Origin of the sequence: Amycolatopsis melonis (assembly GCF_040064235.1) — a bacterium.
GTDB lineage: Bacteria > Actinomycetota > Actinomycetes > Mycobacteriales > Pseudonocardiaceae > Amycolatopsis > Amycolatopsis melonis.
The window spans coordinates 110,890-164,554 of record NZ_JBDZYD010000017.1 but is presented as its reverse complement, the minus strand read 5'-3'; the positions used below and the strand labels follow the sequence as shown (position 1 = coordinate 164,554).

62 protein-coding genes (2 of these 62 running past the window's edge) are annotated in these 53,665 nt (G+C 70.6%); 25 read left to right on the top strand and 37 right to left on the bottom strand.

The genetic code is table 11. The features are described from left to right. Positions 1-62, bottom strand: the start of a protein-coding gene (locus ABJI51_RS38370) for a glycoside hydrolase family 6 protein (protein WP_348956064.1). Its footprint begins 895 nt before the window's first position; only the first 62 of its 957 coding nucleotides appear in the window; its start codon is at positions 60-62; the stop codon falls past the left edge of the window. 300 nt (positions 63-362) lie between these two features. Between ABJI51_RS38370 and ABJI51_RS38365 the strand changes: the two genes are divergently transcribed. Then, positions 363-761: a hypothetical protein gene (locus ABJI51_RS38365; RefSeq protein ID WP_348956063.1), complete on the top strand. Its 399-nt coding sequence runs from the start codon at positions 363-365 to the stop codon at positions 759-761. A 100-nt stretch (positions 762-861) separates the two neighbouring features. Here the strand turns inward: ABJI51_RS38365 and ABJI51_RS38360 are convergent, their stop codons facing one another. The 3 genes from ABJI51_RS38360 to ABJI51_RS38350 are packed head-to-tail and all read right to left on the bottom strand — an operon-like array spanning position 862 to position 3,957. Further along, positions 862-1,842, bottom strand: coding sequence for a TolB family protein (locus tag ABJI51_RS38360; RefSeq protein ID WP_348956062.1), 981 nt, complete (start codon positions 1,840-1,842; stop codon positions 862-864). Beyond that, positions 1,839-3,080 carry an MFS transporter gene (locus ABJI51_RS38355; RefSeq protein WP_348956061.1) on the bottom strand — a complete coding sequence of 414 codons (1,242 nt, stop codon included), beginning with the start codon at positions 3,078-3,080 and terminating at the stop codon, positions 1,839-1,841. Before ABJI51_RS38355 ends, ABJI51_RS38360 begins: the two co-directional genes overlap by 4 nt. Positions 3,081-3,084: 4 nt before the next feature. Continuing rightward, positions 3,085-3,957 (bottom strand): alkaline phosphatase family protein, encoded by an 873-nt coding sequence (locus tag ABJI51_RS38350; protein ID WP_348956060.1) that lies wholly within the window; start codon positions 3,955-3,957, stop codon positions 3,085-3,087. 225 nt (positions 3,958-4,182) lie between these two features. Between ABJI51_RS38350 and ABJI51_RS38345 the strand changes: the two genes are divergently transcribed. Next, positions 4,183-4,698 carry a hypothetical protein gene (locus ABJI51_RS38345; RefSeq protein ID WP_348956059.1) on the top strand — a complete coding sequence of 172 codons (516 nt, stop codon included), beginning with the start codon at positions 4,183-4,185 and terminating at the stop codon, positions 4,696-4,698. Between the two features lie 43 nt (positions 4,699-4,741). Then, positions 4,742-5,497, top strand: a complete 756-nt coding sequence (locus tag ABJI51_RS38340; protein ID WP_348956058.1) for an SIR2 family NAD-dependent protein deacylase — start codon at positions 4,742-4,744, stop codon at positions 5,495-5,497. 6 nt (positions 5,498-5,503) lie between these two features. Here the strand turns inward: ABJI51_RS38340 and ABJI51_RS38335 are convergent, their stop codons facing one another. Next, on the bottom strand, positions 5,504-6,319 hold the full coding sequence (locus tag ABJI51_RS38335; protein ID WP_348956057.1) for a LysR family transcriptional regulator: 816 nt from the start codon (positions 6,317-6,319) through the stop codon (positions 5,504-5,506). A 108-nt stretch (positions 6,320-6,427) separates the two neighbouring features. On the opposite strand from ABJI51_RS38335, the gene ABJI51_RS38330 reads away from it, so the two are divergent. After that, on the top strand, positions 6,428-6,886 hold the full coding sequence (locus ABJI51_RS38330) for a nuclear transport factor 2 family protein (RefSeq protein WP_348956056.1): 459 nt from the start codon (positions 6,428-6,430) through the stop codon (positions 6,884-6,886). A gap of 80 nt (positions 6,887-6,966) precedes the next feature. On the opposite strand, the gene ABJI51_RS38325 is transcribed toward ABJI51_RS38330, so the two are convergent. Both ABJI51_RS38325 and ABJI51_RS38320 read right to left on the bottom strand, forming a co-directional pair. After that, entirely contained in the window at positions 6,967-8,598 is a 1,632-nt protein-coding gene (locus ABJI51_RS38325) for a serine/threonine-protein kinase (protein ID WP_348956055.1), read from the bottom strand. 31 nt (positions 8,599-8,629) lie between these two features. Continuing rightward, positions 8,630-9,601 carry an SDR family NAD(P)-dependent oxidoreductase gene (locus tag ABJI51_RS38320; RefSeq protein ID WP_348956054.1) on the bottom strand — a complete coding sequence of 324 codons (972 nt, stop codon included), beginning with the start codon at positions 9,599-9,601 and terminating at the stop codon, positions 8,630-8,632. A 103-nt stretch (positions 9,602-9,704) separates the two neighbouring features. Between ABJI51_RS38320 and ABJI51_RS38315 the strand changes: the two genes are divergently transcribed. Both ABJI51_RS38315 and ABJI51_RS38310 read left to right on the top strand, forming a co-directional pair. Then, complete coding sequence (locus ABJI51_RS38315; RefSeq protein ID WP_348956053.1) at positions 9,705-10,250, top strand: DUF6069 family protein; 546 nt, start codon at positions 9,705-9,707, stop codon at positions 10,248-10,250. Further along, positions 10,247-10,669 carry a nitroreductase/quinone reductase family protein gene (locus tag ABJI51_RS38310; RefSeq protein WP_348956052.1) on the top strand — a complete coding sequence of 141 codons (423 nt, stop codon included), beginning with the start codon at positions 10,247-10,249 and terminating at the stop codon, positions 10,667-10,669. Before ABJI51_RS38315 ends, ABJI51_RS38310 begins: the two co-directional genes overlap by 4 nt. 7 nt (positions 10,670-10,676) lie before the next feature. Here the strand turns inward: ABJI51_RS38310 and ABJI51_RS38305 are convergent, their stop codons facing one another. Continuing rightward, positions 10,677-11,231 carry a dihydrofolate reductase family protein gene (locus tag ABJI51_RS38305; protein WP_348956051.1) on the bottom strand — a complete coding sequence of 185 codons (555 nt, stop codon included), beginning with the start codon at positions 11,229-11,231 and terminating at the stop codon, positions 10,677-10,679. Between the two features lie 90 nt (positions 11,232-11,321). On the opposite strand from ABJI51_RS38305, the gene ABJI51_RS38300 reads away from it, so the two are divergent. Continuing rightward, positions 11,322-12,263: a sigma-70 family RNA polymerase sigma factor gene (locus tag ABJI51_RS38300; protein WP_348956050.1), complete on the top strand. Its 942-nt coding sequence runs from the start codon at positions 11,322-11,324 to the stop codon at positions 12,261-12,263. 64 nt (positions 12,264-12,327) lie between these two features. Here the strand turns inward: ABJI51_RS38300 and ABJI51_RS38295 are convergent, their stop codons facing one another. Together ABJI51_RS38295 and msrA are read right to left on the bottom strand one after the other, a co-directional pair. Next, positions 12,328-14,604 carry a M4 family metallopeptidase gene (locus tag ABJI51_RS38295; protein ID WP_348956049.1) on the bottom strand — a complete coding sequence of 759 codons (2,277 nt, stop codon included), beginning with the start codon at positions 14,602-14,604 and terminating at the stop codon, positions 12,328-12,330. Positions 14,605-14,911: 307 nt separating this feature from the next. Then, positions 14,912-15,427 (bottom strand): peptide-methionine (S)-S-oxide reductase MsrA, encoded by a 516-nt coding sequence (msrA, locus tag ABJI51_RS38290; protein WP_348956048.1) that lies wholly within the window; start codon positions 15,425-15,427, stop codon positions 14,912-14,914. Positions 15,428-15,587: 160 nt separating this feature from the next. Here msrA and ABJI51_RS38285 point away from each other — a divergent pair, with 160 nt between their 5' ends. Then, on the top strand, positions 15,588-15,968 hold the full coding sequence (locus tag ABJI51_RS38285) for an STAS domain-containing protein (protein ID WP_348956047.1): 381 nt from the start codon (positions 15,588-15,590) through the stop codon (positions 15,966-15,968). Positions 15,969-15,972: 4 nt separating this feature from the next. On the opposite strand, the gene ABJI51_RS38280 is transcribed toward ABJI51_RS38285, so the two are convergent. Beyond that, entirely contained in the window at positions 15,973-16,278 is a 306-nt protein-coding gene (locus ABJI51_RS38280) for a hypothetical protein (RefSeq protein ID WP_348956046.1), read from the bottom strand. 62 nt (positions 16,279-16,340) lie between these two features. Between ABJI51_RS38280 and ABJI51_RS38275 the strand changes: the two genes are divergently transcribed. The 3 genes from ABJI51_RS38275 (at position 16,341) to ABJI51_RS38265 (ending at position 18,169) form a co-directional block, all read left to right on the top strand. Next, positions 16,341-16,697: a cell division protein CrgA gene (locus tag ABJI51_RS38275; RefSeq protein WP_348956045.1), complete on the top strand. Its 357-nt coding sequence runs from the start codon at positions 16,341-16,343 to the stop codon at positions 16,695-16,697. Between the two features lie 71 nt (positions 16,698-16,768). After that, positions 16,769-17,662, top strand: a complete 894-nt coding sequence (locus ABJI51_RS38270) for a hypothetical protein (RefSeq protein WP_348956044.1) — start codon at positions 16,769-16,771, stop codon at positions 17,660-17,662. A gap of 81 nt (positions 17,663-17,743) precedes the next feature. Beyond that, positions 17,744-18,169, top strand: coding sequence for a L,D-transpeptidase (locus tag ABJI51_RS38265; protein ID WP_431605703.1), 426 nt, complete (start codon positions 17,744-17,746; stop codon positions 18,167-18,169). Here the strand turns inward: ABJI51_RS38265 and ABJI51_RS38260 are convergent. Further along, positions 18,124-18,510, bottom strand: coding sequence for a hypothetical protein (locus tag ABJI51_RS38260; RefSeq protein WP_348956042.1), 387 nt, complete (start codon positions 18,508-18,510; stop codon positions 18,124-18,126). The genes ABJI51_RS38265 and ABJI51_RS38260 overlap by 46 nt on opposite strands. A gap of 56 nt (positions 18,511-18,566) precedes the next feature. Continuing rightward, positions 18,567-19,007 carry a hypothetical protein gene (locus ABJI51_RS38255; protein ID WP_348956041.1) on the bottom strand — a complete coding sequence of 147 codons (441 nt, stop codon included), beginning with the start codon at positions 19,005-19,007 and terminating at the stop codon, positions 18,567-18,569. A gap of 101 nt (positions 19,008-19,108) precedes the next feature. Here ABJI51_RS38255 and ABJI51_RS38250 point away from each other — a divergent pair, with 101 nt between their 5' ends. Then, a complete protein-coding gene (locus ABJI51_RS38250) occupies positions 19,109-20,470 on the top strand; it encodes an NAD-dependent succinate-semialdehyde dehydrogenase (protein WP_348956040.1) in 1,362 nt (453 codons plus the stop codon). A gap of 347 nt (positions 20,471-20,817) precedes the next feature. On the opposite strand, the gene ABJI51_RS38245 is transcribed toward ABJI51_RS38250, so the two are convergent. From ABJI51_RS38245 to ABJI51_RS38210, 8 genes are all read right to left on the bottom strand, one after another. Continuing rightward, the gene (locus ABJI51_RS38245; RefSeq protein WP_348956039.1) at positions 20,818-21,069 is read right to left on the bottom strand and encodes an AMED_5909 family protein; all 252 of its coding nucleotides are present in this window, start codon (positions 21,067-21,069) and stop codon (positions 20,818-20,820) included. Next, on the bottom strand, positions 21,050-21,316 hold the full coding sequence (locus tag ABJI51_RS38240) for a hypothetical protein (RefSeq protein ID WP_348956038.1): 267 nt from the start codon (positions 21,314-21,316) through the stop codon (positions 21,050-21,052). The genes ABJI51_RS38245 and ABJI51_RS38240 overlap by 20 nt, the downstream gene beginning before the upstream one ends. Positions 21,317-21,562: 246 nt before the next feature. Beyond that, complete coding sequence (locus ABJI51_RS38235; protein WP_348956037.1) at positions 21,563-22,009, bottom strand: hypothetical protein; 447 nt, start codon at positions 22,007-22,009, stop codon at positions 21,563-21,565. Positions 22,010-22,045: 36 nt separating this feature from the next. After that, on the bottom strand, positions 22,046-22,318 hold the full coding sequence (locus ABJI51_RS38230; protein ID WP_348956036.1) for a hypothetical protein: 273 nt from the start codon (positions 22,316-22,318) through the stop codon (positions 22,046-22,048). 103 nt (positions 22,319-22,421) lie between these two features. Next, positions 22,422-22,979, bottom strand: coding sequence for a flavoprotein (locus ABJI51_RS38225; protein ID WP_348956035.1), 558 nt, complete (start codon positions 22,977-22,979; stop codon positions 22,422-22,424). Between the two features lie 4 nt (positions 22,980-22,983). Beyond that, positions 22,984-24,219, bottom strand: coding sequence for a helix-turn-helix domain-containing protein (locus tag ABJI51_RS38220; RefSeq protein ID WP_348956034.1), 1,236 nt, complete (start codon positions 24,217-24,219; stop codon positions 22,984-22,986). 75 nt (positions 24,220-24,294) lie between these two features. Beyond that, entirely contained in the window at positions 24,295-25,239 is a 945-nt protein-coding gene (locus tag ABJI51_RS38215; protein WP_348956033.1) for a hypothetical protein, read from the bottom strand. Beyond that, positions 25,236-26,312, bottom strand: coding sequence for a GmrSD restriction endonuclease domain-containing protein (locus tag ABJI51_RS38210; RefSeq protein ID WP_348956032.1), 1,077 nt, complete (start codon positions 26,310-26,312; stop codon positions 25,236-25,238). Before ABJI51_RS38210 ends, ABJI51_RS38215 begins: the two co-directional genes overlap by 4 nt. A gap of 749 nt (positions 26,313-27,061) precedes the next feature. Here ABJI51_RS38210 and ABJI51_RS38205 point away from each other — a divergent pair. The 3 genes from ABJI51_RS38205 (at position 27,062) to ABJI51_RS38195 (ending at position 28,921) form a co-directional block, all read left to right on the top strand. Further along, positions 27,062-27,511 (top strand): hypothetical protein, encoded by a 450-nt coding sequence (locus tag ABJI51_RS38205; protein WP_348956031.1) that lies wholly within the window; start codon positions 27,062-27,064, stop codon positions 27,509-27,511. A 165-nt stretch (positions 27,512-27,676) separates the two neighbouring features. After that, positions 27,677-28,048, top strand: coding sequence for a DUF742 domain-containing protein (locus ABJI51_RS38200; protein WP_348956030.1), 372 nt, complete (start codon positions 27,677-27,679; stop codon positions 28,046-28,048). A gap of 3 nt (positions 28,049-28,051) precedes the next feature. Beyond that, the gene (locus ABJI51_RS38195) at positions 28,052-28,921 is read left to right on the top strand and encodes an SDR family NAD(P)-dependent oxidoreductase (protein WP_348956029.1); all 870 of its coding nucleotides are present in this window, start codon (positions 28,052-28,054) and stop codon (positions 28,919-28,921) included. 19 nt (positions 28,922-28,940) lie between these two features. Here ABJI51_RS38195 and ABJI51_RS38190 read toward each other — a convergent pair whose 3' ends face one another. Further along, positions 28,941-29,510 (bottom strand): DinB family protein, encoded by a 570-nt coding sequence (locus ABJI51_RS38190; RefSeq protein ID WP_348956028.1) that lies wholly within the window; start codon positions 29,508-29,510, stop codon positions 28,941-28,943. An 18-nt stretch (positions 29,511-29,528) separates the two neighbouring features. Further along, positions 29,529-32,789, bottom strand: a complete 3,261-nt coding sequence (locus ABJI51_RS38185; RefSeq protein WP_348956027.1) for a glucodextranase DOMON-like domain-containing protein — start codon at positions 32,787-32,789, stop codon at positions 29,529-29,531. Between the two features lie 112 nt (positions 32,790-32,901). Here ABJI51_RS38185 and ABJI51_RS38180 point away from each other — a divergent pair, with 112 nt between their 5' ends. Next, positions 32,902-33,312: an ATP-binding protein gene (locus ABJI51_RS38180; protein WP_348956026.1), complete on the top strand. Its 411-nt coding sequence runs from the start codon at positions 32,902-32,904 to the stop codon at positions 33,310-33,312. A 72-nt stretch (positions 33,313-33,384) separates the two neighbouring features. Here the strand turns inward: ABJI51_RS38180 and ABJI51_RS38175 are convergent, their stop codons facing one another. The 4 genes from ABJI51_RS38175 to ABJI51_RS38160 form a co-directional block, all read right to left on the bottom strand. Next, positions 33,385-34,107, bottom strand: coding sequence for a GAF and ANTAR domain-containing protein (locus ABJI51_RS38175; protein WP_348956025.1), 723 nt, complete (start codon positions 34,105-34,107; stop codon positions 33,385-33,387). Positions 34,108-34,355: 248 nt separating this feature from the next. Further along, positions 34,356-34,778 carry an ATP-binding protein gene (locus ABJI51_RS38170; RefSeq protein WP_348956024.1) on the bottom strand — a complete coding sequence of 141 codons (423 nt, stop codon included), beginning with the start codon at positions 34,776-34,778 and terminating at the stop codon, positions 34,356-34,358. Then, the gene (locus ABJI51_RS38165) at positions 34,775-36,340 is read right to left on the bottom strand and encodes a PP2C family protein-serine/threonine phosphatase (protein ID WP_348956023.1); all 1,566 of its coding nucleotides are present in this window, start codon (positions 36,338-36,340) and stop codon (positions 34,775-34,777) included. Before ABJI51_RS38165 ends, ABJI51_RS38170 begins: the two co-directional genes overlap by 4 nt. Continuing rightward, a complete protein-coding gene (locus ABJI51_RS38160) occupies positions 36,337-36,711 on the bottom strand; it encodes an STAS domain-containing protein (protein ID WP_348956022.1) in 375 nt (124 codons plus the stop codon). The genes ABJI51_RS38165 and ABJI51_RS38160 overlap by 4 nt, the downstream gene beginning before the upstream one ends. 168 nt (positions 36,712-36,879) lie before the next feature. Between ABJI51_RS38160 and ABJI51_RS38155 the strand changes: the two genes are divergently transcribed. Continuing rightward, positions 36,880-37,263, top strand: coding sequence for an STAS domain-containing protein (locus ABJI51_RS38155; protein ID WP_348956021.1), 384 nt, complete (start codon positions 36,880-36,882; stop codon positions 37,261-37,263). A 21-nt stretch (positions 37,264-37,284) separates the two neighbouring features. On the opposite strand, the gene ABJI51_RS38150 is transcribed toward ABJI51_RS38155, so the two are convergent. Continuing rightward, on the bottom strand, positions 37,285-38,508 hold the full coding sequence (locus ABJI51_RS38150; RefSeq protein ID WP_348956020.1) for a PP2C family protein-serine/threonine phosphatase: 1,224 nt from the start codon (positions 38,506-38,508) through the stop codon (positions 37,285-37,287). An 82-nt stretch (positions 38,509-38,590) separates the two neighbouring features. Between ABJI51_RS38150 and ABJI51_RS38145 the strand changes: the two genes are divergently transcribed. Next, positions 38,591-39,310, top strand: coding sequence for a histidine phosphatase family protein (locus tag ABJI51_RS38145; protein WP_348956019.1), 720 nt, complete (start codon positions 38,591-38,593; stop codon positions 39,308-39,310). After that, entirely contained in the window at positions 39,288-40,157 is an 870-nt protein-coding gene (locus ABJI51_RS38140; RefSeq protein WP_348956018.1) for an NAD(P)H-hydrate dehydratase, read from the top strand. Before ABJI51_RS38145 ends, ABJI51_RS38140 begins: the two co-directional genes overlap by 23 nt. 143 nt (positions 40,158-40,300) lie before the next feature. On the opposite strand, the gene ABJI51_RS38135 is transcribed toward ABJI51_RS38140, so the two are convergent. From ABJI51_RS38135 to ABJI51_RS38125, 3 genes are read right to left on the bottom strand one after another with little or no spacing between them, the layout of a single operon-like run. Then, positions 40,301-41,020 carry an SDR family oxidoreductase gene (locus tag ABJI51_RS38135; protein ID WP_348956017.1) on the bottom strand — a complete coding sequence of 240 codons (720 nt, stop codon included), beginning with the start codon at positions 41,018-41,020 and terminating at the stop codon, positions 40,301-40,303. Further along, positions 41,017-41,865: an oxidoreductase gene (locus ABJI51_RS38130; RefSeq protein WP_348956016.1), complete on the bottom strand. Its 849-nt coding sequence runs from the start codon at positions 41,863-41,865 to the stop codon at positions 41,017-41,019. Before ABJI51_RS38130 ends, ABJI51_RS38135 begins: the two co-directional genes overlap by 4 nt. A gap of 43 nt (positions 41,866-41,908) precedes the next feature. Then, positions 41,909-42,715, bottom strand: coding sequence for a helix-turn-helix transcriptional regulator (locus tag ABJI51_RS38125; protein WP_348956135.1), 807 nt, complete (start codon positions 42,713-42,715; stop codon positions 41,909-41,911). A gap of 224 nt (positions 42,716-42,939) precedes the next feature. Between ABJI51_RS38125 and ABJI51_RS38120 the strand changes: the two genes are divergently transcribed. After that, complete coding sequence (locus ABJI51_RS38120) at positions 42,940-45,147, top strand: extracellular catalytic domain type 1 short-chain-length polyhydroxyalkanoate depolymerase (RefSeq protein WP_348956015.1); 2,208 nt, start codon at positions 42,940-42,942, stop codon at positions 45,145-45,147. A 3-nt stretch (positions 45,148-45,150) separates the two neighbouring features. On the opposite strand, the gene ABJI51_RS38115 is transcribed toward ABJI51_RS38120, so the two are convergent. Further along, positions 45,151-45,645, bottom strand: coding sequence for a methylated-DNA--[protein]-cysteine S-methyltransferase (locus ABJI51_RS38115; RefSeq protein WP_348956014.1), 495 nt, complete (start codon positions 45,643-45,645; stop codon positions 45,151-45,153). Between the two features lie 97 nt (positions 45,646-45,742). On the opposite strand from ABJI51_RS38115, the gene ABJI51_RS38110 reads away from it, so the two are divergent. Further along, on the top strand, positions 45,743-45,955 hold the full coding sequence (locus ABJI51_RS38110; protein WP_348956013.1) for a hypothetical protein: 213 nt from the start codon (positions 45,743-45,745) through the stop codon (positions 45,953-45,955). Between the two features lie 339 nt (positions 45,956-46,294). Here the strand turns inward: ABJI51_RS38110 and ABJI51_RS38105 are convergent, their stop codons facing one another. After that, entirely contained in the window at positions 46,295-46,816 is a 522-nt protein-coding gene (locus ABJI51_RS38105) for an ATP-binding protein (protein WP_348956012.1), read from the bottom strand. A gap of 241 nt (positions 46,817-47,057) precedes the next feature. Here ABJI51_RS38105 and rho point away from each other — a divergent pair, with 241 nt between their 5' ends. Further along, a complete protein-coding gene (rho, locus tag ABJI51_RS38100; RefSeq protein WP_348956011.1) occupies positions 47,058-48,119 on the top strand; it encodes a transcription termination factor Rho in 1,062 nt (353 codons plus the stop codon). A gap of 1 nt (position 48,120) precedes the next feature. Here the strand turns inward: rho and ABJI51_RS38095 are convergent, their stop codons facing one another. Continuing rightward, positions 48,121-48,399, bottom strand: a complete 279-nt coding sequence (locus tag ABJI51_RS38095; RefSeq protein ID WP_348956010.1) for a hypothetical protein — start codon at positions 48,397-48,399, stop codon at positions 48,121-48,123. A 311-nt stretch (positions 48,400-48,710) separates the two neighbouring features. Here ABJI51_RS38095 and ABJI51_RS38090 point away from each other — a divergent pair, with 311 nt between their 5' ends. Then, positions 48,711-49,652 carry a PrsW family intramembrane metalloprotease gene (locus tag ABJI51_RS38090; RefSeq protein ID WP_348956009.1) on the top strand — a complete coding sequence of 314 codons (942 nt, stop codon included), beginning with the start codon at positions 48,711-48,713 and terminating at the stop codon, positions 49,650-49,652. Positions 49,653-49,976: 324 nt separating this feature from the next. Here the strand turns inward: ABJI51_RS38090 and ABJI51_RS38085 are convergent, their stop codons facing one another. The 3 genes from ABJI51_RS38085 to ABJI51_RS38075 all read right to left on the bottom strand — a co-directional run bounded on the left by ABJI51_RS38085 (position 49,977) and on the right by ABJI51_RS38075 (position 51,782). Continuing rightward, positions 49,977-50,177: a DUF3072 domain-containing protein gene (locus ABJI51_RS38085; RefSeq protein WP_348956008.1), complete on the bottom strand. Its 201-nt coding sequence runs from the start codon at positions 50,175-50,177 to the stop codon at positions 49,977-49,979. 66 nt (positions 50,178-50,243) lie between these two features. Further along, positions 50,244-50,666, bottom strand: a complete 423-nt coding sequence (locus ABJI51_RS38080; RefSeq protein ID WP_348956007.1) for a hypothetical protein — start codon at positions 50,664-50,666, stop codon at positions 50,244-50,246. Positions 50,667-50,729: 63 nt separating this feature from the next. Further along, positions 50,730-51,782, bottom strand: coding sequence for a C40 family peptidase (locus ABJI51_RS38075; RefSeq protein ID WP_348956006.1), 1,053 nt, complete (start codon positions 51,780-51,782; stop codon positions 50,730-50,732). 409 nt (positions 51,783-52,191) lie between these two features. Between ABJI51_RS38075 and ABJI51_RS38070 the strand changes: the two genes are divergently transcribed. Both ABJI51_RS38070 and ABJI51_RS38065 read left to right on the top strand, forming a co-directional pair. Further along, the gene (locus ABJI51_RS38070; RefSeq protein ID WP_348956005.1) at positions 52,192-53,031 is read left to right on the top strand and encodes a peptidoglycan-binding domain-containing protein; all 840 of its coding nucleotides are present in this window, start codon (positions 52,192-52,194) and stop codon (positions 53,029-53,031) included. Positions 53,032-53,112: 81 nt separating this feature from the next. Next, positions 53,113-53,665, top strand: the 5' portion of a protein-coding gene (locus ABJI51_RS38065) for an LLM class flavin-dependent oxidoreductase (RefSeq protein WP_348956004.1). Its footprint extends 266 nt past the window's final position; the window shows 553 of its 819 coding nt (coding positions 1-553); the start codon lies at positions 53,113-53,115; its stop codon lies off the right edge, out of view.

The window sequence follows — 53,665 nt, the reverse complement described above, 5'->3', positions numbered from 1 at the left end:
GACGCGGGGGCGAGGCCGGTGACCGCCAGCGCGACGGCGACGAGCCAGGTCGAAATACGCATTCGGCGAGGGTGCCGCACCGGTGTACACGAATCGTACAAAAATGCGGTGAACCGCGGCGAACCGGCAGCCGTATTACGGGGTGAAGGCCGCGGTCTACCCCGCCGCGAAACCCCCTTCGACGTGCTGTTTCGGTGTCCGGATGGGCGACCCCGTTCGGCCGCTTGCGGGAGTGTTGCCGGTCCCGCATGATGGGCTTCGGGGTCCGCGAAAACGATTTGGTGCCGAAATATCCGCGATTGCGGAAGAACCGTCCGTCCGGAAGTGAACGTCATGCTGCTCCCTGCCGCCGGGGCCCTCTGATGGCCGCGGACCTGCCCGGCCTCGCCATCGCCGCCGGCCTGCTGCTGCCGGCGCTCGCCGCCGCGGCATGGGCGATGGCGCTGGAACGCCGCCCGCGCCGTCCCCCGGCCGCACCGGACGCCGAACCGGAGCCGGACTTCACCGTGGCGGGCATCCAGGCCCGCGTCCGCCAAGAGCAGGCGCTGCGGCGGCTGGCCGAGGAGGGCACGGTCGCCCTGCCGACGCTGCCGATCCCGGCCCAGACCCGGCGCGAACCGGACCCGCTGCCGTCCCGCGTGGCGGGCACGGTACCGCCCTCCCGCCCGGCGGCCCGCGTCCCGGCGTCGCGGTTCGCGTTCGCGCCGCCGGACACGGACCTGATGCAGCGCATCCTCGACGGTCTCCGCAAACTGGACTGACGCCCGCCACTGACCCAGGTCGTCCGGATCGGCGACCGGAACCCCGTGCTGCCGTCGCGGACGACGGCGGTCGGTGTGGCGATCGGCGCCGTTGCCGCGGTCACGGCCCCAGCGCCGCCGGGGACTCCGCTTCCGGGATGAGCAGGCGCGGCGTGCCCGAGCCGTCCGACGGCACCGACCAGACGTCCGCGTGGCCCGGGCCGCGGGGCACGCCGTAGCCGATCGTGTGCTCATCCAGCCAGGCGGGCTGGTCGTCGACGCTGCGGGTCTCCGCCAGCGGCGTCACCGTCGAACTCGCCACGTCCAGCACCGAAAGCCGCCAGCCGTGGGCCGGGTTGCCGTCCACCGCGGACTTGAACGCCACCCGCGTGCCGTCCGGGGACACCGAGGGGCACTCGACGTTCTCGCGCAGCGTGCGGATCGTGTGCGCGGCGAAGTCGCCGGTGACCAGGTAGCGGTGCCCGGCCGTCGACATCGTCGCGTAGAAGTGGCGGTCGTCGCGGGTGAACGTGACGCCCCAGAAGTTGAGGTCCGCCGCCTGGTACGGCTTCCCGTCGAGCGTCACCGCGTAGTCCTCCAGCGTGCCGGCCAGGTCGCCGGTCGCCGTGTCGAGGATGCCCGCGCGGGTGGAGAACATGCCGCCGTTGTACGAATCGCCCGTCACGAACACCGTCCACGCCAGCATCCGGCCGCTCGCCGACACCCGGGCCCGGTTCGGCAGCCCGACCAGCGGGATCTCCCGCGTCACCGCGAGTCCCGCGTCGAGCACCGCCAGCTGGTACGTCGTCAGGTCGCCGTCCTGGCGCAGGCAGAGGCCGGTGCCGCCGGCGGCGTACACCCGCGCGCACGACAGCGGCGACACCGTCCGCGGGCCGCCGGGATCGGCCGTGGACACCGTCGCCACGTGCCCGCGGTCGGCGTCGGCGGTGCTGCGGAACAGCAGCCGCGGACCGGGGGAGAGGCTCACCGCGCCGGTCGCGGTGACGTCGTGGCTGCGCGCGCTCGCGAACCCGACGTACGCGATCGCCGCCCCGGCCAGCACGAGGACCCCGGCGATGGCGACGAGGATGCGTGCCTTCACGCCGCCGCCCGCTTCGGGGAGAGGACCACGAACGTCACGGCGACCGCGGCCAGCGCCGCTCCCGCCGCGACCACGATCGCCCGGTCCGGGCCCCAGAACTGCCACGCGAGTCCGAAGAGGACGGACGAGGTGAAGTACGCGAGCGCCTGCGCGGTCTGGACCATCGAGATTCCCGTGGTGCGCAACGACTCCGGAAGCAGCGGACCGGCCAGCGCCATCAGCACGCCGTCGGTCGCCGCGTAGAACGCGCCGTACAGCGCCAGCGCGAGCGCGAACAACGGCCAGCCGGACACCGGCCCGGCCAACAGCAGGTAGACCACGGCCAGTGCGCCGTAGCCGCCCAGCACCACCGGCAGCCGCCCGACGCGGTCGGCCAGCGCACCCAGCGGCGCCGCGAGCAGCAGGTAGGAGAGGTTCGTGCCGACCGCCAGCAGCGGGAACCAGCCGGTGGCGATGTCCTCCTTGTGCTGCAGCAGCAGGTACACGAACCCGTCGCCGACCGTGGCCAGCCCGAGCACGCACGCCGCGGCGAGCAGCCGCCGTACCCCGCGACCACGCAGCAGGGCCGCTGCCGCCCGCGGTGACACCGGGTTCGCCGGCCGCGGCGTGCGGCGGTCACGGACGAACAGCACCAGCAGCAGGACACCGATTGCCGCAATGCAGAAGCTGACGACGAACACGGCGTCGAAGGCCGCGGGATCGGTGGCGCCGACCGCGGCGAGGACGGCGAGTGCGACCAGCGGCCCGGCGAACGCGCCGGCGCTGTCCATCGCGCGGTGCACGCCGAACGCCCGCCCGAGCAGCGGCTCGGGTGCCGACAGCGTGATCAGCGCGTCGCGCGGCGCCGTCCGCAGGCCCTTGCCGGTGCGGTCGGCGGTGATCACCGCGCCGATCGCGGCCGCCGACGACCCGGCCGCGAGCAGGCCGAGCTTGGCGACGGCGGAGAGCGCGTAACCCGCGCCTGCCACGATCTTCCGCCGCCGGACCCGGTCGGCGACGTACCCGCCGACGATCCGCAGCAACGCCGTCGCGCCGGTGTACAGGCCGTCGACCAGGCCGTACGCCGCCGGGCTCAGGTGCAGGCCGAGGACCAGGTACACCGGCAGGATCGCGGTGACCATCTCCGAGGAGACGTCGGTGACCAGGCTGACCGTCCCGAGCGCGAAGACGTTCGCGCCGACCGCCGAGAGCCTCCCTTTCCCGGTGTGCTCCCGGCGGCCGATGGTGGACAGGTACACGCGGCTACTGCCAGATGTCGAGGATCGGCGACTTGCTCGCGGCGTTGCCGATGCCGGGCAGGCCGTGGGACGCCTCGATCGTGCGCAGGACGGTGTAGTGGTTGATCGACTCGCTGTAGCTGCCCACCTTGACGTGCGCGCCGGTGAACGTGGTGAAGATCTGGTTGACCGACGTGCCGCTGTCCTCGTCGAAGGTGACGATCAGCAGGCTGTTGTGCGTCTTCGCCCACTGCGCGTAGGCGTCGAGCTTGTTTTTCAGCCAGGTGTCACCGGTGCCGATGCTGCAATCATGCATGTCAGAACACATGTCGGGCGTGACGAAGGCGACGGACGGCAGCTGCGTGAAGTCGGTCGGGAACTTCGAGAACCGAAGGTTGCTCGCGGCCGGGACGTTCGAGAAGTCGACCCAGCTGTTGTGCTTGCGCCGGTAGGTGCCGCTGGAGCAGCCGGTGTAGCCGTCCGACGGCATGGCTTCGGAGTAGCCGGTGAACGTCTTGCCCGCGTCGATCAGCTGGCGGCCGAGGTTGGGCTTGCTGCCCAGGTTCGCCGGGCAGCTGTCGTCGGTGACGCCCTGCGTCCCGCCGGAGAAGAGGGCGACGTAGTTGGGCTGGCTCGGGTGGGTGATCGCGAAGGAGTTCGTGAACTTCGCGCTCTGCGAGGCGAGAGTGTTGAAGTAGGGCGCGCTGGAACTGCCGTTGATCGAGGAGTACTTCTTGTTCTCGAACATCACCAGGACGATGTGGTCGAACGCCGGCACGGTGGCCGCGGCAGGCTGGATCGCCGCCGTTTCCTCCGAACCGGTGACGACGGCCGTGGTGACCACACCGGCGGTGACCAGGGTGGCGGCGAAGGCGGCGAAGATCCGCTTGCGGATCATGGGTCCTCCAGCGTGGACGGGGTGGGGGTGCCTCATGATGCCCACCGCGGGGGACCGGTTCGTGCCGGAGCGTGGTCCGGCACGTGAACACCAGGAAACCTCCGGCGGACAACGGGAAGACTGCGTTGGTGACTTTCCGTTGTCAACCCCCATTGGTAGGTGTCCACAGTGGGCGGTCAGCGTTTTCCCAGGTTCTTCCCAGGATCGGGGTCCAGACTCGGTCCCATGCACCGGAAAGCAGGGACCGTTGACCGGGACGCCGCGCACCGGCTCGACCTGGCGGGGCACCGGCGCCGCAACGGCGTCGTCCCGTGGATCGCCTACCACGGCGAGGACGGCCGCGCCCGGCTACTGGCGGCGGCCGAGGCGGCGGGCCTGCCGGTCGCGGCCGAGCTGCGCGTGGCCCGGTGGCGGGTCCCGGCGGTCGTCGCGGACCCGCTCGGCCACCCGGCCCTGCTGACGCTGTCCCCGCACCTCGTCCTCGACGGCCTGCAGCTCGCCGCGCACGCGGTCGGCGCGCGGGAGGCCGTGGTCCGCCTGCCCGCGGACGACCGGGCGCTGCCGAGCGTGGCGGCCGCGCTGACCGAGCGGGCCGACCGGGTGCCGGTGCGCGTGCGCCCGGACGAGGTGACGGCGGCGCTGGTGTGCGACACGGGCACCCTGGCCCAGCTGGCGCTGGCGGTCCTGCTGGGCCCGCACCACTACCGCGCGGCGCGGACGGACTTCGTCGCCGCCGGATAATCCGGTCGTGTCGCCGGGGCGGCACGCTTTACCCTCCGTGACCATGGACGCGCACCTCATCGACCGGATCCGCGGGGCACGCCGGGTCGCCGTGCTGACCGGCGCGGGCATCTCCACCGCCTCGGGCATTCCCGACTACCGCGGCCCCGAAGGGGTCTGGACCCGTACGCCGAGTGCGATGAACGCCTTCACCCTCAAGAACTTCCGGGCCGACCCGGGTGTGCGCCGCGAGTTCTGGCGCACCTACGCCGGGCACGCCGCCTGGCGCGCCGAGCCGAACGCGGCCCACCGCGCACTGGCGGACCTCGACGGCGCCGGGGTCGCCGTGCGGGTGCTCACCCAGAACGTCGACGGGCTGCACCAGCGGGCAGGCCTGGCCGCGCGCAAGGTCCTCGAACTGCACGGCACCATGCACACCACGCGCTGCACCGGATGCCGCCAGCGGTTCCCGACACCGGAGGTGCTGGCGAGAGTCCAGGCGGGCGACGACGATCCGGCGTGCGAGCGGTGCGGCGGGATCCTGAAGCTCGACGTCGTCCTCTTCGGACAGACGCTGGACGGCGAAGTCCTCGGCCACGCACGGAACATCGCGGCGGCGAGCGGATTGTTCGTCGCGATCGGCAGTTCGCTGCAGGTGGAACCGGCGGCGTCGCTGTGCAGCGTGGCGGTGCAGGCCGGAGCCACGCTGGTGATCGTCAACCGCGACCCGACGCCGTACGACGACGACGCGGATTTCGTGCTGCGGCAGGACATCGAGGCCGTGGTGCCGCAGTTGTGCGCCGCGATCCGGGGGTCGTGACCCGGCCTACAGGTCCGCCAGCAGCTCTACGGCGGCGTCGTTGAAGGCGTGGACCCGCGCGGTCGCCGAGCCGTCGCGCCAGAGCAGGCCCCACTGCAGCGGCGGCGCGTCGTGGAGGTGCACGTAGGCGACGTCGGGGCGCACGGAGTAGCGCCGGACGTGGGCGCCGACCGGGAAGACGCCCCGGCCGGCGCCCACGAGCGTGAGCATCTCCTGGAGCGTGCCCGCCTCGGGCAGTGGCAGCACCGTCGTCTCCGCGAGGTCTTCGACCGACACGGCGTCCCGTGCGGCGAAGGGATGGCCGACCGGTACGGCGAGGAACCGGGCCTCAGACACCAGCACCGGTCCGCCGACGATGCCCGGCTCGTCCACCGGGACCATGGCCAGGGCCACGTCGACCGTGCCGTCGCGCAGCCACGGCATCAGCTCGCCGAGCTGTGCCTCGCGGATGCGGACCTCGCAGTCCGGGTGACGCCTGCCGAACAGCTCGGCGATGCCCATGAGCAGCTGGCCGCCCGCCGCGCCGGTGAAGCACGCCTGCAGCGTGCCGGTGACGCCACGGCCGGCGTCGATCGCCCTGGTCAGCGCGGCGGTCACGGCCTGCCAGGCGGGGCGGAGGTCGTCGTGGAGCTGGCGGCCCAGCGCGGTCAGCTCGACCCGGCGGCTGGTGCGGTCGAACAGTGGTGCCCCGACCCGCCGCTCCAGCTTCGCGATGATCTGGCTGACCCGCGCGCCGGACAGGTGCAGCCGCTCGGCGCTGCGGCCGAAGTGCAGTTCCTCGGCCAGCGTGAGGAACGTTTCGACCTCGTGGCGCTCCAGCACCCCGTCCTCCGATCGGTAAGCCCGGCTTAAGGATCATGTCGTGCTTCGCCATTGTTCCCGCCTCCTCGCTGCCGGAGGGTTGGGGGGACCGACCGAAGGGGAAAAGGAATGAACGTCAAGGAGTTGTCGGACCGCGCGGAGATCGTCGACGCGTTGTACCGCTTCGGCGCCGGCCAGGACTTCAAGGACCGGACGCTGTTCGCGTCCGCGTTCGCCGAGGACGCCGAGCTGGACTTCCGGCCTGCCGCGGCGAAGTGGGGCGCCCGGCCGCCCCTGATGGCCGGCCGCGACACGATCGTCACCACGATTCTCGGCGGATTCGAAGGCCGGGTGGACACCACCCACCAGGTGACCAATCCACGGATCACCCTCGACGGTGACCGTGCCCGGCTCACGGCGCTGGTCGAGGCCCAGCACCTGCTGACCGCCGACCACGCAACGTTCGCGCTGCTGAAGAACCACTACGACGTCGACCTCGCCCGCGACGGCGAGCGCTGGGTGGTGCGCCGGATGCGGATCGAAAACGCCTGGTTCACCGGCGAGCCAGCCCGGATCTTCGCGGCCTGAGGCAATCCGGGACGGCCGGTTATTGCTTCGAGTCCGGATTCCGGAAAGGGGATAAGCGGTGGACCCGGGTGCCGGAGGTCTCAGTCGTGACCGGGGTTCTTGCCCTTCCCCTTGGCGGGCGGCTCCGCCTTCCCGGTTTTCGGCGGTTTCCCGGGCGGCTCGACGGGCCCGGCGGAGTCGTCGCGGGAGACGGTGGCGGGAGAGACCGAACCCGCCCCGGCCGGGCTGGGCCCCTGCCCGGCGAGAGTGCCGGTCCGGGCCGGTGTGGTGGCGGTGGGCGGGAGGGAGGTGGGGGCGGGCGAGTGGGTCGCGGGAGGCTGGGCCGGAGTGCTGGTGGTGCCGTCGAGATCGCGTTCGGCGAGGACGGTGGCCGAGACGGCGGCCACGGCCGCGGCGGCCAGCCCGGCGGCGGCCGCCAGCCGCCGATGCCGCCGGGCTGCCCCGGGAGCGAGCCCGTCGGCTGCGGCCAGGCGCCGGGCGATCCCGGTTGCGGGCGCGTCGGCTGCGGCCACTCGCTGGGTGGCCTCGGAATCGAGCGCATCGGCCGCCGCCACTGCCCCGGCAGCCAGCCCGTCGGCCGAACCGCGGCCGTCACCGATGGCCGCCGCACCTTCCGCCCAACCGCGCGAACCGGTGTCCGACTGCGGCGCAACCGCGTCCGAACGAGCGTTCCCCGCAGACCCCGCCAAACCGGCTTCCGCGGCCCCAGCCGTCCCACTGCGCCGCCACAGCTTCCGGCGTTCCCTCATCGCCCACGGCAACGTAGGCGGCGGGGCGAACAGCAACCTCCGCACTTCCTCCGCCGTCGGCCGGTCCGCCGGGCTGCGTTGCGTCATGCGGCGCAGTGCATACGCCAGCGATCGCGGCACGTCCTCCGGAATCCGGGGCGCCCTCGTCAGGCGGGCCATCGCCGCTTCGACCATGGTGCCCGGGTACTCGCGTTGGCCCGTCAGGCATTCCAGCAGGATCAGGCCGAGCGCGTACACGTCCGCCGGTGGGCCTGCCGGTTCGCCGCAGACCTGCTCCGGGGCGAGGTACGCCGCCGTGCCCGGGACCACTCCCGTGCCCGTGATGTGGGTGGCGTCCAGGGCGTGGGCGATGCCGAAGTCGCCGATCAGCGGACCCTCCGCGGACAGGAACACGTTGGCGGGCTTGAGGTCTCGGTGCACCACCCGCCTCGCGTGCACGTGGGCCAGCGCCTCGGCCAGCCCGTCGGCCAGTGCCGTCACCTCCGCCGCCGGCATCGGGCCCGACAGCAGGCGCTCCGCCAGGTTTTCACCCTCGACCAGCTGCATCACCAGGAACGTGCGGCCGTTCTCGCTGCCGCTGTCGAGCAGCGCGACCACGCCCGGGTGGCTGATGCTGCCCTGGATCGTCATCTCGCGCAGCCTGCGGCGCTGGTCGAGCGCCACCGCGTCGCGGTCGTAGATCTTGACGGCGACCTCGCGCGACAGCCGCACGTCGTAGGCGCGGTACACGCGGGCCGTGCCGCCGGTGCCGATCAGCCTGCCGATCTCGTAGCGGCCGCCCAGCAGGCCGGGCGGCCGCTCGTCGTCGAGGGCCCGGCGCGGGCTCACGGAGAACTCGCCGAGCGCGTAACGGGCGCACGTGACGTCCTCGTCACTCGTCGTCGGCTGCCCCGGTCTCCCGGCTTCGTCGGCCACGGGCGGCTGGTACCCCGATCCCGCGGGCGGCAAACGTCGGAAGATCACGCCGGAAGTATCGCGGGAAACGCCGTCCGCGTCACACCCGGGCGGCGTCGAACGCGTCCACGCCGGTGAGCTGCGCCGACAACGTCCACAGGCGCTCGGCCTGCTCACGGTCGACGGCGTAGTGGCGGACACCCGACGGCGCGAGGCCCTCGGCATCCGCTGGCGCCAGCTCGGCGACGTCGCAGTCCTCCAGGTACAGCCCGCCCATCCCGGCCAGTTGCGGCGACGTCGCGGCCCACACCGTGGTCGCGGCGCCCTGCTCCGGCGTCTTGAACTGCATCAGCGGATTCCCGGCCTCGTCGATCCAGCCCCGCTCGATCTTCTCCTCCAGCGGGATGTGCCGCTGCAACGGCGTCAGGATGCTGCCCGGGTGCAGCGCGAACGCCCGGACACCCCGGGCGGCACCCAGCTCGTCGAGCCGGACGGCGAACAGCACGTTGGCCGTCTTCGCCTGCCCGTAGGCCTGCCACTTCTCGTAACCCCGGGTGAAGTGGACGTCGTCCCAGCGGATCGGCGAGTAGTGGTGGCCGCGCGAGGACACCGAGACCACGCGCGCGCCGTCGGCGATCGCCGGCCACAGGCGGTTGACCAGGGCGAAGTGGCCGAGGTGGTTGGTCGCGAACTGGGCTTCCCAGCCCGGGCCGACGCGGGTCTCGGGGCAGGCCATGACGGCCGCGTTGGCGATGAGGAGGTCGATCCGCCGTCCGGAGGCGGTGAACCGCTCGGCGAAGGCGCGGACGCTGTCCAGGTCGGCCAGGTCCAGCTCCTCGACCTCGACGTTCCCGAGTCCGGCCAGCGCCTCCTCGGCGCTCGCGCGGCGGCGGGCCGGGACGACGACGTGCGCGCCCGCCCCGGCGAGCGCGCGGGTGGTCTCCAGGCCGAGCCCGGAGTACCCGCCGGTGACGACGGCGAGCTTGCCGGTGAGGTCGATGCCCGCGACGGCTTCGGCGGCGGTGGTGCCGGCGCCGAAACCCGAACCGATCTTGTGCTGTGCGGTGGTCATGCCCCGACGGTAGGAGCTGGAGTGCACTCCAGCGCAAATCGCGGCCGGGGCCGAAACGGGGGACAATCGGCGGGAGAGGCCCAGCCGACCCAGGAAGGCTCCGATGTCCGACTTCTACGGGAACCAGCCCCCGGACGTCCGCCCGGGGATCGACGCACGCCGTCTGTGGGCGGGCGGTGTGGCCACAGCGGTCGTCGCGGCCCTGCTCGCGGTGGTCGGGCTGCTGATCGCGCGCGGGATCTTCGAGGTCGAAGTGCTCGCCCCAAAAGGCGAAGGCGTCTGGGGGAACGCGAGCACCACGACGTACGCACTGGTCGCCGCCGCGGTGGCCCTGCTCGCCACCGGGCTGATGCACCTGCTGAGCGTGGCGACACCCGCGCCGTCGCAGTTCTTCGGCTGGATCATGGTGCTGGTGACGCTGATCGCCGTGGTGCTGCCGCTGACGCTGACCGTCGCGCCGAGCGCGAAGATCGCGACGGCCGTGATCAACCTGGTGATCGGCCTGGTCATCGCGGCGGTGGTGAACAGCATGGCGGCCAGCGCCCGGACCCTGCACCGGCGCCGCTCCCAGCAGAGCGCCGCCGCGCCGCCGCCGACTCGGCAGCAGTGGACCCGGCAGGACCCGCCGACCCGCTACTACGACCAGTGACCGTGGACGTCCAGGCGACGAACCGGCGCGTGATCGAGCAGTTCCGCGCGGGTGGCGAGGTCGACGGCATGCACCGGGAGCGGCTGGTCCTGCTCACCACCACCGGCCGCCGGACGGGCGAGCCGCGCACCGTCCCGATGATGGCTCACCGGGACGGCGACCGGCTGCTGGTGGTGGCGTCGAACGTGGGTGCGCCGCGGCACCCGGACTGGTACCTCAACCTCGTCGACGACCCCCGCGTGACCGTCGAGGCCGACGGCCGGACGTTCACCGCGGAGGCGTTGCCCCTGCTCGGCGCGGACTACGTGCGCACGTGGACGGAGCTGGAAAAGCACTACCCCTTCCTGGCCGACCACCGCGCGAAGGCCAAGCAGGCCAACCGGGTGATCCCCGTCGTCGAACTGTCCGAAGAGGACTGACCACGGCTCAGCGGGCGGTCCGGTAGCGCAGCAGCGCCGCCGGTCCCCGCTGCGCGGCCGAAACGAGTTCGAACTCGGCCGCGCCGGTGAACCACCGGCGGCCTGCCCCGGCCACGGACGGGAAGACGAGCAGCCGGACCTCGTCCACGAGCCGCTGCTCCAGCAGCGTGTGCACGACGCCGACACTGCCGATGACGACGACGTCGCGCTCTTCGCGCAGGCGCCGCACCTCCTCGGTGAGGTCCCCGTCCAGCAGCGTGGAATTGGTCCACGCGCCGACGTCGGTCAGGGTGCGCGAGGCGACCAGCTTCGCCGCGGCGTTCATCCGGTCGGCGAACTCGCCGGTGCGGGACGGCCACAGCTTCGCGAAGAGCTCCCAGGTACGCCGTCCCAGCAGCAGGACACCCGTGTCCAGTGCCGCGCCGAGCTCGAACTTGTCCCCGGAGACGGCGTCGCGGCCGTACCGGAACGCCCAGCCGCCCGCCGCGGTGCCGTCCGACCCGTCCGGGTCGTCGACGACCCCGTCGAGGGTGCTGAACGTGACGACGATGACGTTGTTCATGGTGGATCCTTCCGGTGTTTCGATGCGGTCGGGAGTACATACCGGGGTGCCGCGCGAAACTCATCGCGTCCGGCGGGCACAATTTCCGCCGTGGACGCGAACACGGAGTGGGAGCCGTACCGGCGCGAGCTGGTGGTGTACTGCTACCGGATGCTGGGCTCGATCCACGAAGCCGAGGACCTGACGCAGGAGACGTTCCTGCGAGCCTGGAAGGCACGGGACCGCTACGACGAACGCCGCGCCTCGGTGCGCACCTGGCTCTACCGGATCGCCACGAACGCGTGCCTGACCGCGCTGGAAGGCCGGGCGCGGCGCCCGCTGCCGTCGGGGCTGGGCACCGCGAGCGACGACCCGGACGCCCCGCTCGTCCCGGACTTCGAGGTGCCATGGCTGCAGCCGCTGCCCGGCCGCTACCTGCGTCCCGACGACGGCGACCCGCAGGCCCGCGCGACCGGGCGGGCCGGGGTGCGGCTCGCCTTCGTCGCCGCGACGCAGCTGCTCCCGCCGCGCCAGCGGGCGGTGCTGGTGCTGCGGGACGTCCTGCAGTTCAGCGCGGCCGAGGTCGCCGGCCAGCTGGACACGACGACGGCGGCGGTGAACAGCTCACTGCAGCGGGCGCGCGCGGCCCTCGCGACGGCGTCGCCGCGCGAGGAGGACCTGCGCGAGCCGTCGGCGGGGGACGTGGTCGAGCGCTACGTCCGGGCGTTCGAAGCGGCCGACGTCGCCACGCTCGTCACGCTCCTCACCGACGACGCGGTGCTGGAGATGCCGCCGGTGCCGCTGTGGTACCGCGGGCGCGTCGACTACGGCCGGTTCATGCAGCGCGTGTTCACGCTGCGGCCGGGCATGTGGCGCGCGCTGCCCACGACGGCGAACGGCCAGCCCGCGCTGGCCGCGTACTGCCCGGACGGCGCGGGACACCGGCTGCACACCCTGCAGATCTTCACCGTCACCGACGCCGGGATCGCACACAACGTGGTTTTCCAGGACCCGGCAGTGTTCGCCGCGTTCGAGCTGGCACCGTCGCTTTAGGACTGTCGGCACGCGAAACGGGGAGACCGGATTTCCCGGCCTCCCCGTCTCAGCTCCTAGGACGTCAGCTCAGGGTGACAGCCACGTCGTCGATGACGAACGAGGTCTGCAGCGAGCTGTCCTCGGTGCCGGTGAACTTCAGCGCGAGCGTGCCGCCGGCCGCCGACGAGACGTCGATGGTCTTGAGCACGTAGCCGGACGCCTTGTTCAGGTTGGAGTAGCTGCCCAGCGTCGTGCTGCCGTTGGTGACGGTCAGCTTGTCGTAGGCGGTGGAGGTGGTGGTCTCCGCGGTGTCGATGTGCAGGTAGAACGTCAGGCTGGCGTGGCAGCCCGCCGGGATGCTCACCGACTGCGCGACCGACTCGGTGTGGGTGGAGCCGTAGCCGTCGAGCCAGGCCGCGTACGTGCCGCCGTGCGCCGCCTCACCCTGCGAGCCCCACTGGCCGATGGTGCCGGTGTCGCCGGTCCAGCTGCCGCTGCCGGATTCGAAGCCGCCGTTGACGATCTTCTGGCCGGAGCAGCCGCCGGTGGTGCCGACCGTCCAGGTGAACGACGCCGAGCCGGACTTGCCTGCCGAGTCCGTCGCCGTCACGGTGACGTTCGAGGTGCCCGCGGTGGTCGCGGTGCCCGAGATCGTGCCCGTGGACGAGCTGATCGACAGGCCGGCGGGCAGGCCGGTCGCCGACCACGTGTACGGCGCGGTGCCGCCGCTGGCCGACAGCGGCAGGTTCACCGAAGCGCCGGTCGTGGTCGACTGGTTGCCCGGGTTGGACACGGTGACCGTGCCGGTCGCCGAGCACGTCGGGTCGGCCGACTGGGCGGGCACGCTGATCGCGTCCCACGCCGCCTTGACCGTGTTGAACTCGGTGCAGCTGCCCGGGAACAGGTTCTTCGCCGCGGTCAGCGTCCAGGTGCGGTACTTCAGGTACGAGGCGCTCGAGGTCTTGAGCAGCATCGCGTTGTAGAAGATCTTCACCGCGTTCTGCACACCGATGCCGGTGATGGTGCTGCTGTTGCACGTGGAGCTCGTCGGCTGCCCGTTGGTCGGGTTGGTGCCTTCGGCCAGCAGGTAGAACCAGTGGTTGCCCGGGCCGGCCGCGGAGTGCACCTCGGTGTTCGGGATCGAGCTGTCGTAGCAGTTCTTGTCGCCGAGGGCCGACGGGTTGTACATGTTGCGGATCGGGCCGCTGCCGACCAGGTTGATCGTCTCGCCGACGAGGAAGTCCGGCGTGTCGCCGCCCGACGGCTCGTTGGCGAACCACTCGGTCGAGGCGCCGAAGACGTCCGCGACGAACTCCTGCGTGCCGTTGCCGGAGATGCCGCCGGGGGTGTGGTCGTCGATGCCGTGGCCGAGCTCGTGCGCGACGACGTCCAGCGAGCTGATCCACTGGCCGTTGGTGTTCTTGCCGATCTGGACCTGGCTGCCGTCGTAGTAGGCGTTCTGGTCGTTCAGGCCGACACGGATCGGCCAGCCGCCGCCGTTGCCGTCGAAGCCGTTGCGGCCCAGCCACTGCGTGAGCATCTTCTTCTCGGTCTGCGCGGCGAACAGGGCGTCGACGCAGCCGGTCTCGCGGCTGGTGGCGTTTCCGTTGCCCCACAGGTCGTCCGGCCCGCTGAACGTGGTGTTGTTCGCCGCGTCCTGGCAGCTGACGTTGGTGAGGTTCGGGTCCTTCAGCGAGTACGTGCTGCCGGACTGCGTGGTGTCGAGGTGCACCGGGTTCGGCCGGTTGTACGCGCTGGTGCCGTCCCCGTGCATGACGTGTTCCTGGGTGCGGAGCACCTTGCCGGTGGCGGCGTCGACGACGACGTCGAGCTTGCTCGGCCCTTCGGCGTCGCGGCCGATCACGGTGCTCTTCCAGGCCAGCACCGGCTTGCCGAGGGCGAAGACGACCTGCTGGGCGGGGCTGACGCTGTCCACCGAGGACAGCTGCTGCCGCGCGGTCGCCTCGGCGGCGGCCTTCGAGACCGACGGCGTCAGCGAAGCGAGGTCGATCGTCTGGTCCTGCGCGACGGAGGTGCCGAGCACCTGGCCGGTCGAATTGGTCGCGACCACGAAGTCGCCGCCGACCACGGGCAGGCCCTTGTAGCTGCGCTCGTAGGGGATGTACTTCAGCCCGTTGGACGCGGAAATCGCCTTCTGGGCCAGGAAAACGTCGTCGTTGCCGGCGTGCAGCGCGGCGGGCCTGCTCGCCACGAGACCGGCCGCCGCGGAGACGGCCAGGGTCTGGGCGTCGGGGACGGCGTTCGGGGTCGCGGGCTGGGCTTGCGCCGGCGTGGTCGCGCACACCGCGGCGATCAGCGCGCCGCTCGCGGCCAAGACGAAGGGACGTCTCAGGTGCATCGAAGGATCTCCTCCGGGCAGGGCGAACCGGCCCGGTGACATGGCCGGGCCGAGAACGGGGACGACGGGGAAATGGTGCGGCTTAGCGGAAAACAGCATCCGGTGCCGAAGGCGCGTGAACAAGCGACGAACGTACGGTCTTATCTACATGTCACGATACTTCCCAAACAGGACATTCGACGCTATTGGGATCAGTCCACTGAGGACCCGGGCCGGTTCACCGCCGTTCGGCCGATCTTGATTGCGTCCGAGACGACGAAGGCCCCTTCGCCGGGAATCGGCGAAGGGGCCTTCGGTGGGTTACCGCTCAGGCGGTCTTCTCGCGCTTCGGCAGCTTCCAGCCGGGGCGCACGAAGTGGCAGGTGTACCCGTTCGGGATGCGCTGCAGGTAGTCCTGGTGCTCCGGCTCGGCCTCCCAGAAGTCGCCGGCGGGGCTGACCTCGGTGACGACCTTGCCCGGCCACAGCCCGGACGCGTCGACGTCGGCGATCGTGTCCTCGGCGACCCGCTTCTGCTCCTCGTCGGTGTAGAAGATCGCCGACCGGTAGCTGGTGCCGATGTCGTTGCCCTGGCGGTTCTTCGTCGTCGGGTCGTGCACCTGGAAGAAGAACTCGAGCAGGTCACGGAACGTGGTCTGTGCCGGGTCGTAGATCACCTCGATGGCCTCGGCGTGCGTGCCGTGGTTGCGGTAGGTCGCGTTGGGCACGTCACCACCGCTGTACCCGACCCGGGTCGAGACGACCCCGGGCTGGCGGCGGAACAGCTCCTGCATCCCCCAGAAGCAGCCGCCGGCCAGGACGGCCCTTTCGGTTGACGTGGTCACGGCGTCACTCCTTCTTCTCGTGCGGTGCTACCGCCTGTACAACTCCCGCCGGTCACCGATGATTCCACGAGGTCATTACGGAAGCCTGACGCGTTCGGCCGTCGATTCCGCGACCGGGGCGTGCGACCATGGCCGGGGACGGGCTTCCTCGGGAGGCACGATGCGCGACGACGACGTCGCCTCGGAACCGGCCGGCGGCGTGCTGGTCGTCGAGATGCTCGCCGAGGCGGGCATCACAACCCTGCTGCGCTGGGCGACGGTGTTCGAGACGGCCGTCTGCGAACTACCGGGGCCGCGCCTGCTCGTGATCGACGTCCGACTGCTGGACGGCCTCTCCGAGGGCGGGGTCCGCGGCCTGCTCGAGACGTTCGAGCGCTTCCGCCGCCACGGCATCCCGGGGTGCCTGGTCGCCCCGCCCGGCTCGGGCGCCGAGCGCGTGGTGCGCCGCACCGCCCTCGGCGACCGCGTACCGGTCTTCCCCGACCGGCTGACGACGTTCGCCGCCTACCAGCCGCTGGAGGTCCGCTACCTGCCCTGCTGAGCGGTCACTCGCCGCGCAGCGAGCGGCGGATCTCGGCCAGCCGGTCCTTGGCGGCCTGGTCCCGGTCGGCGATCTGCTTGTCGAGCGCCTCGGCGGTGTGCTCGGTGCCCAGGCCCGCGACGTCCACTGAGCCGAGGGAGGTGGTGTACCGGTTCTCGATCTTGTCGCGGACGAAGTCGAAGCTGGGCACCCCGCCTTCGCTGTAGTCGGGCTCCGGGAGCGGCGGCGAGGGCACCGCCAGGGAAGCCGTGGCCGGGTCGTCGACGATCTCGCCGTCCACGACGTTCGGGTCGTCGTCGCGTTCACTCATCTGCCGACCATAGCGCGGCCGCGGCCGGTAACGGGCTGATCCGCCGCGGCGACTCCCGGACCGTGAAACCGTCGGAGTGGATCGGCCTCCTCGTGTCGATCGTCAGCATGATCGCGGGAATCGTGGGTGCCTGGGCCGCCGTCGCCCAGTTGCGGCACGCCCGCGGACCGGGTCGGCGCCCCGCCGCGACGGGGAGCCGTCAGGTACCTCCCGTCGCGGCGCGGGGGTCACGGGCCGGAGCGGTGGCCGGCGGGACGGGCCTGATCGTGCTCGGGCTCGGCTGGGTCGGGATCTGGTACGTGACGGAGGGCAACTGGCCGCTGGTGGACTGGGGCAACTGGAACCTGCCGATCGCCCTGGTGGAAATCCTTGCGGGGGTGGCATTGCTGACCACACGCCGCCGGGCGGGCAGTGGGTAATTCGGCCGTGGGCTCCGGCTCCGCGATGGGGAATTCTCGATCCGCACAGCCGGTGTCCGGAGGGAGCAAAGATGAGTGCCGGAGCCTACCGCGCCGAAACGGCGGAGATGGGGGCGGCCGTCCACGCGGTCGAAGACGTCGGGGCGTCGTTCCTGTCGGTGACGCGCGACCTGGAGAGCCTGGTGCTGGACGCCCTCGCGTTCGCCGGCATCGGCAGCGGGGTCGCCGCCGCGAACGCGGCACTGCACTCGTCGCTGGGCAGTGCGCTGCTGAAGTTCCTCCGGCTGATCACTGCCGTGCACCAGAACGTCCGGGCCGCCGCCGACGGCTACCGGGCCGCGGATGCCGACGTCGCGACGGCCTACGGCGGCGGAGGTGGCGGAGGCGCGGCTGCCGCGGCGCCGCGGCAGCTGGACGCGCGCGTCGTCGACTCGATCATGCGGTCCGAAGGCGCGTCCGGTGAGCAGGGCGGCGTGCCCGAGGCCTACGGCTTCCGGCAGAACATGCACAACGGGTACGACCGGATCATCGCCGCGCGCGAGCAGTACGGCCTCGGCAGCGCCGAGGAACGGGCGGTCGTCGCGGACCTGATGACCGCGAACGCGCGGCGGGCGGGCGCGCTGAACTTCACCGACCCCGGCACGCAGGCCGCCATCATGTCCGGTGCCCACATGCGCGGGGCAGGCGGCGTCCGCGCCATCCTCAACCACATGGCGGGCGAAGACATCGTGCGCAGCTCGCGCACGCTGAGCGAGTCGACGATCGAGTACGTCCGCGGCCTCACGCCGGAGCAGTTCCAGCAGGAGTTCCGCGACGCCCGCGTCGAATACGACCGGCAGATCTACGGCGGGACGACCACCACACAGGGTGGCCACACGCAGAACTGGTGGGACCGCTACGGAACCGGCCTGACCCGGCGCTACGACCGGGAGCTGACGGAGTTCCTGCGGCTGTCCCAGGAGTGATCGCCGGTTCGGACGCCGCCGGAGTGGGCACCCTACGTCGTGTAGCCGAACGAAAACGGGAGGCACACGATGAACCGGAGGATGATCGCACTTCTGGGCGGGGTCGCCGCGATGGCGGGGACCGTGGCGTTCGCGGGAACGGCCGAAGCGGCGTCGACGCCGTGCAGTGCCGAAGCGAAGGCCTGCGTCCAGCGCAGTTCGAATACCGCGTGGCTGACCGACGGCGCGGGCACCGTCACCTACGGCGGCGTCCCGATCACCGTGGGGCTGCCGAAGTACCCGACCCCGCTCGGGAAGTTCCACGTGCAGTACAAGGACATCGACCACTACAGCAAGCAGTACAACGGGCCGATGCCGTACTCGGTGTTCTTCACCACCACCGGGGTCGCCTTCCACGAAGGCAGCCTGAAGGCCAGGTCCCACGGGTGCGTGCACCTTTCGCACAGCGCCGCGGTGAAGTTCTACAACACCCTGAAGCCGGGTGACGTCGTCGAGGTCGTGCCCTGATCCGTCCGGTGTGGACGGTCGAGGAGCGCGCCGGTGACGGCGCCGAACACCAGGTGGTCCAGCAGCTGCGGGACCAAGGGGAGCGCGCGCACGGCCGGATAGGCGCGGGTCGCGAGTCCCAGGTCCAGCGCGGCGATCACCAGGCCGGCGGCCGCGCCGCCACCGGCACCGAGCCGGTGGCGGCGCTCGGCTGCGGCCAGAACGCCGGTCCAGAACCCGGAAACCAGAACATGGGCGAGCACTCCGGCGGCGACGCCGGGCCGCTCGCGCCGTCCGGGAAGCAAGGTGCCCGCGGCGCGGGTCGCGGCCAGGACGTCACGGCCGGTGATCAATGCATGCACGGTCGACGGTATACCGCTGACCACGGCCGCGACGGCCCCCGCCCGAACTGCCGTCTTCACGTCGCGGCGAGGTAGGCCGCCACCCGGATCCGCAGGCCACGGACGTGGGGGAGCGCGATCGTGAACGCTCGCGCCGGCCGGTAGCCGGGCCACGGATCGACGTGTATACACGGCCCGGCGAAGTACACGAAGCCGTCTTCTTCGTCGTAGCGGCCGGGTGACCAGCGTGTCGCGTCGCCCGCGTGGGGATCGCCGCAGGCGGCCCGGGCGAGCCAGTAGGCGTCGTGCTTCATGACGCGCGCGAGCTGACGGCCGAACTGCGGCAGCTCGGCTTCCGGCAGCCCGAGGCCGCGGCCGCTCCACACCCGCGGGGTCCGTTCCGACGGGCGCGCGGGGCAGCCGAAGGTGACCGCTCCCGCGGTGAATCGCCTGGTCCAGCGTCCGTTTCCGGGGGCAGGGGCGGCGAAATCGGGTCCGCCGGCGAGTTCCAGCGTCATGGGGAAACGATAGTCGATCAAGAGGCCGGCGGTACCGCCGCGCGGGTGCCGATCATCGCCGACATAGTGTATACAGTATCCAGTAGTCAGAGGAGGTCGCGATGTATACGGTCACCAATCCGGCGACGGGCGAGCTGGTCGAGAAGGTCCCGAACGCGACCGACGAGGAGGTCCGCGCGGCAATCGAGCGTGTACATCGCGGGTTCGGGACGTGGCGACGCCGTCCGTTGGCGGAGCGGGCCGCGACGGTGCTGCGGGCGGCGGAGCTGTTCGCCGAGCGCGCCGACGAGCTGGCGGCGATCATGACGCTGGAGATGGGCAAGCGGATCAACGAGGGCCGAGGTGAAGTCGGCGTCGTGGCGGACATCTTCCGCTACTACGCAGAGCACGGCCCCCGGTTGCTGGCCGACGAACCCCTCCCGATCCGCGGCGGCCAGGCGGTGCTGACGAAGGAGCCGATCGGCGCGCTGCTGGGCGTGATGCCGTGGAACTTCCCGTGCTACCAGGTGGCCCGTTTCGTGGCGCCGAACCTGGTGCTGGGCAACACGATCCTCCTGAAGCACGCATCGATCTGCCCCCGCTCGGCGACGGCGATCGAGCAGACCCTCCACGACGCCGGAGTGCCCGCAGATGCGTACGTGAACGTGTTCGCGTCGAGCCGCCAGGTGCCATGGATGCTGGCGGATCCGCGCCTGGCGGGCGTCTCCCTGACGGGCAGCGAGCAGGCCGGAACGGCAGTCGCGGCCGAAGCCGGCCGAAACCTGAAGAGATGCGTCCTGGAACTGGGCGGCGCCGACCCGCTGATCGTGCTGGACACCGAGAACCTGGAAGAGACGGTCAAGACAGCGGCAACGGCCCGCATGCGCAACTGCGGCCAGTCGTGCAACGCCCCGAAGCGCATGATCGTGCTGGGCGAGTGGTATGAGGAGTTCGTCGACAGGCTGGCCAAGCGCGTAACGGAGTACTACATCCCAGGCGACCCCTCGGACCCGGCGACAACGCTACCCCCACTGGCCTCGACGGCGGCGGCGGACGAAGTGACAGCCCAGATCGAAACGGCCATCCGCGAAGGGGCAACGCTGCGCGCGGGAGGCCACCGCCTCCCGGGACCGGGGGCATACGTGGAGGCAACGGTCCTGACGGATGTGACGCCGGGGATGGCGGCGTACCACGAGGAGATCTTCGGCCCGGTGGCCCTCGTTTTCCGTGCGGAAACGGAGGAGGAGGCAATCGCCTTGGCGAATGACACTCCGTTCGGCCTGGGAGCGAGCGTGTTCTCAGCGGACCGAGAGCGCGCGGTCCGCGTGGCGCGGCAGGTCGAGGCGGGCATGGTGTATTTGAACAAGTCGGGAGGCTCGGAGGCGGACCTGCCGTTCGGAGGCATCAAGCGGTCGGGGTTGGGTCGGGAGCTGGGACCGCTGGGTATCGAGGAGTTCATGAACAAGAAGCCCATCCGCCTCTGACCTTTTTGCTGCTCTTGACCCGGCAGGCCGTCTCGGAATCCTGGGCCGTCTGCCGCGGCTGGCAGGACTTGAATACGCGGTTGGTCGCCGTCCGAGCACGGCTCGACGGAGGTCAGCGGCAGCATCCCGAGGCAGGGACTGCACTGGATCTGGCCGGGGGAAGAGTTTGGCGAATCGTTTGCAAGAGGCGCAGAGCGTGGACAGCGCAGGAGCGGCGAGGTCGGTAGCCAGGCGCCGCTTCTGCGCATTACGGGCCACACGCACCCACAACAGGAAGGGCTTCATCGCCACACGTCATTGCGTGCTTTTTCGCTTCTACCGCTGACTTTTCGGTCGTCTACATGCGACTACTCAGCGGGCGCCCCTTCCGCCTGAAGTTCCGCCGAGATCTCACCCGCCTTCCGCTCCTCGTATCCGGCCCAGTACAACGCCTCGTGGTGATGACCCCGGTCGACGTCCGCGACGGCCTTGTACAGCCGCGCGTTGCCGAGCCGGAACGCCAGCCACACCGACGGGTTCGCGTCGTTCGGCGGCCGGCGGTCCATCACGACCTCGTGCGCGTCCCACAGCGTCTTCGGCTCACCCTTGCGCACGGTCATGCCTCCCCGTGCGGGCTTCCAGCAGCGCCGCCAAGTCCTCGGCGTGATCGCGGAGCTGGCGCAGGAACACCGCGCAGCCCGTCCACGCGGTCTGGTCCTCCGGCGGCACCAGCGTCACCACGCACAGCCCACCAGCCAGCACCAGAACCGGCGGATGCGACCCGCCCGTCCCGGTCTCCTCCACCGTCACCTCGGTACTCGCGCCGACTGTCCAGCGCAGCCCCAGCCCGTCCCACGTTGCCGTCATGCCGTTCCCATTCCCGGGCCAGGTCGGCGAACCCCTCGGCCGCCGACTCCAGCGCCGCCACACACCACCACGGCAACCCCCGCACCTGCGCCAGCTCGCGCCACGCCCGCGACACCCGCCGCGCAGCATTCGCCGTGTTCGTCGCACTCACCGGCGACAGGACCGCACGGCTGTGCTCCCACGCGGCCATGTAGTCCCGATACGCCTGCTCCCACGCCTCGACCCGCTCGCGGAAGCCCATGCCTGTCACGCCGCCTTCACCGTCTCACTGGCCCCACCGGACCGAGACGCCTTGCTCGCAGGCTGCTTGAACCCGGTCGCACGGAACACGTAGGACTGGTACTTGAACTCACCCTGCCCAGCCACGCGCGGTTCGGTTGTGAGGCCGTCCAGCTCGATCGGCCGCATCCCGGGCAGCGCCTCTGAGGTGGTCGGCACGGGCTGCACGTCGGCGAGAAGGGTGATCTCGAACGAGGCTCGCTTCGCCCGCGTCTCGGCCGGGTCGGTGACCATGACCTTCCACTGCCGCTTCCCGGTCACCTCATCGACCCGCTGCCGCACCGGACGATTTCCGGCCCGGTCCTCACGCGACTGGTACTTGTTGTCCGGCGACACCTCACCCACCATCACCAGGCCCTGCGTGAACGCGTCGTCGAAGTCGATGCTGAAGCGGTGTCCCTTATCGATAGCCATGCTCAATTCCCTTTGCTCGTATGGGTTTCTTCGCGCTCAGTCGCGCTCGTCCGACCACTGGTCGCCGAGAGGAGAGGAGTAGGTGCGCGTGCGGTTCTGCGTCTCGCACCACTCGCCGAACTCGTTCGCGGCAACGGCGAGGCTCCGCGCAAAGCGCGCGGTGTCCATCAGGCCGCCGATCCGAGCCGGTACCTGGATCATGATCGCGGTTTCATCGCCCCCGGCCACCAGTTGGCGGACTCCCGGGGAAGGTGACACGACGGCAGCGCCGTATCCGACGAGGGGCTGAATCACCACGTGAATGCCCATGTGCTCTCCCGATGTCTCGGCTTCCGCGCGTCCGATTGGGCGCGCTGGGACCAGGAGACACCCGGGTGGGAGAGATCACCCGGACAAACTGTCCGGGTGGGTTCTAGCGGTCGGCCGGAACGGCCTTCTCGATCGCATCCAGCATGGCTAACCAGGGCAGATCCCGGCCAGGAGCGGACCGCGGTTCGTGCAGCGGCCAGACGTCGTCACCGTAGAGCAGGTCCACGCCGACGCGCCGCAGGTTCTCGATGTGCATGGTCCAGAACGGCTGACGCGCGTGGGCCGCGTTGACGCGCGGGAACACGATCACCGGCAGGTTCAGTGTCCCGATCGCCTCGTTGACCTGCGTCAACGCCTGATTGTCGGCGATGCCGAGGGACATCTTCGCCACGAAGTTCGCCGAGGCCGGCGCTACCAGGTAGCAGCTCGGGGCCGGGTGTGGGCTCTTCTGCGACGGTGAGCGGGGCTCGACCCGCACCGGGTAACCGGTGGCCTGCTCGATCTCGTCGAGCTGCCCGGCCTCGGCCAGCCAGCGGCCGGCGGTGGGTGTCAGGGTGACCGTGACTGTCCAGCCTGCTTCCTGGGCAGGCTTGATCAGGCGCGGGAGCAGGTCTTCGACCCCGCCGGCTCCGGAGGCGACCAGCCCGAGAACTCGCGACATGGGGCTACCTCACCGCGCCGCAGCGCTCAGCCAGCGCGAGCAGCGCCGACGACTTGCCAGCCGTCGCCGGGGCGCGCCGATACATGGATCGCACGACCTCCCGAACCATGGTGTTGTGCCGGACGATGGTCGGCGACTTCTGCTCGGCCTCCAGGAGGATCTGAAGCGCGTCGTCGTCCTTCGCGAGCAAGCTGAGCGCCCGGGCGAAGTCGATAAGATGCGTAACCTGGCGTTCCACGGGCAAGTGGTCGACGTTGACGCGCGGCGCGGTCTCGATCACCTGGCTGACGTCGCCAAGGTCCAGGGCGGCCGACAGCCGGTGGAGCTCCACGTTGGCCGGCCCGAACCCGGTCTGCCAGTAGTTCGCGTCTACGCCTAGCTGGTCAGCGGCTGTTTTCGCATGTCCGAGGAGGTCGTTCGCCGTGGTCCGGTCCTGGTGTCGCGCCGCTGCGACAGCCGTGCGGAGGTAAAGCATCCCGTAGAGGCTCAGCGCGGCCGGGTCACCCGCGGCCATCCTCGGGAGCAGCCACTTCGCTGCGACGTCTCCCAGCTCAAGCGCGTCATCGAACCGGCCTACAGCCAGGAGCGCGTGCGTGCCGGAGCGCGCGGCCGAGGCCAAGACCAGCGGGTCGTCGGAGTCGTCTGCCGCCTGCATGGCGCGTTCGGCCGCGATCCAGGCGAGGTCAGCCTCACCGATTTTGCTCAGCGTGGTCGCGGCCAAGTGGTGCACTCGCGCCGAGATGGCCGCGCAGGCCCGCTTGTACCCGGCATCGTCAGCCGAGGCTGCCTCCATCGCTTGCGTGGTCTTGATCAGGGCAGGCAGCGCGGTGACAACGCGCCCCAAGTCACCCTTCTGGTAGCTCGACCAGGCACCTTCCACCAGCTGCCGAACAGGCTGCGGGTCGATGTACTCGGGCGACATGGCCGAGGAGAACAGCGTCCGTGACAGCCGGCTGGGAGCCATCAGTGCGTCCCGGATCGCTGGGACGTCGTCGTGCTTGTCCTGCTCTTCCATCAGCACGGGTTCGCCGAGCAGGTCACCCAGCGTCACCCGCAGCGCCCGCGCGAGGTCAGCCAACACATCCAGGCGGCGGATGTCGCGTTCACCGCGCTCGATCTTGCTCAACCAGTCCTCGGTACGGCCCACCAGGTCAGCAAGCACCGCCTGCGACAGCCCACGCCGCCGCCGGTAGAACGCGATCCGCTCACCGATGCTGAGCTGGTCACCCGCACCACGCATGGTCTCAGACTACCGCGACGCCAAAACACATTCACTTCACGACGCGTCTGCGCACAGCGCAGCAGTCGTTGGCAGTCACGCAACGTCGCAGCTGTACCAGTCAACTGGAAGACCTTTGCTTCCCCGCAACACTACAGCTTCATGCGTAGAGGTGGACCGACCTATCGCAAGTCTCCACGCTTCCTCAACATCACTACTCACTTTGACTGCGCGAGATGCTTTCTCTGGCTTTTCCCTGTACTTTCCAGCAGACTCATCGATAAATCTAATTGCGATACTGGATTGCAGCTTATTCTTCGCCGTCAGAAGTGCGGAGTTGCCTTCATTTAGTAGACGTGCAGCCCTGCTTGCAACCAAATCAAAACTCATGGCTATCGCCAGTGCCTCGTTTGAGAACGAGGTTAGATCGTTGGGTTGAATGCTGGCCCTTACATCGTGAGCGGCGGTATTTCTATTTATCTGCAGTGTCTCGTAGGCTTGCTTCAGGGGAAGGCTTCCAAACCCGCATCTCGCTGCGAAGTCCGACATCTCGGTCCAGGGATCGTTGATATTTAGAGCTGCCAATATTGAGTAGACCTCGTCAACGGTAACATTTGATCCCGTGTAACCCAAGCTGTAAGGACTGAGCTGCAGTGCTCCTTTCATTGTGCTGGCAACGGACTCCGCCACCCCTTGAATTAATGCAATGGGGTCAGAGCCCGTCTTGCTTGCCAGGGTGGCTTGAAAAAGTCCAGATCTAACGGCGCCGATCGTCGCTGAGGTTCTGAGTTTATTTGGCAACTGAGAGAACCCGACCACGGTCCTGCTAATATGATTAAGAAGTTCACTGGTTCTATTTCGAAGAAAATCCTCTAGTGATGTGAACGCGACAACCATTAGGCTATTGCGGAGTAAACCGGCACGTCTGTTGTGGACGGCGTCGCCCAGCGGTCCGTCAATCAGCCAAGGCTGCTGCACGGCATCACGAACAGACTCAATCCGTTCAATAAAATTCTGCCGTGCAGGAGAGGCGACACTCATTTGGCGCTCAGCTTCAAAGCCTCGGTCATTCCTTTTACTCGGAATATGAGGCGAGTCGGCGTATTGGTTGCAACACGAACTGAAGCGTCAAAATCGGGGTCTGTGAAAAGTTCGCGGGTGGCACTTATCACTCGAGTCTTGTTGTTGACTGCGAACGCACTCTCTTTCTCGTTCAGGGAATCAACGGCAAGCATCTGTGCGTCGTACATTCCCGCGAGTGCCTGATCGCGCCACGTTCCCTTGTCTGGCCGTTTAAAGGCGAACTGTCCCCAGATCTGTTCGCACACCGAGAGACTTCGCAAGAAACTTGCGCGGTAGTCTTCGATCTGCTTCTCGTCTGCGTTCTGATGTAAGGACATGAATTTATCCATCGAGCCCCGAAAATCGCCAGAAAATGCCCGCCACTGCTCTCTGAGTGTGAGGAATCGAAGGACGAATTCAACGTCGGTCATGTCTCGATAAGAACTCGACTTTTCGTCACGAATCTTCAGCTGTTTACGCAAGAAAGGGCTAGCGGAGAGCTGAACGATTAGATCGTTTAGGGGTCCACGGAAGATAACGTTGCGAACCTCCTGTGCGTTGAGTGGCTGTCCGCCTGAGTTCAATCGATGGAAAACTTCGAATTTGGTAACTTTATCCGACTGACGCAGGATTGTAATGGCCCTAATGTAGGGGCGCACCTTCAGTGCATTTTGAAGCTGTGCCGGAAGATCTGCGAACTTTAGACCTTCAAGTTCGGTGAATCTTTCCAAGGATGAAAGTGCGTAACGGTTCCTCATGTAGTCGTGGATTGCTGTAATTCTCTGCTTTCCATCGATTACCGAGTAGCTGCCAAATTCATCTTCAGACAAGTAGACTGGAGGAACGGGGATATTCAACAAGAATGACTCGATAAGAGAAGACTGTCTGAAGAGGTCCCATCGCTCCCGGCGTTGGAATAGTGGGGCTATGTCAATAGCCTCACTTTGAACCATCGAAGCAATCGTTTCCAACGACAAGTCTGAGGCCTGAAGAACCAGAGCGTCCTGAGCGCGCTCGAATCGTTTAACCATGTCATCGGCGCTGGCAGCCAAAACACTCTCCAAATCTCAATACGCTCGAGGCTGGTCGCTGTGCGTTCAGCCACCCTACCCGACTCGAATGCTCGTCATGGACAACATGTTCACGGCTCGCATACTGCGTCTGCCGAACTTGGCTCTACGGGATCAAGGCGCGCCGCCGGCGGCGGCGCCCACGTCACCACCCGTGCGGCGGGCCCGCCCGCATGCGACACGGACGGCCTGCCGCTCCGCTCCGGCCGCCGGTCGCGGGGCGGCCCGCCGGAGGGTCGGCCGCGTATGTGCGCCGCCGCGAGATGGTTGATTCACTCGTCCCCATACGCCCAGAGACGTCATCGAGTCGATCAGTGTTACGCCGATCAGGTCACCATCCGATGACCGCTCCCTCGTCGGCGATCGTTTAACACCGGCTGACCGCCATCAAGGACGCCTACGGCGTCGCTACGCGATGGACGCAAGCGCCCACCCTTGACACCGGCCCTGCGGCGCTAACGGCAGCGGGGACGAGGAAGACGGGGGGGAGGGCTGCCACCAGGCCAGACGGGCACAGGGGCGGCGAGGAGCCAGGCCGTCTACAGGCCGTCAGACGTCCAGACAGGCCCGGACGCGACCGGACCCAACAGACGCAAAAGAGCAGGTCAGAGGCGGTGTGCCCACGAAAGCCCCCAGGTCCATTCACCACCTGGATAGTTCATGAACAAGAAACCGATCCGCCTCTGACCGGTACCGTGTCGCGACAAACGCGATCCGGAAGTGGGGAAGACATGCCAGAGCCAGGCACCCGGCTCCTCGACTTCCTCCACGAACTCCAGACGACAACCTCCTGGAGAGTCGCCACCGAGAAGCCCCACTCCCAGTGGCAGCTCGCCGGAAAGACATGGCAAGCCACGGTGGTCGTCGAGCCGGGGCGTTGGCTTGGGCTGGAGTTCGAAGCCCAGGACCCGGTCACCGGCAGGCGGGCCACCTACGACATCGACACCGACCTCTACGACATCACCCGGGACGAAGTCTTCGCCGAGGAGGTCGAGAGCGACATCATCGAGTTCCTCGCCAACCTGAGGAGCGGCGCCGTCCGGCGGGGGAACGATGGGGCGAAGTTCGTGCTCGTCTTCCCTCGGGAAGGGGCCTATGTCCGCGTTGTCCAGGGGCGCGTAATGACCCGGGCCTCGGCCCATGCCGGCCCGCTCGGTGGGGACTTCGTGGCCGTCGATTGACGGGGAGTTGTCAGGATTCTGCTAAACATCGAGCCCGACCTGATCGGTGTTCAACGCTCTGACCTGCGACTTCTCTGACGTTGCTCTGTTCGGTCGATTGCGGCGGGAGTGGATCACCGTGTCGAATAATCGCCGACCGGGATTAATCGCCGTGAGGAGTTGGCTGTGTACTGGGGGAGCGTGCTCGATGAGGGAGGGGCCGCGGGGTTGGTTCGACCCTACTTCCGGACCCATGGCCGGACGCGGCCTACGCGGGATCTGCCCGTCGAGACGCTCGTCTCGACCACCGCGCGCGGCCGGACCATCGTGCGGGGGAGCACGCAGGAAGAGTCCGCCATCTGTGTCCTGTGCACCACCTCCCAGTCGGTCGCCGAGGTGGCCGCCCGGCGGCGGCTGCCGCTCGGTGTTGCCCGGGTGCTGCTTTCCGATCTGGCCGATCGCGGGCTCGTCTTCGTGCACACCGTCCGGAAGGGCAACTCCAACCGGCCCAGCGTCGACCTCATGCAGCGTATCCTGCACGGCCTCAGCAAACTCTGAGCTGTGCCACCGAAACGCGTCCTGGTCACCGGGGGCAACGCCGGGATCGGCTACTTCGCCGCCGAGCAGCTGGCTTCCGCGGGCGCCGTCGTCGTGATCGGCAGCCGGGACCCCTTGAAGGCGCAGGCCGCGGCCGGGGCGATCCGGGCCCGGGTTGCCGGGGCCCGGGTGGACTGCGTCCGGATCGATCTTGCCGACCTCGGGTCGCTCGCCTCCGTGGACACCGGGGAACTCGACGCCGTCGTCTGCAACGCCGGTGTCCTGCTCGACCGCCCGCCGCGGCGCGAGACCGCCGATGGGCACGAGCTGATGTTCGGCACCAACCACCTCGGCCACTTCGCGCTCGTCGCGCGGCTGCTGCCGGTCCTGGCGCCGGACGCGCGGATCGTCACCACCGGCAGCTTCGCGGCCAAGACCGCGCGCCTCGACTTCGACGACCTGCAGAGCAAGCGCGACTACGACCCGAAGCGCGCCTACGAACGCTCCAAGCTCGCCCAGATGCTGTTCGCGCTGGAACTCGACCGGCGATGGCGCGCCGTCGGCTCGAACCGGCTCAGCGTGCTGGCCCACCCCGGTGGCGCGCTCGACTCGCTGACGCCGTCGCGGCCGCCGGTGCACACCCGCACGGCCGGGCAGTGGCTGCGCGGGCTTCCCGCCCGGGTGGTGCTGCAGGGCAAGGACGCCGGCGCGCGGCCCGCCGTCCGCGCGGTGCTGGGCCCGGACGTCGACGGCGGGCAGCTGTGGGGCCCGCGCGTGTTCGGCCTGCGGGGACGGCCACGGCTCGAACCACTCTGGGCGAACCTGGCCGACCCCGCCGCTGCCGCGCGGTTGTGGGTGGAAAGTGTGGCGCTGACCGGACTCGAACCACTCTGAAGTCAGCGTCCACAGTGGATCAGGACTGGGCGGCCGCGCGGGCTGCCCGCTCGATCTCCGCGTGCCGGGCCGTCCAGAAGTCCTCGCCGCGCTCCAGGCCCAGGTAACTCGTTGCGCCGTCGAGGTGCTCTCGCAGGATGTCCGCATGGCCCGCATGCCGGGCCGTCTCGGTCAGCACGTGGACCAGGATGTTGAACAGCTTGACGTCCGGGCGCGGCCACCACGGCACGTGGCCCGGCGCGTCGATGGGAAGAGCCTCGATCGTCGCGTCCGCGTGCGCCCACGCCCGCCGGTAGCCCTCGATGATCTGCGCGCGGGACTCGTGCTCGGTCGCCCAGTGGTCTCTGCCGCGCTGCGTCGTGTCGTCCCAGCGGGGCAGCGGCTCCGGGTACGGGCGGCCGAAGATCTCGCCGAAGTAGCGGGCCTCCGTCAGCGTCAGGTGCTTGACCAGGCCGAGCAGGTTCGTGCCGGTCCCCGTCTGGGGACGGCGGATGTCGTACTCGCCGAGCCCGTCGAGCTTCTCCAGCAGCACCTCCCGCGTCTCCCGCAGGTCGCTGTGCAGGTATTCCTTCGCGAACTCGTCGATCATGCCCACCAGACTGCCAGATCAGCCCACGCCGATGCCGCGGATCGCGACCGGGCCCCGTGTCGGGTCCAGCTCGGTTCGCTGATCCACGCCCGGCGGCGTCAGCACGTCGAACGCCTTGGGCGCGCCGGCCGGGTCCGCCGCGCAGATCGGCGCCGTTCCACCGGGCGCGCAGAGGCCGAACGTGTACTGACCCGCCGTCGGCGTGAACGGCCGTGCCTGGTCCGGGGAGTTGCCGTCCTGTCCGGTGAGGACGACCGCGAAACTCCAGCCAGGGCCCGGTGTTCCCAGCGCGGACTTCGCCACGCTGACCGTGATGTACCGCGTCGCCTGCGAAGCCTGCACGGATGGCGTCGCCTGCGAAGCGCCCGACGCGTCCACGAGCGACGGTTCCGCGAATCCCTGGACCTCGATGCGGCGGCTCCACGCGTCCTGCGGCGCGATCGTGTACGCGCGGCTCGGGAACGGCGCCGCGGTGGACGTCGCCGTCGCCGCCGGGTCGTGGGCGTAGATCGTCAGCAGCTGCGCGCCCAGCGGCGAGCCGAACGTCGGCGTCAGGTCGCGCACCTGCGTGCGGAACACCAGCTGGGTGCCCGAATCGATGATCTGGAACCGCTGCAGGTCGAACGCGCCGGCGTGGAAGTCCCCGGCCGTCGGGTACGTGTACGTGCCGGGGCCGTTGTCGTCGCCGTCCGGGTCGGTCGTGTCGAGCAGGACCGTGCCGGTGACGAAGTCCGAGCTGATCGTCTTCTGCGCGTAGCCGGTTCCGGCGCCCGTCGCCGTCGCGGTGACGACGTTCGCGCCCAGCGGCGTCGGCACCGTCGCGCCGAACGTGCCCGCCGCCGACGCCCGGGTGGACACCACCGTCGTGGTTCCCGCGTCCGTCGCCGAGACGGCGAGGTCGACCTGGCTGCCCGCGGGCGCGGTGCCGGTGACCGTGGCGGTCGCCGTGGACACCGACGCGGGAGCGTCGAGCGTCACCGTCAGGGCCGCGGGCGGTGTGACATACCGGTTGCGCACGTCCGCGGGCTGCTCGGGCAGCCGTCCGTCCGCCACGGCCCTGGCCAGCCGCACCGACTGCGACTGCGCCCAGCTCAGCGGCGCCACCGAACCGACCGACTGCCCCGGCGTGAAGCCGATCGACGCCGTCCGCGGATCCGAGCCGTACGGCGACGCGGGCACCGCCGGGTTTTCCCAGATCTGCTCGGGAATCAGGCCCGTGCCGCCGGTCTGTGCCCGCATCGCGCGCAGCAGCGCCGCCGCGCCTGCGCGGTCGCCGGTCTGCACGGCGTGTTCGCCGCGCTCGCCGGCGAGCACCGGCCACAGGTGCCCCGACCCGGTGTTCGCCGACGGCCACGGCGCGCCGGTCGGGCCGCAGCTCGTCGGATCGGGCTCGTAGCAGTCGCCGTAGCCGTCCTCGCTGCCCGCCGCCGACGTGCCGTAGCGGTACCAGCCCGGCCCGGCCGGGGTGTCCCGCTTGATCACGCGGTCCACGACGGCCAGCGAAGCAGCGACGTCCGGGTCGTCCGCGGGCAGCACGCCCAGGCGCGGCAGTTCGAGGAACCCGGCGTCGACGACCGCGCGCTGGTCGGCGTCGATCGAGCCGTTGCCCAGGTTGTAGATCCACTCCGAGTCGGGGTTGCCGTTCTTGGTCAGGCGCAGGAAGTACCGGCCGCCGTACGGGCCGTTCCGCGTGACCGTCCAGCCCTTGATGCTGCGCTGGAAGTGGTCGGCGGTCGCGCGGTAGACGCGGGCGCGGGCCGGATCGCCGTTGCGGTCGGCGATCACACCCGCGGCGACGAGCCCGGCGATCTCCGCGGCGATCGTCGAAGGGGAGTAGCCGCCCTGCTCTTCCCAGCGCTCGGAGCCGAACGCCGGGCCGTGCGCGACGACGAAGTCGGCGGCCGCGCGGATGTGCCCGGTGTAGAGCGCGCGGTCGCGGTCGAGCCCGGCCTGCAGCGCCATCAGGATCGGGTACGCGCTCTCGTCGAGCTGGTCGCCGCCGGAGTCCGGGGCCTTCCTGCCGTTGAGCAGCGAGTTGCGCGGGAAGCGGCCGTCGGGCTGCTGCTGGCGCGTGAACAGCCAGCGCACGCTGGCGCGCGCCGTCTCGCGGTCGCCCGCGGCGAGGAGACCGGAGAAGCTCTCGTACAGGTCGCGGGCGAAGATCTCGCGGTAGGAACCGAAGTACACCGGCTTGCCGCCGGGTGCGTCGCCCGCGGACACCGCCTGCCCCCACGGGCTGCCCAGCGACGCGACGACGGCGCCGGGGAACGTCTTGTCCTCACTGGCCTTCAGCACGTTGACCGACTGGTAGTAGGCGTCGGAATCCTTGCCGCGCAAGGGAATCAGGCTCTCGTCGTACTCGCGCCATTCGCGCGCGTACTCCCGGCGGCTCTGGTCGAACGGCGTGCGCAGGCTCGCGCCCGCGGTCCGGACGGCCTCCCGCGCGTCCGCGCCGAAACCCAGTGCCAGCACGGCCGGGCGGCGCGGCTGCAGGTCCAGCTGCGCGGTCTGCACGACGTTGCCGTCGACGGCCGAGGACGTCGTGTCGGTGAGCCGGTGGTCGCGGTCCAGCTGGGCCAGCCCGTCACCCGCGGTGCCGGCGAACCCGCTGGAGGTGGCCAGGAACCGCCGGTCGGCGCGCAACGCGGCGGCCAGCGGGGTGCCGTAGTCGCGGGCCGGCGCGCTCGAGACGGTGTTCGCGTCGGCGCTGACCAGCGCGCTCGTCGCGGCGTCGACGCTCGCGGTGTCCCCGCCGCCGTTGGCGGGGCCGCCTCCGCCGTTGCCGTTGATGCTCGCGTCGAACCGCACGTAGACCTTCAGATCGCGGCCGGAGTCCCGCAGCGGGTCCAGGCGGGTGCGGATGAGCACGCCGGTGCGGGCCGGATCGGCCAGGTACTCGGTGACCAGCCGGTAGGCGCCGCTGCGCGGGGTCGAGGTCACCTCGCACGCCATCCCGCCCGCGCTCGTGCGCACGGTGTAGGTCATGTCGCGGGCCTGCAGGTCGGTGAAGGTGCGTCCGTCGGTGACGGCGAACTGGAGGGTTTCGACGTTCGTGTTGTCGATCACCGGCGCGTAGACGTCGGAGAGCACCCCGCCCGCCACGGTGAACCACGCCTTGCTCGTGGTGTTGCGGGCGGTGCCGAGGCAGTCCTTGCGGGCCAGGCCGAAGTGGGACACCGCGCCCGGCCCCGGCGCCGGTGCCGCGGCGGCAACGGGGGCGGGGAGAAGGGCGGCGGCCAGCACCGCGCACAGCACCACGGACGACGTCGACCGAGTCATCGGCCCATCCGATCACGGCGCCCGGCGGCGCACCAGGTCCGAACGGCTTTACCGGTGATTGAGAATCCGGACCCGTGGGTAGCAAACCCACTAGTCCCCCGAGGAGGTGAACGTGGACCAGCAAGGATCGGACGGTTGGCGGTACCGCGGCACGATTTCGCCACGGACGCTGCCGAGCCTGCGCCGGCACCTGGTGTCCTGGCTGCGGCGGCGGGCAGGCGACGAGGTCGGGCGGCAGGCCGACGACGTCGTCCTCGCCTGCTGGGAGGCGATGGCCAACGTCCTGGACCACGCCTACCGGGGACGCCCCGGCCTGATCGACGTCCGGGCCCGCATCGACGACGACGTCCTGATCGTCACGGTGGCCGACCAGGGCCGCTGGGCGACGCTGGCCGAGCGCGCCGACGGCGGCCGCGGCCTGCGCCTGATCCAGGCGCTGGTGGACGGGCTGGACCTGCGCTCGACCGACAACGGCACGGTCATCACGCTGACCTGGCCGTTCCCCGTGCGCCACACCGCCTGACCGCCTGACCGCCGGTGGGCGCTGCGCGGCGGTCGACGGCCGGGACGAGCGCCCCAAGGCCACCTTGGGGCGTTAGCCCGCGGACAGGTTCTCGACGAACTTGGTGGCGATCTCCCGCAGCTTGACGTTGGTGTGCTGCGACTCCACGACCAGGCGTTTCATCGCGTCGTCGGCGGAGATGCGGTGGACGGCCATCAGGATGCCCTTGGCCTGCTCGATCACCGCGCGCGAGCGCATGGCCGCCTCCAGTTCCGTGGCCCGCTGGCGTGCCTGGCGGTAGCGGCGGGTCGTGCGCAGGCCGAACGAGACGATCGTCGTGTACAGCTCCAGCAGGCGGGAGTCCGTCTCGGCGAAGCCGTGGTCGCCGAAGCCGAACAGGTTGAGTGCGCCGGAGAGGTGCTCGTCCACGCGCAGCGGTGCGGCCAGGTAGCTGCCGACGCCGAGGCCGCGGGCGTGGTCGGTGAACTCGGGCCACGCCTGGCCTGCCGTGGCGAGCGGGACCCGGACGATCTCGCCGGTTTCGGCTGCCTGCAGGCACGGGCCGGCGTCCGCCGCGTACTGGACGCGGTCGATCGACACGGCTCGTTCGTCGGTGGCGGCGGCGGTTTCCGGCTCGCCGTCGCGGATTGCGGTGATGCTGGCCATGTCGGCACCCGGGACGGCGCGGATCGCCTCGGCGCAGACGGCGTCGAGGATCTCGGCCTCGGCGGGTTCGGACTCCAGCGCGTCGGTGAGGTCCGCCATCGCGGCGGTCAGCTCGTCGAGGTGCTCGGGCAGGATCGGGTCACCGGTCACTGGTCAGCTCCGTCCCGGACGGATGCGATGGGGTGTCGGATCGCTGCTGCTTCAACGGCCAACTGCCCCGACCTTACCCGCGGGAAGCGCTCCTGCCGCAATACCGGATGGGGGCGGTGGCTCCGGCCCGCCGCTCGCTGCTGAACGTCGTGGGTTGGCGCCGGGGCCACCTGGCGACAGCCGGCAGCTCAACCCTCCCGGCGGCCGTCGCTGCGGCCCGCTTACCCAATCGGGCCGCGATCAACCGTTCAAGGGGCCTCGCGCAGCCAGGTCATCGTCAGCGTGGTGCCGTCCTCGCGGTGCACCTGGGCGCTGTGGTCGGCGAGGCTGTCGACGAGCAGCAGGCCACGGCCGCGCAGCCCGTTCGTCGCCGTCGGCGGGCGCCACGTTCCGTAGTCGGTGATCGTCACGGTCAGCCGTTCCGGGAGTGCTTCGGCATGGACGTCGATCGGGCCCGGCGGGCCGTCGCGGTAGGCGTGCTCGGCCGAGTTGGCCATGGCCTCGTAGGCGGCGAGGACGACGTCTTCCTGCTGGTCGGGGCCCAGGCCGAGGGTGCCGAGCCAGCGGGACAGCGCTTCGCGCACGTCCGGGAGCCGCTCGGCGACGGCGGGTGTGCGCCGGTGGAAGGTGACCGGAGGAGCTGGCGCGCCCGGAGGGAGGGGGTCCGTCATCGTCCGTCCTCTCCGCGGTGGCGCACGTGGATGACGGCGATGTCGTCGTCGTGCTGTCCGCCGGTCAGTTCCCCCACCAGCTTGTCCCAGGCCGCGCCGAGGTCGGGCGCCGCCAGCAGGGCGGGGATGCCCGCCAGCAGCCACTCGATCCCCAGCGTGAGGTCGCGGGTGCGGCTTTCCACCAGCCCGTCGGTGTAGAGCACCAGGTCCGCGCCGCGCGGGAACGCGGTGGTGCGCTGCGGGAACGTCGTGCCGATGCCCAGCGGCTGCGCCAGTGCCTCGCCGATCTGCTCGGGTGCTTCGCCGGGCCGGACCAGGATCGCGGGCAGGTGACCGGCGTTGGCGTAGGTCAGCGTGCCGTCGTCCGGCCGGTGGACCGCGTAGAAGCAGGTGACGAAGCTTTCGCCGAACAGCCCGCCGGTCAGCTCGGAGACGTTGCGCAGCACCTCCGAGGGCGGCAGCTCCAGCCGCGCGTAGCTGCGGACGGCGGTGCGGACCTGGCCCATCACCGTCGCCGCCGTGACGCCGTGGCCGACGACGTCGCCGATGACGAACGAGGTGGCGCCCGAAGGCAGCGGGATGACGTCGAACCAGTCGCCGCCCACCTTGCTGCCGGTCGCCGCGGGCAGGTACCGGGTCAGCACGTCGAGGCCGGGAGTGGGCGGCGCGACCGGCAGCATGCTCCGGGACAGTTCCGTGGCCAGGGTGCGCTCGCGTTCGTAGAGGCGGGCGTTGTCCAGTGCGATCGCCGAATAGCCGGCAATGCCATCGGCGAGGTACTCGTGCCGCGTGGTGAACCGGTCCGGTTCCGGGTGGCCGAAGAAGAACCCGCCCAGCACCTCGCCGGTGGTCGGGCTGATCACCGGGACGGCCAGGTAGCTGCACACCGGCAGGTGCCCGGCCGGCATCCCGTGGTACGGCGCGTTCTTCCCGAACCGCGCGTCCTTCCTGATGTCGCCGCTGCGGACGGTGCCGGTGCCGTCGAACGTCGGCGCGAACACGGCGGTGTTGCGCGGCATCGGGAAGCGGGCGAACGCCTCCCGCGGCACCCCCGAGATCGTGTACAGCGTGTACGACTCGCCGAACTCGTCGACCAGGTTGTAGAAGAACGCGCCGAAGGCGGCTCCGGTGGCCTTCGTGGCCGCGTCGGTCGCGTCCTGCACGATCCGGTCGATGTCGAGCTGGGCGGTCAGCTCGCGGCCGGTGGAGTGCAGTGCGTCGAGGACAACGGCTTCGCCCTGCAGCCGCCGGACGGTGCCTGCCAGGTCCGCGGTGGCCGCTTCGATCGCGTCCGCGACGAGCGTCGACAGCTCACCCGCGTCCCGCGTGGTGTAGACCAGTGCGCCGCGGTCGCCGTTGCCGACCGCGACCGCGTGGGTGATTTCCTTGCCGGGTACCAGATTTTCCAGGATTGGGCGGTCGGTGACGGCCACCGCGACGTGGTCGCCGAGCACGGCCCGTGCTTCGGCCGGGCCCAGCGGACGGACTTCGGTGGCCACCGCGGTGCCGTCCGGGCCGACGAACGCCCGGCGCACCGCGTCGAACCCGGGCCGGGCCGTCATCGGGCCGCCAGTGCCGCGGACAGTGACGGATAGATCGCGAGCTCGTCGGTCAGCCGGGTCAGTTCCAGCGGCCGCAGGGTGATCCGGCCGCCTGCCACGACCCGCAGCGCCGCGGTCGCGCGGTGTGCCCGGACGAGCTCGGCCATGCCGGCCGAGGCCAGGAAGGTGACGCCGGTCAGGTCGATGACGAGCAGCTCCGGCCGCTGCCGTGCCGCGCGCTCGGCGAGCTGCCGCAGCTTCGGGGCCAGCGCGAGGTCGAGTGCCCCCTCGACGTGCAGCACGGCCGTGCCGTCCCGGTCCTCCAGCCGCGCCGCTCCCGCGGAGCTCGCCGCGTCGCCGAGTGAGTTCCCGGTCACGTCCCTTTCGGCCATGGCGCTCATCTTGCCTGCTCGGGGGCGTTGCGGAAAGCCGGGCGACGCCTGACGCGGCGGCGTGTCGCCCGGGCAGGCATGATTGGACGGGGGTTGAGCAGACAGCCTTCGAGAACATGCTGCCCGCCGGAGCTTCCGGCGCGGCCGCCGAAGGCGAGGAGAAGAATCATGACCGAGCACACCCACGCCGAAGGCTCGGCCACCGCTGTGCCGTTCGGGGAGTTCCGGATCGGCCGGACGGAGCAGGACGGCGCGGTCGTCGTCGAGGTCGCCGGGGACGTGGACACGACAACGGCACCGGCGCTCGTGCAGGCCGCGGACGAAGCACTGGCCCAGGAACCGCCGGTGCTGGTGGTGGACCTGAGCCGCGTCGAGTTCCTCGCCTCGCCCGGGCTGACCGCCCTGCTGACGATCCACCGCAACGCCGCCACCGCCACCGCGGTCCGGATCGTGGCGTCCGGCCGGGCGACCCTGCGCCCGATCCAGCTGACCGGCCTCGAGGACAGCCTCTCGCTGTTTCCCACCCGAGAGGCGGCGCTGGCCGGATCCTGACCGGCGCCGTCCCGGCCCGCGTCAGCTGCCGGCCGGGACGGCCACCCGCTGGATGGCGAGCAGGGCGACGTCGTCCTGCGCCGCCTGGTTCCCGATCATCGCGGCCATGATCCGGGCGCAGACACGCTCGGGGTCGTTCGCCTGCACGACCTCCGCCAGCCGCTCCATGCCGACGTCGACCGGCCGGTCCCGGCGCTCGACCAGCCCGTCGGTGTAGAACGCGACCACCGCGCCCGGCGGCAGGTCGAGCACGCTCGTCCGCCGCTCCGGCTCGCCGATGGTCAGCCCGATCGGGGGATCGGGGTGCACGTCCGCCAGCCGGCCCGCTTCGCCGGGGAAGGCCACGACCGGAGGCAGGTGCCCGGCCAGCGACAGCGTGAGCGTCTCGCGGTCCGGGCCGATGATCCCGTAGGCCACCGTGGCCATCGAGCCGTGCTCGAAGTGGTTGGCCTTGCGGCCGAGCTTGGCGAGCACTTCGGCCGGGCTTTCGGAGTCGAGGGCGTAGGCGCGCAGGGCACTGCGCAGCCGTCCCATGATGACCGCCGCGTCGAGGCCGTGCCCGGAGACGTCGCCCATCACGACGCCGAGCCGGTCGCCCGGCAGGGAGAACAGGTCGTACCAGTCGCCGCCCAGCCCGGTTTCCGCGCCGGGCACGTACCGCGCGCCGAAGGCCAGGCCCGGGATCTCGGGCAGGCTGGCGGGCAGCAGGCTGCGCTGCAGCGCCATGGTGGCGGTGCGGTTCTCCTCCAGCGCCTCCATCTGGATCGCCAGCGCGAGGCGGTCGGCGACCAGCTGCAGGGTGGCCACTTCGGACTCGCCGAACTGCCGGGACTCGACGGAACCGATGTGCAGCACGCCGACGAGGTCGGCGCCGGCGAGCATCGGGACGCCGAGCAGGGAGTGCAGTCCCCGTTCCCACAGCAGGGAGTTCACCACGGTGGACTCGTCGACGTGGTCGATGATGACCGGCGCCCGTTCGGCGGCCACCCGGCCGGCGAACCCGCTGCCGAGCGGCACCCGCACGCCCTGGTGGACCTCTTCCTCGATGCCGGCCGCCGCGAAGGCCACCAGCTGGCGGCCGCTGTGCTGGTAGCGCAGGACCGTCGCGGTGTCGACTCCCATCACCTCGCGCAGGCGGCGCAGGGTGCCGGTGAGCAGCTCGGTCAGCCCGAGATGGGCGGCCGGGGTACCGATGATCGTCTCCAGCTGCTGCAACCGATCCTGGGCGTCGAGACTTCGCGACATGGAACGACCCTAGCCGCAGGCCGTTGGCCCGCCTAACCATCCCGGGTTTCGACGGCGGGTCCGGCGGGGTAACCAGGCCGTCGTGAACGTCGACTTGGACTGGGTGGGCGTGCTGCGGCACGGTCAGAGCACCGGGAACGTGGCCCGGGAAGCGGCGGAGTCGGCCGGGGCGGACGTGATCGACATCGCCGAGCGCGACGCCGACGTGCCGCTGACGGACCTCGGGCGGGAGCAGGCGAAGGCCGCGGCGGAGTTCCTCGCCGACCGCCCGCCGGACCTCGTCGTCACCTCGACCTACCGCCGTGCCTGGGACACCGCCCTGCTGGCCGCGCCGGACGGCGTGCCGGTCGTGCCGGACGAACGGCTGCGCGACCGCGAACTGGGGGTGCTGGACCTGCTGACGTCCCACGGGGTGCGCGAGCGGTGGCCCGACGAGCTGCGGCGCAAGCGGCGGCTCGGCAAGTTCTACTACCGGCCGCCCGGCGGCGAGTCCTGGGCCGACGTCGTGCTGCGGATCCGGTCGCTGCTCGCCGAGCTGAGCACGCAGCGGCCCGGCGCGCGCGTGCTGCTGTCCGCACACGAGATGACCGTCTTCGCCCTGCGTTATCTGCTCGAAGGGCTGCTCGAACCCGACCTGCTGCGCGCCGCCGACGCGACCGAGGTCCCGAACGGCTCGGTGACGGCATGGGAACGCGACCGCGACGGCGGTTTCACAATGGTGCTGGCCCAGGAGGTCGGGCACCTGCACGCCACCGACACGCCGCCGACGGCGGACGACGATGCCGCCCGCCAGCTCTCCTGACCCGGCGCCGATCAGCCCCGCCCTGTTGCGGGACTGGCGGATCGGCACCGGCGACCGCGGCACCGTCCTGGTGATCGGCGGCGCGCGGACGGTGCCGGGCGCGCCGGCGCTGTCCGGCACCGCCGCCCTGCGAGCCGGGGCAGGCACGCTGCAGCTGGCGGTCGCCGAACGGCACGCGACGGCGCTGGGCGTCTCGGTGCCCGAGTCGTCGGTGTTCGGCCTGCCGGAGACCGCGTCCGGCGCGATCGCCGCCGCCGCGGTCGACCGGCTGGCCGACGTGCTGCCCGGCGCGGGCACCGTCGTGGTCGGCCCGGGCCTGACCGGCGCCGCCGAGACCGAGGACCTGCTGCGGCGGCTGGTCCCCGCCCTCGCCCCGGACACGCGGGTGGTGCTCGACGCGTTCGCCCTCGGCGCGCTGAGCCGGGCGCCGTCGCTGGCCGAGCCGCTGGCGGGCAGGCTGCTGCTCACGCCGAACCGGGTCGAAGCCGCGTTCCTCGACGGCTGCGAGGAGAAGGACGTAGACGACCTGGAGACGGCGGTGCGCATCGCCGGGCGCTACGGCGGGGTGGTGCTGCTGATGGGCGTGGTCGCCGAGCCGGGCGGCCGCACCTGGCGCGACGGCAGCGGCCACGTCGGCCTGGCGACGTCCGGCAGTGGCGACGCGCTGGCGGGCCTGACCGGCGGCTTCCTCGCCCGCGGCGCGACGGCAGGCCAGGCCGCCTGCTGGGCAACGCACGTCCACGCCGTGGCCGGTCAGCGCCTGCTCCCGCGCACCGGCAGCACCGGCCTGCTGGCACGGGAACTGGTGGCGGAGATCCCGCGGGTCATCGCCGAGCTGGAGTGCTGACCGTGTCGACCCTCTGATCACGCGTGTCGACCGTCTGATCACGCGTGTCGCCCCTTCAATCACGCGTGATGCCGTGCCGGAACGGTCGACACGCGTGATCGAGCGGTCGACACGCGTGATTGAAGGGTCGGCACGGCGGTGTGTCAGCGCTGGGCGGTGGGCCGCACGACGATCTCGTTGACGTCCACGCCTTCCGGCTGCCCGATCGCGTAGGAGATGGCTGCCGCGATCGCGTCCGGCGGGAGCGTCACCGCGCGGTAGCCCGCCATCGCCGCCTTCGCGCCGGGATCGGTGATGCTGTCGGCGAGTTCGGACTCCGTGACGCCCGGCGAGACCGTCGTGACGCGGATGCCGGGCTCGGCCTCCTGGCGCAGGCCCTCGGTGATCGCCCGCGCCGCGTACTTGGTGCCGCAGTAGACCGCGGCCGTCGGCACCACCTCGTGCGCGCCGGTCGAGGCGAGCGTCACGAAGTGGCCGCTGCCCTGGCGCCGGAAGTGGGGCAGGGCCGCGGCGATGCCGTGCAGCAGGCCGCGGACGTTGACGTCGATCATCCGGTCCCACTCGTCGACGAGCAGGGAGTCCAGCCGCGACAACGGCATCACGCCGGCGTTGGCGACGAACACGTCGAGCCGCCCGTGTGCCTCGACGGCGGCGTCGGCGAACCCGGCGACGTCCGCGCGGTCGGTGACGTCGAGGCGGTACACGTCGGCCGTGCCACCGGCGTCGTGGATCTCCTTCGCCAGCGCGGTCAGCCGGTCTTCGCGCCGTGCCCCGAGCACGACGTGATGGCCTTCGCGGGCCAGCCGCAGCGCGGTGGCGCGCCCGATGCCGCTGCTCGCGCCGGTGATGAGGACTGTCTTCATGCGGTTCCTTCCGGGAAGTCGGCGCCGAGGGTGATCTCGCGCCAGGTGTCGAAAGTGGACTGGAGGGTGGCGAGCCGCGCGGTCGCGATGTCGTAGGCGGCCTTGCCGAGCAGCAGCCGCAGCGGCGGCTCTTCGGCGCCCACCGCGCGGATGACCGCTTCGGCGGCGCGGGCCGGATCGCCCGGCTGCCGTCCGAACGTCGCCGTGGTGGCCTGGCGGCGGGCGCCTGCCGTCTCGGCGTAGTCGTCGATGTGGACGGCCGACTGCCGCATCGACGGACCGGACCAGTTGGTGCGGAACGCGGCGGGTTCGACGATGGTCACCTTGATGCCCAGCGGCGCCACCTCCGCGGCCAAGGACTCGGAGAGGCCTTCCACGGCGAACTTCGTCGCGTGGTAGTAGCCGGTGGCGCCGAAGGCGGCCAGCCCGCCGAGCGACGACACGGTGACGACGTGCCCGGCGCGGCGGGCCCGCATGCCGGGCAGGACCGCGCGGGTGACGTCGGCGAGGCCGAAGACGTTGGTGTCGAACAGCTTGCGGATCTCCTCGTCCTCGCCTTCTTCGACCGCGGCGAGGTAGCCGTAGCCGGCGTTGTTGACCAGGACGTCGATCCGGCCGAACACGGTTTCGGCCCGCTTCACCGCGTCGGCGACCTGGGTGTGGTCGGTGACGTCGAGGGGGAGCGCCAGCGCGCGGTCGCCGTGTGCTGCGGCGAGGTCGGCGACCTGCGCCGGATCGCGGGCGGTGACCGCGGCGGACCAGCCGCGGTCGAGCACGGCTTCGGCCAGTGCGCGGCCGAGGCCGGTGGAGCAGCCGGTGATGAACCAGACAGGGTTTTCGGGCACGACGAAGTACTCCGTCCATTGTGGATGGAAGGGAAACGGGAATTCAGGAGGCGGCGAGGCTGCCCAGCAGGGCCAGTGCCGCTTCCGACGGGCTGCCCGGCTCGGCCTGGTAGACGACCAGCTGCTGGCCGGGCGCGCTGTTCACGGTCAGCGCTTCGTAACTCAGGACCAGTTCGCCCACCTGCGGGTGGCGGAACCGCTTGGTCTCGTGCGTCTTCTGCCGGATGTCGTGGCGCGCCCACAACCGGCGGAAGTCCGCGCTCTTGACCGACAGCTCGCCGACGGTCTCGATCAGCCGCGGGTCGTCCGGGTCGATCCCGGCGGCCGCCCGCAGCCCGCCCACGGTGTTGACCGCGACGCGCTCCCAGTCGGGATAGAACTCGCGGGCGTCCGGGTCGAGGAACACCAGCCGGACCAGGTCACCGCTGTGGGTGTGCCCGGCGAACAGTGCCTCGCCCAGCGCGTTGTGCGCGAGCACGTTCAGGCAGCGTCCCAGGACGACCGCGGGGGTGTCCGGCCAGCCGTCCATCAGGCGCAGCAGGTTCGGGCTGACCTGCTCCTGCCGCCGCGCGCGGCGCCGCGTGCGGGGCACCGGCCTGGCCAGCCGGTGCAGGTGGGCCGCGGCGTCCTCGTCCAGGGCCAGCCCGCGGGCGAGCGCGTCGACGACCTGCGCCGACGGGTTCCGCTCGCGGCCCTGTTCGAGCCGGACGTAGTAGTCGGTGCTGACCCCGGCCAGCAGCGCGACCTCCTCCCGGCGCAGGCCCGCGACCCGGCGCGACCCGCCCGCGGGCAGGCCGATCTCCTCGGGCCTCACCTGCTCGCGGCGGGCCCGGAGGAACTCACCAAGCATGTTCTCCGCCGATGCCCCCACCGCCGCCCTCAACGGAGGAGCTTCGCTCCGCTGGTTTTCCTGAGCCATGATTCGAGGCTAACCCGGATCGCGCCGGCAAGGGTGGCCGTGGCACACCCACCCTGTCGAAAGCCGTCGAAACCTTTCGATAATCGTTGACCGGCCGGAGGCGGGGACGAACCATCGTCGCAGCTCCTCTCCCTCCCCCGGAAAGGATTTCCCGAGTGCGCAGAATCCTCACGGCGCTGTCCGCCGCCGTGCTGTCGATCGCGGCCACGATCGTGCTGGTCGTGACGGCGCAGCCGGCGTCGGCGGCCACGCTGACCCGCGTCACCGACTTCGGCAGCAACCCCAGCAACCTCAACATGTACACCTACGTCCCGGACCGGCTCGCCGCGCGCCCCGCGCTGCTGGTGGCCATCCATTACTGCACCGGCTCGGCGTCGGCGATCTTCAACGGCTACGCGCACGACTACGTCACCGCCGCCGACCAGTACGGGTACGTCATCGTGTTCCCGGAAGCCACTCGCAGCGGCCAGTGCTTCGACGTTTCCTCGCCGCAGGCGCTCACCCGCGGCGGCGGCAGTGACCCGGTCGGCATCCTCTCGATGGTCAACTACGCCAAGCAGCGCTACAACGTCGACCCGGCCCGCGTGTTCGTCACCGGGTTCTCCTCGGGCGCGATGATGACGAACGTGCTCGCCGCGGAGTATCCGGACGTCTTCGCCGCCGGGTCGGCGTTCATGGGCGTGCCGGCCGGCTGCTTCGCCACCACCGACGGGTCGAGCTGGAACAGCCAGTGCGCCAACGGCCAGCTCACCAAGACCGCGCAGCAGTGGGGCGACCAGGCCCGGCAGATGAGCGGCGGCCGCAGCGGCCCGTACCCGCGGATGCAGCTGTGGCACGGCACCGCCGACGACACGCTGCGCTACCCGAACTTCGGGGAGGAGATCAAGCAGTGGACCAACCTGCACGGGCTGAGCCAGACGCCGTCGTCGAGTGACTCGCCGCAGTCCGGCTGGACGCGCACCCGGTACGGCGGCACCGGGGTGCAGGCGCCGGTCGAGGGCATCAGCGTCCAGGGCGCCGGGCATGCGTTGCCGCAGAACGGGATGGTGCCGTACGCGATCGCGTTCCTCGGCCTGAACAGCAGCGGGTCGAGCACCACCACCACGACGACGTCGTCTGCTCCGCCCGCCGGGACCACCCTGGGCAGCGCGGCGAACCGGACTGGGCGGTACTTCGGCACGGCGGTCTCGGCGAGCAAGCTGTCGGACAGTGTCTACACGGGCATCCTGACCCGGGAGTTCTCCATGATCACGCCGGAGAACGAGATGAAGATCGACGCGACCGAGCCGAACCAGAACCAGTTCAGCTACACCGGCGGCGACCGGATCGCCGCCCAGGCGGCGAGCCAGGGTGCGCGGCTGCGCGGGCACACGCTGGCCTGGCACGGGCAGCAGCCCGGCTGGATGCAGAGCATGGAGGGGACGACGCTGCGGCAGGCGATCCTGAACCACATCACCCAGGTTGTCACGCACTACCGCGGCAAGATCTACGCGTGGGACGTGGTGAACGAGGCGTTCGCCGACGGCGGGTCCGGCGCCCGGCGCGACTCCAACCTCCAGCGCACCGGCAACGACTGGATCGAGGCGGCGTTCCGCGCCGCGCGGGCGGCCGACCCGGACGCGAAGCTCTGCTACAACGACTACAACACCGACGACTGGACCCAGGCCAAGACGCAGGCCGTGTACCGCATGGTGCAGGACTTCAGGTCCCGCGGCGTGCCGATCGACTGCGTCGGCTTCCAGTCCCACTTCAATGCCAACAGCCCGGTGCCGCCGAACTACCGGACGACCCTGCAGAACTTCGCCGACCTCGGCGTGGACGTGCAGATCACCGAGCTGGACATCGAAGGATCGGGCACCACGCAGGCGAGCAACTTCCGCACGGTGACCGAGGCCTGCCTCGCGGTGGCGCGGTGCGCCGGGATCACGGTGTGGGGCATCCGCGACACGGATTCGTGGCGGTCGTCGGGCACCCCGCTGCTGTTCGACGGCAACGGCCAGAAGAAGGCGGCGTACACGGCGGTCCTCGACGCGCTGAACAACGGCGCGCCGCCGGACGGCTCGACCACTCCCACCACCACCACGCCTTCGCCGGGCGACTGCACGGCGGTGTATGCGAAGACGGCGGAGTGGAACGTCGGCTTCAACGGCCAGATCACGGTGTCGGGCACGAACAACTGGGTCCTGACGGTGACGTTCCACGCGCCGCAGAAGGTGATCGGCAGCTGGAACTACACGGGAACGTGGGACAGCACCGGATACGTGCTGACGGCCCGCCCGAACGGCAGCGGCAACGTCATCGGTTTCACCGTCGAGCACGGCGGCAACCTGACGGCGCCGACCGTGACGTGCGCGGTGGGGTAGGCGTCAGAACAAGCGGCCGTCCTCGGCCGCGGGCGGTTCTTCCAGGCGCAGGAGGAACCGCTTGCGGTCGAGGCCGCCGGCGTACCCGGTGAGGCTCCCGCTCGTGCCGACCACCCGGTGACAGGGCACGACGATGCTGATCGGGTTCCAGCCGTTGGCATTCCCGACGGCCTGAGCGGCCCCTGGATCCCCCAGCGCGGCGGCGAGCTGGCCGTAGGTGCGCGTTTCGCCGTACGGGATGGTTTCCAGCAGCGCCCAGACGCGCTTCTCGAAGGCGGAGCCCCGCGGCGCGAGTTCGAGATCGAACGCCCGCCGCGTCCCCGCGAAGTACTCGCGCAGCTGCTGTTCGGCGTCTTCGAAGCCCCGATCGGTGCGCGGCCCGAGGTCGGTGAGCCGAGGTGTCCGCAGGTGCCGGTCGAAGTAGAGCCCGACCAGCGCGGCGCCGTCCCTGACCAGGGTGAGCGGCCCGACCGGGGAGTCGACGACGGTGTGCTCCACAGGCGGGAGCTTACTGGGGCCGAGGTGTCGGGAGTCACAGCCGTCACGGTGCCGAGGTCGTGCGAAAACTGTCGGTGGTGGCGGATAGCCTCATCGCATGAACACGGAAGACGCGACGGTCCCGGCGGACCAGCTGACCAAGGGCCAGTGGTTCTGGCACGAGCCTGCGCCGGGCCTGCCCGCGTGGCAGCTGCAGGTGAATTCGGCGGAGTTGCTGGAGGACTCCGTCGAGATCTTCACCACGGACGAGGAACGAGAACTGGTGTCGTACCCGCGAACCCGGCTGGTCCGGCTGGCGAGTGCGGCCTGAGGGGTTTGGTTGGGGAACTGGGGGTGAGGGGCTTTTGGGGAAGGTTTTGTTGAGGGTGTAGCTGGTTGGCCGGTGTGAGCACGCGCCCATGGCGGCACGGTTCGCGCGATCTTCCGGCCATTGCTCCGCGAGCGCGCCTCGTGCCGTGAAGCCCGCCGGGCCGCCGCGGTGCTGGGTTTCCGGTGCGCTTTCGGCAGCGGGACCCCGGCGAGTGCGGCTGGCGTGGCGGAGCGCTCCGGTTCAGGCCGGGCGGGCGTGCCGGAGCACTCCGGCTCAGGCTGGACGGGCGTCCCGGAGCACTGCGGTTCAGGCCGGACGGGCGTCCCGGAGCACTGCGGTTCAGGCCGGACGGGCGTCCCGGAGTGCTGCCGGGCGCCAGGTCATCCGGACCGTTGTTCCGTGGGTGCCCGTGTCTATGTTGGACTGGTCCGTCACCTGGTCGATCAGCAGCAGGCCGCGGCCGCCGGGGGTGCGTAGGCCTGCCCTTCGCGGGCGGGGCTGGGGGATGCCGCAGCCCGTGTCGGTTACCGTTACCGTGATCGCGTCGGCGGTTCGGGCTGCCTGGAGGCGGGCCCAGCCGTGGCCGTCCGGGTAGGCGTGGGCTGCCACGTTTGCCAGTGCTTCGTACGTCGCCAGCGTTATGTCGTGCGTGCTGCCCGGGTCCAGTGGCAGCTCGCTCAGCCAGTGGATCAGCTTGCGGCGCAGGTCGGCCATCTCGTTGGGCAGTGCCGGCGCCAGTTCTTCGAACGTCGAGGCGACCACGGCGCCGGGGGTGAAGCGCTCCGGGGCCGTGGTCCCGGTTTGGTCGGCGTCGGGGCTTTCGCCCGTGCCGACGCCGGATTCACGGGTATGTCGGTACACAATCCGCTCCCATCGCTCAGCCGCGTCCCCCGTTTCGGCGGGCTTCTCAAGTGAGCTACCCGCCGCGACGGGGTCTTACTCGTTGTGCTTTGCCGAAAGTCTCGCTACAGTGAAAGTGCTCCTCGCGGATGTCGGCCCCTGGCCGCCCGGAGGAAGCTCCCGGATCCAGGCCACTCGGCCTCTTTCCTCGTTCGCGGGCCCGGCTCTGCCCATGGGCCTGCCCCCTTCTCAGGAGACACCCATGTCTTTTCACGGAATTCTCGATCTCTCGGGCAAGACGCCGTTCGTCCGCACCGGCTACCGGCCGGCACCCGGCGACACCGTCCTGCCGCTTTCCCTCGTCCGCAAGCACAAACTGCGTCCCGGCGACGAAATCACCGGCACCGCCGAGGAAATCACCAGCGTCAACGGCGCCGACCCGGGCGGGCCGCGTCCGTCGTTCGCCGACCTCGTCCCGGTGCACCCGGACCGGCGGCTGCTGCTCGAAACCACACCGTCGCGGCTGCTGCCGCGGGTCATCGATCTCGTCACCCCGCTCGGCAAGGGCCAGCGCGCCTTGATCGTGTCACCGCCGAAAGCGGGGAAAACCACGGTACTGCGCGAAATCGCCCACGGCGTCGCGGTCAACCACCCCGACTGCAAGCTGATGGTGCTGCTCGCCGACGAACGCCCGGAGGAGGTCACCGAGCTGCGCCGCACCGTCCGGGGCGAAGTGATCGCGTCCACTTTCGACCGTCCGCCCGCAGAACACGTGGCGGTGGCGGAACTCGCCGTCGAGCGTGCAAAACGCCTGGTGGAGCGCGGCGAAGACGTCGTGCTGCTGCTCGACTCCCTCACCCGCCTCGGTCGCGCGTACAACCTTGCGGCGCGCCCGTCCGGCCGCATCCTGTCCGGCGGCGTCGACGCCGCAACGTTGCAGCCGATGAAGCGCATCCTGGGCGCGGCCCGCAACGTCGAGGGCGGCGGGTCGCTCACGATCGTCGCGTCCGCACTGGTGGAAACCGGATCGCTGGCCGACACGGTGTTCTTCGAGGAACTGAAGAGCACCGGCAACGCGGAACTCAAGCTCGACCGCAAGACGGCCGAGCGACGCATCTTCCCGGCGGTCGACCTGGCGGCGTCCAGTACTCGGCGCGACGAACTGCTGGTCACCCCGGGTGAACTGGCGGCCATGCGCGACGTCCGCCGCGCGCTGCACGGACCGCACGCGATCGAGCAGCTGCTGGACCAGCTTCGCAAGACCGGATCGAACGCCGAGTTCCTCTTCCGAGTGACGGGCGCGGCGCTGCCGGCAGCAGCCTGAGTCACCGCGGCGGCTGATAGGGAGTCGCGCGCGGATAGGACGGCCGTTCCGGTCCACGGTTCAGCGTGGCGACGAGAAAGCCCAGCCCAACAACGGTGACGACGAGCGCACCGGCCCCGGGGGCAAGGCCCCACCAGGCCACCCCGCCGGCGGCGACCAGCCACGCGACGACGAGAGTGCGCTTCGCCGTGAGGGGATACGGCTTCGGCAGCTCGTGGACGGCGCTCGCACCGAGCACGAGCAGGCCCGCCAGGGCCACGAGCAGGACGGTCAGGTACACGGGATGTCCTCCTTCGGGGAGTAGGGCATCTGACATGGGGATACCCGTGCCGGCGGGTGGCACGCCGTGGTGTCCGGCACAGGGACCCGCGCCAGGGGAGCGGCCGGGGCCGGATGATGCGGCTTCCGGTGAGCCGCGATTTGGTGATGGCGTTGTGTGGGGACACCTCGTGCAGCGGCGCCGCGTCCTGGGCGCTGCCCGGGACGGAGGCACTAGCGCTATCCGGATTCGACGGCGTTCGGCCCAGGCGTGTGCTGAACCTGCCGCTCTCACCGGGTGCGGGTTCGGCCCGGGCGGGGCACAGTACCTCCATGGCGTTTCGCTCCCTGCAGCCTGCCGGCGGTGTCCGGCCCCGGCGGGTCTGGCTTCGCATGTTCCTGGCCGGTGCCCTCCTCTGGGTTCTCGCCGTGGTCGTCACCTTCGTCACCGGTAACCCGAACCTGGTGCCGACCGTGGTGCTGCTCGGCAGCTTTCTCGTGCCCGTCACGTTTGTCGCGTGGGCCTTCGGGCGGCGGCGGAGCGGGGAGGTCACCGCCGAGCTGCTGTTCAGCACCTTTGTCGCCGGTGGGGTGCTCGGTGTGCTGGCTGCCTCGCTGCTCGAGTCGTACCTCCTGCATCCGTCCGCCTGGCTGTTCGCCGGGGTCGGGCTCATCGAAGAGGCCGTCAAGCTCGCCGTGCTGGCCGTGCTCACCCGGCATCTGCGGGTCAAGTTCGCTGCCGACGGGCTGGTGCTCGGGGCCGCCGTCGGGTTCGGGTTCGCCGCCTTCGAGTCGGCTGGGTACGCCTTCACCGCGCTGTTCACCGAACGCGGGCTCTCGCTCATGGACCTCGTCCAGACCGAACTCCTGCGCGGAGTGCTCGCCCCCGTCGGACACGGCCTCTGGACCGCCATCCTCGGTGGCGTGCTGTTCTCCGCGAGCGACCATCGCCACTTCGCCCTGACGCTCCGCCTGCTGCTCAGCTACCTCGGAGTCTCCCTGCTCCACGCGCTGTGGGACTCGATGCATGGGATCGCCCTCGTGCTGACGCTGCTGCTCACCGGCACGCAGTGGCAGTACATCCAGCTGGAACAGGGCTACCAGCCGCAGCCGACGGCACTGCAGGCCGACGTGTTCACGCTCCTTTCGTGGGGTGGGCTCGCTGTGGTGTCGCTGGTCGGCATCGCGTGGCTGCTCGCCGTCCGGGCCCGGGCGCGGCGCGGGGAACAGGCAGCCGCGGTCCTCTGGCGGATCCCGGCTTCCCGGCCACGCTGAGGCGGCTCGGCCGCGGTGGGGTGGCTCGGCGCGGTGAGGGAGCCGGGCCGCGGAGGGCAGTCTTGCCGCAGACCCGGCCTCCCGGCCGCGGTGAGGCGGCTCGACGCTGCGGGGCGGCTCGGCCGCGGATCCCGGGCTTCTGGATCGCGGTGAGGTTGCCCGGCCGCGGTACGGCGGCCCCTGGCGCAGTGAGGCAGCTCGGCCGCAGATACCGGGTTCCCGGACCGCGGGGGCGTTGCCCGATCTCGGTGAGGTGGCCCGGCGCGGTGGGTTGCCCGGCCGCGGATCCCGGCCACCCTGCCGCGGTGAGCCGCCCCGCCGCGGTCAGCTGCCGCGGCCCGTTGCCTTCTGCAGTGCGTCGATCCTCTCGGACGCTTCCGCCTTCGTCAGGTTGTCCGGCACCTCCTCGCCTGCCTCCTGCGCCAGCGTCTGCAGGTACGACTTCTGCGGGCCGGTCATCGGCTCGTCACCCGTCGTCCAGTCGCTCGGGTCCTTCTCCGGGTTCGGTTCCACCTGATCCACCATGACTCCTCCAATCGAACGTCTGTTCGTCTTGGCTCGACTGTAGCGCGCGGGTCCGACAATTTCCGCTCAGGCGCCCGACGGCGGGGTGCTGGGGCCGCCCGCCTCGTGGTCCGGCCGGCCGTGGGTGCGGCGGTCGTCCTTCATTTGCTGTTCGTGCAGGTGGCGGCGGCCTCCGGTGAGGGCCTGCAGGACCTCGCGCTCCAAGCTGCGGTGGTCCTTGTAGTAGCCGTCGTCGTACTCCTCGACCACCTGGAATGTCCACCGATCGGGTAACACATTGCGCCCGATCAGTTCCTCGGAGATTCGCTGGGCCCAGTCCGCGTGGCCGGCCTTTGCCAGCAGCTCCGCGGCTTCGCCGAGGGCCAGGTCGGCGCTTCCGGTCAGCTGGTGGAACGCATAGAGGTGCCCGCGGGCGCGCTCGATCGTCTCGAGGGCTTCGGTGACCTTGCCGACGGCTTCGACCGTCGCCGGTCCGGGATTCTCGGCCATGACGGCAAGATGCCCCGTCGCGGACGTTCTACACGTCCGGGACGGGGCATCCGCAGGGGGAACTCAGGCCGTGGGCCGCGTTGCGCCCGCGTACTGGCTGAGCAGGGGGGAGATCTTGACGACGTCGCCGCTCGTCGGGGCGTGCACCATCTTTCCGTCGCCGATGTACATCCCGATGTGGGACACCGGGGAGTAGTACGCGACGAGGTCGCCGGGCTGCAGCTGGCTCCGCGACACCGGGGTGCCGAACCCGGCCTGGGCCGAGGACGTGCGGGGCAGGTTGATGCCCGCCTGCTTGTACGCCCACTGCATCAGGCCCGAGCAGTCGAACGTGGTCGGCCCGGTGGCGCCCCAGACGTACGCGCTGCCGAGCTTGCTCAGTGCCGCGTTGACCGCCGTCTGCGCCGCCGCGGTGGGTGCCTTCACGTTCGGGGCCGCGCCGCCCGTGTCGCGCTGGGCGGCGCGGTCGGCGCTGCTGAGGTTGCGGCTCTGCGCCTCGATCTGGTCGATCTGGGCCTGGAGGCTCTTCTTCTTGCCCTCGATGTCCGCCGCCAGCTTGGCCGCCGCGTCGCGGGCGTCCTGTGCCCGCTTCGCCGCGTCGGCAGCCGACTTCTCGGCCGCCGCGGCCTTTTCCGCCGCGCCGGTGAGGTTGTCCATCGCGGCGTTCTTGTCCGTCGCGATGAGTTCCAGCGCCGCCGAGCGGTCCAGGAAGTCCTGAGTGGACGTTCCGGTCAGCAGGGCCGACAGCTTGTTCATCTGGACGCCGCTGGTGAACGACGCGCCGGCGAACTTGTCCACCTGGGACTGGTAGGTCCGCTTGGCTTCGGCCGCCTTGGTGCCGGCGTCCTTCGCGGCGGCGACGTCGGCGTTGGCCTTGTCGAGCTGGCCCTGCTTGGCGGCCAGGTCGTCCTGTGCGCGGAGCAGGTCTTCGTTGAGCTTTTCGGCCTGTGCCGCGAGGTCGCGGTACTTGGCAAGGGCGTCGGAGCCGGTGGGCGGGGCCTGGAGCACGGGGATCGGGGCGGCGGTGGCCGACGGCTGCGCCACGGTGACGACGGCGATCACCGAGGCCGCGGCGAGGGCACCTGACACCACGCGCTTGACGGGATGCGAACGCATTCTCGCGCGGGTCTCCTTTGCTGCTGATCGGCCGCCGGAAGGGCACCGGACGGGGCGAGCCGGGGGTCTCGCCCGCGCTCCACCGCACCAGGGGAGGGCGCACGGTGGGGTCCGGTACCCGGCAGGGGGGTGCCGGCGGCGATCTCGCGACGTCGTCCACTCGACGACCGGGGGTCGCGAGATCTCGAACAGGTTACGAAAGCAACACGGGAACGTCCAGTCCCGCGGCGAAACGAACTCTGCGTGACGTCCTGAACCACGTCTGGACCAGTGGAAACCCACACGAGTGTGGCGCTGGTTACGTGTCGTCACAGCGGCCATGTGAGGGTGAATGCGGTTTGTATGTCCCTTGTATCCGGTCGCGTGATCCTCCTCGGCGTACCGATTCCGATCACTGGAGGACCATCCGATGTTCACGAAGGCCGCCGTCCTCACGGCGCTCTGTTCTGCGGCAGTGGCGGCGTTCGCCGTGGCCGCACCGGCCCAGGCCGAGACCGCGGCCACGACGGCGCTGCCCACGGCGAACATGGAGGCCGTGCTCAAGGCGGCCCAGATCGACCCGCGCCGCGCCGACGACACGCAGACACCGGGCGCGCACGACAGCGTCCTGCTCGTCGAGCAGGCACTGCAGGCGAAGGGCCTGCTGTCGAGCCAGTACGTCGACGGCTACTTCGGCACCACCACCATCGACGCCTACTCGCAGTACCAGAAGTCGCTGGGCTACACCGGGATCGACGCGTCCGGCCTGCCGGGCAAGACGTCGCTGGAGAAGCTGGGTGAGGGCCGCTACACGGTCACCAACCCGGTTTCCGCGGGCAGCCAGGTGACCTACCACGGCGTCACGCTCAACACCCGCACCAAGGCGATGCTGGTCGCCGCCGAAGGCATCTTCGGCTCGTCGGTCAGCCTGACCCAGGGCTCGTACAACCCGGGTGGCGTCGACGCCTCGGCCGGCACCCACGACGGCGGCGGCGCCATGGACATCTCCGTGTCCAACCTGTCGTCGACGAGCCGGACGAACCTGCTGAAGGCCCTGCGCAAGGTCGGCTTCGCGGCCTGGCTGCGCACGCCGGCGCAGGGCTTCGCCTACCACATCCACGCCATGGCGATCTCCGACCCGGACCTGTCCTCGGGTGCCCAGCACCAGACCGGCGACTACTACCTGGGCATGAACGGCCTCGCCGGCCGCGGCGCCGACGACGGCCCCGCGGACACGAAGGACACCTGGGAGGAGTACCAGCGCAGCTGACCCGGCGCGCGCCCGGCCGTGGTGGCACGGCCGGGCGCACCGGTGGTTTGATCGAAGGACCAACGACTTGGGGGTGCTTCGATGCCGCAGAAGGCGTTCCGGTTCGGCGTGGTCGCGGGCGCGACGGAAGGCGGCGCGAAGTGGCGGGAAACCGCCCGGCGTGCCGAGGAACTCGGCTATTCCACCCTGCTGTGCCCGGACAACCTGAACATGCCGAGCCCGACCGCGGCACTGGCGGCGGCCGCCGCGGCGACGACCGAGCTGCGGATCGGCTCGTTCGTCCTGGCCAGCCCGCTGCGCACCGCGCGGGCCGCGGCCTGGGAAGCGCACAGCCTGACCGTCGTCACCGACGGCCGGTTCGAGCTCGGGCTCGGCACCGGGCGGCCGGAAATGCGGGAACAGGCCGGAGAACTCGGGCTGCCCTACGGCTCGGCGCAGGAACGGCTCGACGCGATCGCCGAGACGGTCGACCACGTCCGACGGCTCGACGGCGACGGCCACACGCCGGTGATGATCGCCGCGGGCGGGCCGAAGGTGCGCCGCCTCGCCGGGGCGAAGGCCGACATCGTCACGCTCGCCGGCGGCGTGCTGGTCACCCGCAAGGACGTGGCGGGCCACGTCGAGGAGATCCGCG

Excerpts from the sequence above, each read along its gene's own strand:
- ABJI51_RS38125 (WP_348956135.1), bottom strand. The coding sequence starts at position 42,715 with ATGCTTGGTGAGTTCCTCCGGGCCCGCCGCGAGCAGGTGAGGCCCGAG.
- ABJI51_RS38165 (WP_348956023.1), bottom strand. The coding sequence starts at position 36,340 with ATGACGGCCCGGCCCGGGTTCGACGCGGTGCGCCGGGCGTTCGTCGGC.
- ABJI51_RS38090 (WP_348956009.1), top strand. The coding sequence starts at position 48,711 with ATGGCGTTTCGCTCCCTGCAGCCTGCCGGCGGTGTCCGGCCCCGGCGG.
- ABJI51_RS38205 (WP_348956031.1), top strand. The coding sequence starts at position 27,062 with ATGCCAGAGCCAGGCACCCGGCTCCTCGACTTCCTCCACGAACTCCAG.
- ABJI51_RS38340 (WP_348956058.1), top strand. The coding sequence starts at position 4,742 with ATGGACGCGCACCTCATCGACCGGATCCGCGGGGCACGCCGGGTCGCC.
- ABJI51_RS38215 (WP_348956033.1), bottom strand. The coding sequence starts at position 25,239 with ATGAGTGTCGCCTCTCCTGCACGGCAGAATTTTATTGAACGGATTGAG.
- ABJI51_RS38345 (WP_348956059.1), top strand. The coding sequence starts at position 4,183 with ATGCACCGGAAAGCAGGGACCGTTGACCGGGACGCCGCGCACCGGCTC.
- ABJI51_RS38190 (WP_348956028.1), bottom strand. The coding sequence starts at position 29,510 with ATGATCGACGAGTTCGCGAAGGAATACCTGCACAGCGACCTGCGGGAG.
- ABJI51_RS38080 (WP_348956007.1), bottom strand. The coding sequence starts at position 50,666 with ATGGCCGAGAATCCCGGACCGGCGACGGTCGAAGCCGTCGGCAAGGTC.
- ABJI51_RS38170 (WP_348956024.1), bottom strand. The coding sequence starts at position 34,778 with ATGACGGACCCCCTCCCTCCGGGCGCGCCAGCTCCTCCGGTCACCTTC.
- rho (WP_348956011.1), top strand. The coding sequence starts at position 47,058 with ATGTCTTTTCACGGAATTCTCGATCTCTCGGGCAAGACGCCGTTCGTC.
- ABJI51_RS38150 (WP_348956020.1), bottom strand. The coding sequence starts at position 38,508 with ATGTCGCGAAGTCTCGACGCCCAGGATCGGTTGCAGCAGCTGGAGACG.
- ABJI51_RS38280 (WP_348956046.1), bottom strand. The coding sequence starts at position 16,278 with ATGAGTGAACGCGACGACGACCCGAACGTCGTGGACGGCGAGATCGTC.
- ABJI51_RS38185 (WP_348956027.1), bottom strand. The coding sequence starts at position 32,789 with ATGACTCGGTCGACGTCGTCCGTGGTGCTGTGCGCGGTGCTGGCCGCC.
- ABJI51_RS38140 (WP_348956018.1), top strand. The coding sequence starts at position 39,288 with ATGCCGCCCGCCAGCTCTCCTGACCCGGCGCCGATCAGCCCCGCCCTG.
- ABJI51_RS38295 (WP_348956049.1), bottom strand. The coding sequence starts at position 14,604 with ATGCACCTGAGACGTCCCTTCGTCTTGGCCGCGAGCGGCGCGCTGATC.
- ABJI51_RS38250 (WP_348956040.1), top strand. The coding sequence starts at position 19,109 with ATGTATACGGTCACCAATCCGGCGACGGGCGAGCTGGTCGAGAAGGTC.
- ABJI51_RS38240 (WP_348956038.1), bottom strand. The coding sequence starts at position 21,316 with ATGACGGCAACGTGGGACGGGCTGGGGCTGCGCTGGACAGTCGGCGCG.
- ABJI51_RS38110 (WP_348956013.1), top strand. The coding sequence starts at position 45,743 with ATGAACACGGAAGACGCGACGGTCCCGGCGGACCAGCTGACCAAGGGC.
- ABJI51_RS38220 (WP_348956034.1), bottom strand. The coding sequence starts at position 24,219 with ATGCGTGGTGCGGGTGACCAGCTCAGCATCGGTGAGCGGATCGCGTTC.
- ABJI51_RS38255 (WP_348956041.1), bottom strand. The coding sequence starts at position 19,007 with ATGACGCTGGAACTCGCCGGCGGACCCGATTTCGCCGCCCCTGCCCCC.
- ABJI51_RS38135 (WP_348956017.1), bottom strand. The coding sequence starts at position 41,020 with ATGAAGACAGTCCTCATCACCGGCGCGAGCAGCGGCATCGGGCGCGCC.
- ABJI51_RS38305 (WP_348956051.1), bottom strand. The coding sequence starts at position 11,231 with ATGAACAACGTCATCGTCGTCACGTTCAGCACCCTCGACGGGGTCGTC.
- ABJI51_RS38160 (WP_348956022.1), bottom strand. The coding sequence starts at position 36,711 with ATGGCCGAAAGGGACGTGACCGGGAACTCACTCGGCGACGCGGCGAGC.
- ABJI51_RS38315 (WP_348956053.1), top strand. The coding sequence starts at position 9,705 with ATGTCCGACTTCTACGGGAACCAGCCCCCGGACGTCCGCCCGGGGATC.
- ABJI51_RS38350 (WP_348956060.1), bottom strand. The coding sequence starts at position 3,957 with ATGATCCGCAAGCGGATCTTCGCCGCCTTCGCCGCCACCCTGGTCACC.
- ABJI51_RS38245 (WP_348956039.1), bottom strand. The coding sequence starts at position 21,069 with ATGACCGTGCGCAAGGGTGAGCCGAAGACGCTGTGGGACGCGCACGAG.
- ABJI51_RS38230 (WP_348956036.1), bottom strand. The coding sequence starts at position 22,318 with ATGGGCATTCACGTGGTGATTCAGCCCCTCGTCGGATACGGCGCTGCC.
- ABJI51_RS38155 (WP_348956021.1), top strand. The coding sequence starts at position 36,880 with ATGACCGAGCACACCCACGCCGAAGGCTCGGCCACCGCTGTGCCGTTC.
- ABJI51_RS38265 (WP_431605703.1), top strand. The coding sequence starts at position 17,744 with ATGATCGCACTTCTGGGCGGGGTCGCCGCGATGGCGGGGACCGTGGCG.
- ABJI51_RS38085 (WP_348956008.1), bottom strand. The coding sequence starts at position 50,177 with ATGGTGGATCAGGTGGAACCGAACCCGGAGAAGGACCCGAGCGACTGG.
- ABJI51_RS38075 (WP_348956006.1), bottom strand. The coding sequence starts at position 51,782 with ATGCGTTCGCATCCCGTCAAGCGCGTGGTGTCAGGTGCCCTCGCCGCG.
- ABJI51_RS38225 (WP_348956035.1), bottom strand. The coding sequence starts at position 22,979 with ATGTCGCGAGTTCTCGGGCTGGTCGCCTCCGGAGCCGGCGGGGTCGAA.
- ABJI51_RS38285 (WP_348956047.1), top strand. The coding sequence starts at position 15,588 with ATGCGCGACGACGACGTCGCCTCGGAACCGGCCGGCGGCGTGCTGGTC.
- ABJI51_RS38070 (WP_348956005.1), top strand. The coding sequence starts at position 52,192 with ATGTTCACGAAGGCCGCCGTCCTCACGGCGCTCTGTTCTGCGGCAGTG.
- ABJI51_RS38320 (WP_348956054.1), bottom strand. The coding sequence starts at position 9,601 with ATGACCACCGCACAGCACAAGATCGGTTCGGGTTTCGGCGCCGGCACC.
- ABJI51_RS38365 (WP_348956063.1), top strand. The coding sequence starts at position 363 with ATGGCCGCGGACCTGCCCGGCCTCGCCATCGCCGCCGGCCTGCTGCTG.
- ABJI51_RS38270 (WP_348956044.1), top strand. The coding sequence starts at position 16,769 with ATGAGTGCCGGAGCCTACCGCGCCGAAACGGCGGAGATGGGGGCGGCC.
- ABJI51_RS38330 (WP_348956056.1), top strand. The coding sequence starts at position 6,428 with ATGAACGTCAAGGAGTTGTCGGACCGCGCGGAGATCGTCGACGCGTTG.
- ABJI51_RS38235 (WP_348956037.1), bottom strand. The coding sequence starts at position 22,009 with ATGGCTATCGATAAGGGACACCGCTTCAGCATCGACTTCGACGACGCG.